Genomic DNA, 50,443 nt, shown 5'->3' on the forward strand with positions numbered 1-50,443 from the left:
AGTCTATAGTGGACAGATCAAGTCCTATCAGGAACCCCGCAATGACGTCGTCTGGCCAGCGAAAACAAGTACACGAAAGTGCGGCTGGAGTACTAACTTCTTATCTGAGGCAGGACTTCAGCTTCCGGAGTGGGCACAGGTTCGTCAGTTAGCGGCTGATGTAATGAGCGCATTGCAGGTTTCGTGGGATATCGACGCGGATTCTGAGTAGATCATGTTGACGGCTGACGCGCCTCCGGTGCGCGTCAGCCGTTCCGCCGTCCCATTGGACAACTCAGGCATAGTGTAGTCAGATCAGACATAGCGGGTCGGGCGATGACGAAAGACATTGGCCCGGGCTTGACCCACTCTGCGCAGAGGGATGGGGACCAGCCTGACCTGGTTGCCTCGGACGATCTGTGTGGCATGTTGACGCAGTCAAGGAGACCAATGCGCGGCGCGTACGCGTCATGGGTATCTGGCTACATGGACGGACCAGACCAGCCTTCGGGAAAGTCAAACAGCGGCGCGATTCCGTCGGGCCGGCCGATCGCCGTGGTTGGCGCATCTGCGGGAATGGAAGGGATCAAACCTAGATCAACGGGATCACCGTGGCCAGCGTCGGACCCGGTTGGGTATTGGTTTGTGTCGATCCAGAGACAAACTATTTACCAACGCCGAGGTCACGGCTCCGTGCTGGCGTGTGTCGCCGGGCGACTCGAACCCCCACGCGCTCCGGCGTCCAGCCAGAGCCAGCCTGAGTCGTTCGCCTCGACCGCGTCGCGGAGTGGAGGCACGGCCGTGCAAGGTTGGCTACTCCAGGATGTTTCGATGTCATCCGATGTGATCTTGGTACGTACCCGGTCTTGCCGGCCGGGTGGATCGGTCATTCTCCAGGAGACGGAGATGGTCCTCGCGGGCGTAGATCGGGCCGGGCCTATGGGCCGGTGGTCTCCGGGCCGTCGGCCCGCGCCGTGAACGTCGCGGCCGGTACGCGTGTCCGCAAGGGAATCCGCCAGCTACCGTCGATCGTGGCGTCGCAGTCGGTGCCCTGGTAGGGCAGCGTGATCCGGGCCCACTTGTCCGCCTCGATGTGCGGGTGGTCGACCGTGGTGCCGCTCGGGGTCACCGCGTCCGCGCCGCGGCCCGCGCCGGCAAAGTCGACCGCGTACCGCCCGGAGTTGCGGACGCCGACCAGGACCGTGAGCGTGCGATCGGCCTAGCTGACCTGGGACATGCTGGTGCGCACGATGTGCGGCCAGAGCAGGACCGCCCGCCAGCTGGCGACGGCGCCGCCCGCGAGCACGCACAACACCGGGCCGACGACCAGAAGTGCCTCCACGGTACGCGTACCGACACGCTCCTGATCCTAAGCCGGAGCCCTTCGACCATGGGTGCCGGAATCAGTCGCTGTAGGACGGTGCGACCACGCAGTCCGTCGCGCCGTTCTGCCAGGCGTGGTTGTAGCGTCCGGCGAGCTTGGTGATGAACGTGACGATCGCCTTCTCGTCCAGCGAGTCCAGCCGTTGCAGTCGCTGCCAGGCGCTGACCGCGATGCCGTGGCCGAGGTCCGGGTAGGGGGCGACGATGACGTCCCGCGGATGCTTGCGCCCGATGCGTTCGAGCTTCTCGATGTCCGCGGCCGGCACGTCCGGCGCGTACTGGAGCATGATGTGGCCGTGTTCGAGCACGTGGACCTGAAGCTCGGGCAGGATCGGCTCGCGATAGACGCCCGGGGTGACCACCCGCGGCGAGTGCGGTCCGGAGGTGGGCGGCATGGTGCGGTAGGGGTCGTGCCCGGCGCCCTCGTAGGGGATGTGGTTGTTGCCCTCGAACTGTTCCGGCGTGCCGGGCAGCTGGTCGCACGGCCGCGCCGCGGTCTGAGTGGCCGCCCTGGCGAGGACACCGACGCCGAGGCTGGACATGGTGATGATGCTCAGCGTGGTGACGGCGATGCTGACCACCGTCCCCAGCCAGCCCTGGCGGGTCATGACGCCGCTCCGGCGGCGCCCCGCCGACCGCGCAGCCAGTTGCGGACGGTCACGCCGAGCGGAAGCGTCACGTTCAGCAGGGCGAAGATCAGCAAACCGATCCCCTCCCACCAGTACGCGCTGCCGGGCGGGGCGCCGAGCAGCACACCGGCCGCCCAGCCGAACACAACCTTGGCGCTGGGCAGGAAGAAGTGCAGGAAGAACCAGGCCATCCAGACGAGCCCGCTGAGATAGAGCAGCCGGTACCAGCGGGCGACCCGCAGATCGCGGGCGTGCGCGTCGCGCAGGATGGCGGCCTCGGCCGGGCTGAGCTTGCGGACGAGGTGTTTGACCGACAGCCGGGTGATCTGGTGCAGGTTGCGGCATCCGGTCGCGGTCGCCATCACCAGATACATGTCCGTACGCAGATACGCGAGCGTCTGGAACGCCAGCTTGGCGACCTGGCTGAACACCACCATCGCGAGCAGCCGGGAGAAGCTGGGGGAGATGTCGAGCCAGCCGCGCGACCAGGCGAACCGGGGAGCCACGGCACCGAACAGCATGACGCAGTCGATGGCCATCCCGGCCAGAAAGGGACTGTAGCGGCGTTCCGGCGGCAGCGCCCACAGCCCGGACAGGTCGGTCTCCAGCACCGGGAAGATGCCCCGCCGTTCGAGCCGCAGTTGGGACGGTACTCCGACCGCCGCCCCGGCCAGCGCGTGCCAGATCTCATGGACCACGGTCAGCGCGATGACGACGATGTTGGTGACGATGAGGCTTAGCACGACGTCGGGGAAGAGAAAAGTGTCCTCATACGACGGCAGCAGGGACGGTTCGGTCAGGAACATCACGCCCGTGGCGACGAGGCAGCCAGCGTAGAACGTCCAGGCGACCCGGCCGAACAGCGGGCGTAGGAGGCGGGCGGGCAGGCGCGACACCGACCAGCTGCGGCCGCGGCCTGGTGGCCGGTCGGCGATGATGCCGGAGTCGACGAGCACCTCGGCGAAGTCGAGCGCGTCGATCGGCTCGCCGGTCTCCCGTTCGACTTCGTCGGCGGCCTCGGCGACGGTGTGCCCGGCGGCGAACAGCTCGACCAGCCGCGCGCCCACCTCGGGCACGACGACGAAGGTGCCGGTGGCCGGGTCGCCGACGACGAACTCGTCCTCGTCCTCCCGGCGTACGACGAGGTGGGCGACGTCCAGGCGGCTGCCGGGGCCGAGGGCGATCATCGGGGCGCCCCGACCCAGCCGCACGTGCCGCAGGTCCGCCCGGGCTCGGGGCGTACCGCGTAGTGGTAGGTCAGATCGGTCAGGCTCAGGTGGAACATCAGCCCGCGGGTCGTGGTCGGGATGCCGGTCAGGTGGTAGACGGCGTCCAGCGCGGCGAGGTGGCCGGTCAGGTTGGCCGACGGGGCGATCACCGCGTGCCCGTCGAAGACGAAGAGGTCCTTGGGCCGCGCGCCGTGCTCGTCGGCGAGCCGGTCGGCCACGCTCGGCAGGCAGTCGGGGCAGCAGGTCTGGCCGGGGACGAAGAGGCCGACGACCGCCATGGGGCCGGCGTACTGGGCCAGCATCCAGGGGGTGCCGGTACGCAGCGCCGCCTTGTTCGTCCACTCGCGGATGAGGTGGCGGGGCTGGTCGGCGCACAGCACGAGCAGATCCTGGTCGCGCATCAGGGTCGCGGCGGTGTCGGCGGAATCGATCCGGACCTCCTCGCCGGTGACCTTGGTCGAGGAGTTGAGCCGCCGCAGGCGTTCGACCGCCACGGAGACCTTGGGGAAGCCGATGTCGTCCTCGGTGTACAGCAGCTGCCGCGTGAGGTTGCCCTCCTCGACGACGTCGAAGTCGACGCAGTGCACGGCACCGACCCCGGCGGCGACGAGCGAGGCGGCGACGGACGATCCGGTGCCGCCGAGTCCGGCGATCACGACCCGGCTGGCCTTGAGCGTCGCCTGCACGTCATACGGCGACGTACGCGGAGTCAGGTCGACCCAGGCGTAGTACGTCATCGCCCGGTCGTACCGGTCGACCTCGGCCGGGCTCAGTTCGGGCGGGACCGGTGCGGCGGCGTCCTCCACGTAACCGGCGTCAATGATCGTCTGGATCGTCTCGGCGGTGTCGTCCGGGTCGGCGCCGGGGTGCGTCCCGGCGAGCGCGGCGACGATCTCGTCGCGCGTACGCGTGCCGTCCATTAGGCCGAGCAGCGCCCACAGCGAGCCGTCATCGTCGTCGATCTCGGCGCCGATGCCCAGCTGCCGGCCACCGATGCTGATCAAGGTCGGGGTGAGCCGCATGGGCTTGTGGATGCGTTTGATCCGTGGCCGCAACACCGTCGTCGAACCTCCGTCGAGCACTCCGTGGGAAGCAGGGCAGGGCCGGGGCCACGGCGTACCGCGGCCCCGGCGGCGGCTGCTAGCCGCAGACCTCGTTCCGGCAGCCCGGGTCGACGACGATCACGGCCGTGGTCTCCAGCCGCTCAAGCTTGCGGACGACGACCTTGGCCGGCTTGCGGGTCTCGACGGTCTTCTCCATGGTTTCCTCCTATGGATGGGGAGAAACGGGGTCCGAGGGGTGCACCACTCGCTTGCGAACCATGGAAACAGAGGTGATGATCATTGCCAATATGTAAGTCAATCAATCAAGTGGTTCTGTCGCCGAGCTGACAGATGAATACCGCCACGCCGGGCAGAACGGGCTCAGCCGATCATGGCGCGCTCATCGGGCTGACGCCCACACCTCGGCCGTTGTTGTCGGCGTGCCTCTCGCCGCGGATTCGGCCGCAGGTCGCTCACGTGCCTATCGTTGAGCAGGCAATACATCCAGGGCCATCCACTATGGACTCGGGGTTTGCGTCGTCGCAGGTCAGGCCATAGAGTGTTCCACATGACCATCCATGCACGGCATGGGTGCGTAGTGCAGGTGTTGGAGCCCCCCTCCGACACGTTAAGCCCCATGGGCGGCACTCATCACCAGGTGAGGGCCGCTTTTGCATTCCCCGCCACCTATGTTTGCCTCGATAGTGCTGCGTCCGCAAACGAAGGTCATCTCGCGATCGCGGGCGATCGCCGCGAGCGCGACGCTCCAAGCGGCCGGAAGCGCCATTCAACCCGAAAGGACTCGCCTGGCAAGCCGGTTGCCTGCGGTATCTCACGGGATCGGTCGATGGCCCCACTTTGGGTCCACCGGATTTCGCGGCGTTCACGGTGGCGCCGCCGCAACGGCCGATCGTCCACATCCACGCGGGTTCAGGCGCTGAGTCCGCGACTACCGTCGGCCATGTCGGTTGCTGGAGCAGATTCTCCCAATGCTCTGGGGGATTACGCATCGGGCCGTCGACCGGGACCGCGCCATGCCAGCACCTCGTCGCAGGCTGCACAGCCGCCGACTATCTCAGGTGGATGAAGCATCACAAGCTATCCATTTAGCGACGGACCGCGTTTCCTCGCTGAGTCGTGTCGCCGGTCCGCCCCGGAGTGACCGGCCGGGCCGCGCCGAGGCCGCGGACGAAGTCGGTTTCCTCGCCGGGGCGGGCGGTGGCGATCACTCGGGCACCGGCACCGGCAGCGGCGGCGTACTCGATCGCGATCGCGCCGACGCCACCGGTTGCGCCGCTGACCATCACGGTTTCGCCTGCTTGCGGGGAGACGGCGGTCAGGGCGTCGACGGCGGCCGTACCGGCCAGGCCGAGCGCGCCTACGGCGACCGGGTCCGCGCCGTCGGGAAGAGCGGTGATGCCGATCTCCACCGGGATGGTCACGTACTCGCCAAAGCCGCCGTCGCCGAGGAACGGCTTGGCCACCACGCCGAACACGGCGTCGCCGGCGGTGAACCGGGTAAGCGATGGATATCTACCTAGCCAGCAGTCCCGGCGGGCCCGGCGATGCTTTCTCGCTAGTCAGCGGTTCGACGGAACATGCCGTGGCGACCGCGCGTGGATTCGCGTGCGACAGGTGTGGCTCTGATGCTGGAGGCAAGAGGATCGAGTGCCTGAGCGGCTGGCGAGGCGGGTTCGGCGACGCATGCCTCGGTCCGCTGCGGTTGCCGCTGTCGCTCCATATGCTGGCCCGATGGTCATGATCCGCGCCCTGCCGCTGTCAACGGCAGCGCTCCTGCCGTATGCCTTGAGCGATCGCCTGGGACTGGCGGGGGTGGATGCGCATGCCAGGATGATCAAATGATCAAACGAGGCGGGGAAGTTCGCCGTCCCTTGTGGATGGTCGTGGGGCCTGCGGTGGGAGGCGCGCTGGCGGCGTGTCTGGTGGGTGCGCTGATCGGGCCGCTGAGCGAGACGGTGCGGCTGGATCTGGACTTCGGGCCGGCGATGCGGTTCGTCGTGGTGCTGATCCACCTTGGGGCCGTGGCCGTGGGTCTGCTGCCCGGGTGGGTGTTCGGCCTGCGCTGGACTACCCGGGTGGCAGGTTCGGCGAGTGTGCTGATCGTCCTCGGGATTCTCGTCATGGCGCTGGCTGGCAATGGAATCCTGGTGTTCATCGGCTCAGTGTTCATCGGACTCGGTGGTGGCGCCGTGGCTGGAACAGCCTTTGGACTGGCTGGTCAGGCGGGCCAACGTCGTACGGGGATGCTCGTCGCGATCGGCGCTGCCGTGTTCGCGGGGCTGCTGTGTGGGCTGGCGCTCGCCTGGTCTGCCGTCATCGGGATTGGCTGGCACGAGGTCTACTTCCTGGCGCTGCCGGTGGGCCTGCTGTCATTGGCGATCACCGGGATAAGCGGACTTGTCGCCGCTCTGACCCGGAATCGGTGATCTCCCAGCTGCCGCGATGCTTGCGATAGTCAGGTTGGTGGCAGGAAGCCGGCTTCGGGCGAGTTGAAGCGGTGGGCTGATCGCCTAAGGGCGATGAGTGCAGCGATTGGTCCGCCTCCATCGTTCAACCCAGCTCGTTGTCCGCTCGGTCGTTGCTCCCCGTCGTTGATCGTGAAAAGCGGCAGGTGGGCTTGGCGACCGGGGCTGACCGGCCCGAGCGCGTTCGCCGGCCGACGGTATTGTGCTGCCGGTGACTGATCAGGGTCCGATCGAGTACGTCGGCCGCAAGAAGCTTCGGCCTCCGAAACAGCCCAAGGTCCCCAAGCGGCCCAGGGTCCCGGGGCGGCCGACGGTTCAGCCTTCAGATGTCCGGCCTGCTGCGGGCAAGGCCGCGAAGGCGCCGGCGAAGAAGACGTCCCGATGGGCTTGGCTGTACGTGGTCGCTGTCATCGTCGGTCTGATGGCGGCGTTCGTCGGGTACGTTTTCCTCGGCACGATCCTGCGCCCGATGTATGTCAGTGGCGCGTGTGAGCTGTCGGCGTGCTCCACCGGGGGCATGGTGATCGCAGGGTGGCTGGTCATCGCCGTGCCTGCCGCGCTGATCGGAGCCACCGCGATCGTGCAGAAGCTGGCCGGGAGGACGACCAGACGGGTGCTTCTGGGTCTCACCATCGCATCCGTGCTGATGGCGTTGTCCTTCGTCCCGGGCCGTCGGCGCCGAGGCCTGTCCGACCTGGTGAAGGGGCCTGGTGCGGACCAGTTCATCGATGGCTTCCTGTGGGCGCTCGGCGGTATCGGCGCGACGCTGGTCGCGATGGTGCTGCTGGCTGTCATCGGCCGCAAGGCGGCTGTGATTGGACGTAACTACACCGTTTCCAGCCTGGTCGCTGGTGCGGTGTTAGTCGTGACCGCCGTCCCGGTGGCCGTTTCCGCCACAGGCTCGACCGGGACGAACCCAGAGGAGATCTTTCCCGCGGTTCTCCAGATGAACGACGACGTCCTCACCAGGACCGCTACGGCAAACCAGCGTGGCTGCGACGGTGTGCTCGCAGATGACGCACTGCTGAACGTCGAGAACTGCGTCATGGCTTTGCATGTGGCGTACCGGACCGACGACAGCGACGCCGTCGCCAGCCTGTGGGCGGTGCTCTACACCACCAGCGACGCGGCCGACGCCGTACGCCAGGCGCTGCCCTCAGCATCGACGGACGCCCTGGCCACGATCTACTCGACAAACAAATCCTGGCTGCTGTTGGGAACCGCCGCCCACGCCGACGGCGGCATCATCACCAAGGCCGATCGGCCCTGGGTGCTGTGGCCGCTGCGCCAGGTGGCGTACCGGTTCATCGGCTTCCAGAACGGACTGCTACTCGATCCCGACCCCGGCGACGAGATTCATCCGCGTGTGGCGTCGCGCTGACCGACGGGGAGTGTCAAGGTTTGACCCGAATCGGACTGCGAGCGTGGGGGAGTGGGCGGTGTCGTCGTTCTGGTCGCGCATCTTTGCCACGGGCATCCAACCGTCGGTGAGTCCGTCTCGGCGGAGCCCCGTGTGCCGCCTCCAGTAGCGCCGTGCCGGACCCGCAGCACAAGTCCAGCCAGAGGACCGGCCGATCGGCGTCGCGCAGTCGGCGGTGCAGCTCCGGGAGCACTTCCAAGCCCAGTTCACGACCGTACCCATTCGAGCTGGACAGCCCGCGCTCGCGGTTCATCGCGCAGTCGGCCACGACCGACGAGCTCTCCAGGACCGTGTCCGAGAGGAGGTGAATTTCGCCGTTCACCGCGCGGCTCCCGAGTGGGGTTGTCGGCGGAGGTCGATGACGAGTGTCCGTAGCCATGACTCCCGCATGGTCGGCTCGGACGTGATCGCGTCGGCGAGCGCGTTGCGACCTTCGCTCGAGCGTCCGTACGCCACGACTGCGACGGCCTCGGCGAGCGCCGCCACAGCCTGAGGGTCGCGCGCCGGAGTGGCCAGATCCTCGTCCAGCCAGGCCGCGACGGGGAAGGATTGGCTGGTCTTGGGCTGGCTGTTGCCCAGGTAGCTCCATACCCACCGGTCCAGTGACACGCTTGTCAGAGCAGCCCGAGGCAACTGCGGTGCCCACGTCGCCGCCTGGTACCAGCGCCACGTGTTCGGGCTGGTCTTGGTGCGTTCGGTGATACCGACGAACCGCAATTTGGTACGGACAACTGGCCAGGAGATCGCTTCCTCGTTGATCCAAGCGCGCAGAAGCCGAAACAGGTTTTCGAAGGTCTGGCCGCGGTAGACCAGATCAACGAAAGTCACGGGTCGTTGCCGTGTGGCCAAGGCGGCGGGTGTGATCCCGAGCTTCTCCATGTTGGTGCGGAACTGCGCCGTCTGGTCGGGCGTCAACGCGTCCGGGTCGCTCCACAGTGATAGAGGCAGGCGTCGGCAGCGATCTTTCCAGCTCGTGGCCGAAAGAGCTCCGCTGAGCAGGTCGAAGACGCTGTCCGGCGACCGTCCCACGAAGTAGAGGTCGCCGTCGGCGCAACGAGCCAGGACCCGGCCTCCGCACTCGACCAGGTCCGGGAGAAACCACAGGTTTGGCTCCGCGACGCCGTCGAGCAGTCGGCCGAGTTGGTCCGGGGACACTAGATCCCAGCGAAACGGTCCCGTCGGCGTACGCCCTCGCAACACGTCCTCGATCCTAGGTTCCGGCGCGCTGGCGTGAAGTAGCCGGCCCGCGCTGGGTGGCCTGACCTGCCGCTCTGGTCGACGGTTCGTTCGGCGAGCCGTAGCGCGGTGGGAGCAACCGCATGCGTCGGCGGCGACGGTGTGCGCGCACGCCTCGGCGGTGTAGAGGCGAGCCATCAGCGACGGTTCGGTGCGCCGTCGACTGCTGCGCGAGCTAGTCGCACCGCGTCGCCGGGCTGCTACCGGTGAGCCGCCTGGGTGGGCGTGTTGGCCAGGATGTGGGCGCCGGATCCGGTGTGCCGCATGAACACGTCCAGCTCCTTGGTCATTTCAAGCGTGCGGCGCGTACATGGTCGGGGCCTGCGGGCGATTCGGGGGGCCTGTCCTCGGATTACTACGGCAGCCGCACTTCGTGATCAGCCGCTGAGTTCGGAGGGCTTTGTAGCCTCGCTGCCACACGCGAGCGGCGGCGTGGTCACGTCACCGAATCCGCTACCCGTAGCCGCACCAAGTTGGAGTTCATGTCCAGTCATTTCGAGCCGTATCGGCAGATCGTTTCGCCCGCGATGCCGATTTCAGCGTGCGCGTCGCGGCCTTCGACGATCTCCTTCGGCTGCAGCAGGAAGCCCAGGACGCCAGGCTGACGGCAAGGTGGAGCTCACGCGAGGCCCTGCTGCGCCAAGTCGAGCCGGACACAACGGCGATCCTGGCTCCTGCTCTGCGCAACGGCCATCACGAGGACCGGCCGGATTCCTACCGATGCCATATATGGTTCGTCCAACACTCCGACCGATCCGCGCGGACGGTTTCACTCTTCGATGTAACAGAGGCGTCGCTGTCAGCCCTGCCAGAGGCAGCCAGCCCCGACCAACTGTGCAGACTCGTTCGCATGCTCCTAGACGGGATGCCACTCGACGCCATTTGGTAGTTACCAACGGCACCCCGATCACGAAGTGCGGTTGCCGTATTACGATATCCCTTGGGTCGGTGTCTCGGTTACCTACGGAACTGGCGTAATATTAGGGTCCTGTTTGGACTCACGGCTTGCTTTAGTAGAGGGCTTCAAGATGTTCCTTGCCGATAACCGAAATGATCCTTGGACGTGGTGGCAACTTGTCGTGTGTGGGCTGGTCGCGGTATTCATTGGAGTTGGCGGTTTCCTTTGGAAGGGTAACGGGGGAGCTGGCCGCTTTGGCATGTCCTGGCTGGTCGCGATCGGTGGAATAGTGATGTTGGTTTTCGGAATGGTTAAGTTCTTTGACGCGTGAGTTTCATGCGCTGGGTTGATGGACGCCGTTGTTGGGGTGTTCCAGAATTGGTCCTGCTCGCGTTCGGCTGGGTACTCACGGCATTCGTGTAGCTGGGGCGACCGCGAGACGAGGTCTCGGCCGCTCGGGCGTGGTCTAGGTCGTCGGCCCGCAGGCGGCTTCCGAGGAGCTGTTCCATACGCGGAAGGTGTCCGCTCCGGTGGCGGTGCCTCCGATTTCGTCCAGCGCGACCAGGATCCATGTCGCGAGTTCCTCTACGTCGATCAAGTCGGGACCCTCGCCGCGCGGGGCTGACTGAACTGCCGGACGGCGGCCAACCACGGCTTGGACGGATGAATGGAACCTCGGTATCGACGTCTCGCCTGTGGCTGAGCTCAGCGACCGCGCCGTGGAAACGCTGAACTTGGATTGTCTGACCAGCGGACGACCACGAAATGCCTCCGCTACAGAGCCTCTTCGGCGTTCTGGCGATACCTATGCTGTCCGGTACGCCCGATGATCGTCGTATCTAGCCGTCCGTTGGTGCGGATCTCCCCCTCGTAAGGCGTACAGGGTCTGTCCCGGACTCGCCTGCGTGACCTACGGTTCCGGTCTACCACCCGTCTTGGTGACCGATGTGGAGGATTGCCGTGGGCTTCCACCTGGGAACGAGCGTCAGCGCGGGGCCGTTCCGCGTACGCCTGTCGACGCGTGGCATCGGGATGAGCGCGGGCGTGCCGGGTTTTCGCGTCGGCATGGGTCCGCGGGCGAACCGGGTCAGTGTCACCGTCGCGGGCGTCCGGTACAGCACGACTTTCGGCGGCCGGCCACCACGTCGCACCGCATCTGTACGCCCGACACCGCCCGGTGTGGCGAGCACTGCGCCGGGCGCGGGATACGGGCCGGGATACGCCCCGCCGCCAGTCGAGATGAACAGCACGACGGGCGAGGACGCGACTACTCTCCAGCCGACCGGGCCGGGCGATGTCGTCGAGCAGTTAAACAAGGCCTCGGCGCGGACCCTTTTCTGGCCCGCGGCAGCAGTCATGCTCGGTATCCTCGTGCTGGTCGCTCTGGCCCTCCCGCCGCTCGCCGTCCTGCTGCTGTTGGTCGGCACGCCCGCCGTGGTCTGGCTGCGGTATTGGGAGGCGGCACGCCGGACGGTCGTTACCTTCTACGAGGTCGAAGGTCCAGCGGCGACCTGGTACGAAAGCCTGGTCACCGGACACCCGGCGCTCGCGGCTCTGGGCGGGGCGTGGCGGATTCAAGCTCGCGGCAACCTGCACGACACGCATCAACGCAAGGTCAACAGCGGCGCGAGCTCGCTGGTCCAGCGCCTGACCCTCGGCTTCAGCCTCGCACCTCCGCAGACACTGGCCACGAACATCGCAGTGCCATCGATCACGTGCGGCCGAGACGCCTTGCTGTTGCTGCCTGACCGGATCTTGGTACGTACCGAGCGCTACTGGAGCGATGTCACGTACGACCAGCTGGCAGTCGCTGCCGGAACGACGCGCTTCATCGAGACGGGCGCCCTGCCGCGCGACGGCCAGCAGGTCGACTGGACATGGGAGTACGTGAACGTCAAAGGCGGTCCAGACCGACGGTTCGCGAACAACCGCCAGTTGCCCGTCATGCGCTACGGCACGCTGGACCTGACGTCACCGACCGGGTTGCGATGGTCGCTGCAACTGTCGCGCGCGGACGTTGCAGAATGGTTCGCCACGATCGTCCAGGGACCGGCACGTCCGGCGCCGGCACCCACGAGGATCTCTCCAGCCGTCGTCCTGCCGTCGGTTCCACGCACCGCGCCCACCGTGCGGTCCGAACACTCGCCGTTCGCGCGGCCCGGCGGCGGTAGCCTCTTCGGGTACGCCGACCTCCTCGACCACATGCCCGGACTGCACAAGCACGACGGGATGTACGCCGTCCTCGATTTCGAGACGACAGGATTCGCTCCCGGCCGAGGTGACCGGATCATCGAGATCGCGATCGCCCGTGTAGACCGCAGCGGCGTCATCCACGACGAGTTCGCCACGCTCCTCGATCCCGAGGGGCGTGACACCGGAGCGGTGTTCATTCACGGCCTTACCAACGAGGCGGTACGCGGCGCCCCGCGGTTCGTGGACGTCCTCGGCGACATCATGCTGCGGCTCGACGGATGTGTGGTCGTGGCACATAATGCCGCCTTCGAAGAGCGCTTCCTCGCGGCGGAGCTGGCGCGGGCGGGCGTACGCGCAGACCGGTTCCCGGCGCTGTGCACGCTCTGGCTCGGGCAACAGGTGTTCGCCACCCCCAATCACAAACTGCCGACACTGGCTCGGCACGCGGGCGTACCACTACCCGACATGCACAGTGCTCTGGGCGATGTCCGCGCCGTTGCCGCCCTCCTACCCCGCATGCTCGACGGCCATCGCCGTCCGCTGGGCTTCCCCTGCGCGCCCTACGCCACCTACACCCTGCCCATTCCGGCCGCCGGGATGGCCCGCCCGCGGACCCGCGCTACCGGCATCAAACGCGGCACCGACGGCTGGATGGCGTCCATCCTCGCCCGGCTACCGATGAGCGCAGCCGAGGCAGGCGATGCCGATGCCGAGCTCTACCTCTCGTGTCTGGCCGATGCGCTGGCCGACGGCAAAATCGTCGCCGACGAGGCACGCGCGTTAGCCGAGATGGCGGGCACCGCCGGGCTCGGCTCGGCACAGGTCGCCATCCTGAACCAACGCTTCCTGGAGTCCATGCGGGAGGCGGCTTTCGCCGACGCTGTCCTCACCGCCGAGGAACTTCGAAGTCTGCGTTCGGCGGCCAAGTCACTGGGCGTGCCGGAATACTTCGACGACCTCACGGCCGACAGGCCCACGGAGGGTCAGCGCCGATGCGGTCATTGTCGCGAGGTCGGGCACTATCGGTCGCGGTGCCCAGTACTTCAAGCGCGCTCAGATAATGGATCCGTCATCTGACGTAGAGGTGGAGGCCGTGGTCGGATGTCGTTACGGCTCAGTAGCGTGCGTGGACGCTTTGCCTCCAAGCTGAACAACACGAGGTCGATTAATGTCGATCTAAAACCCGTGCCGACGCTCTCACCCGGGCCTTCGTATCCCAGCGCGTAGCCCTTGTCGCAGCGGTCGATGTGGAGCATCAGCTTGACCGTGGCCGAGGTGCCGGGGGCCATGTTCTCCTTGCGGCACACGAACGACGTCCCCGACTTCACGCAGCCGGAGCCGCCGGCGTAGGACATCCCGGGCGGCATGCGGCTCGCGCTCAGCTCGATCCACGGCTGGACGCCGGGGCCATTGTTGCGGATAGGCGTCGTGACGGTCGCCACCTGGCCGACGTCGCCGCGGGGGCGGCTGACGAGATCGCCATATCCGCCACGTCGGCCTCGCCCGCGATCGAGATGGTCCGGTCGCGTTCGGGTCGGTCGGGGCCGGACTGCCCGTCAGGTGCAGGCTGACGGTTCCCGCCCGGCCCGGCGGGGCGACGTCGACCGCCTGGAAGACCGCGTACGCCGCCTTCTTCGTCCTGGACACGGTGCCGAACGAGCACGTGATCCTGGTTGTGGTGTGGGTGCACGGCCCGGAGGCGCCGACGACCTTGACCCGGGCGGAGACGGCGGTGGTGTCGAGAGTGACCACGGCGTTCGTGATCGGCGTCGATCCCCACGCCTGTACGCCGATCAACGCTCGTCGCGCTGGAGCGGCCATCGTGGTGCCGAGACCGGACCCGTAGGTGACGAAGAACGGCGCCGCCCCGGCCGTCGCGGCGTACGCGGGAGCCGGCAGGCCCGCCCAGGCGGCGACCAGGACGAAGAGCGCGGTCGTCAAGTGCTGCTGCACTGAACCTTCCCGTGAGATGCAACTGCCGGTCGTAACTGCCGGTTCATAAATCCCGTCCGTGCTCAGGGCGGCCGGCGGCGCGATGAGGAGATCGTTCGGTGGCGGCGTCTAGGTTTCGGGGGCAGTTCCGCCGACGGCGCCGGACATCCCGGTCCGCGGCGGAGGCCAGGTCCACAACGGGAAGGAAAAGGCCATGATGCGCATCGTCGACCGCCTGATCTCGAAGGTCGTCCGCACGACGACCGCGTCCGCGTGCCTCGGCGCGGACGTCTGCCTCGGCGGTATCACGTTCTGGCGGTACTGCTGCCCGGACAGCGGCTGCTCCTACACCTTCGTCCACTACGGCTGCTGACGAGCCGGACCGATGAGCCGGGCGGCGCTTCGTACCGCCGCCCGGCGTACGCGTTGTCGAAGGAGGAGCCCATGCAGGTCGTCATCGCCGCTCTGGTGGCGCTGGGTCTGCTCGGTGTGTTCAATCTGCTGCTGACGGCGGGAATCCTGCGCCGGCTGCGGGCCGAGGCCGAGGCGAAGGTCGCCGGCCACTCGTCGTCGGGGCTGCGCCCGGGGTCGGCCGTCGATGCCTTCGAGGTCACCACGGTCGACGGTGAGCCGATCACCGAGGAGACGCTGACGGGGACGGTGGCGTTCTTCTCGGCCGGCTGTTCGGCCTGCCACGAGCTGCTGCCGGACTTCGTCGCGTACGCGCGGGAGCAGGGGCGGCGCAACGTCCTCGCGGTCGTTGCGGGTGACGACCCGGAGACGGTGGACGCGCTCGCCGAGGTTGCCCGGGTGGTGCAAGCGGACCTGCCCGGCGGACCGGTCGCGAAGGCGTTCCGCAACACGTGGACGCCCTCGCTGTATGTCGTGTCGGGCCGGTACGTCGTCGCGGCGGGGGCCCGGCTGGCGGATCTGCCCCGCCGGCCGGCGTTGAGCGGGAGCTGACCGGAGGTGGCGACGACCCGCCCGCGCCGGCGGATCAGCGCCCGGCAGGTACGCGAGGCCGCGGCTGAGGCGGCGGCGTTGCTGTGGCGGTGCGGGTCGGCGCGGCTGTCGGCCTTCCTCGCGATGACGACGGCCGTAGCGGTCGCGCCGGTGCTGACCGCCTGGCTGACGAAGGCGGTGCTCGACCGGCTGGCGACAACGGGGGCAGCCGTGGCGGCTCCGGCCGCCGGGCTGGTCGCCGCCGGGCTCGCCACCGCCCTGCTGCCGGTCGCCGCTCGGTTCGCCCGCGAACAGGTGGGCCGGTCGGCGAGCCGGGTCGCCACCGATCGGCTGTTCGCGGCGCTGGGCCGGCAGGCGGGGCTGCGCCGGTTCGAGGACCCCGCGTACCAGGACCGGCTGCGGCTGGCCCAGGACAGCGCCCGGCGGCTGCCCGAGCTGGTCGACGGGGCGGGGAGCCTGGTCAGCGGGGTCCTCGGGCTGACCGGCTTCCTCGGGTCGCTGCTGCTGCTCAGCCCGCTGCTGACGGTCGTCGTGCTGGGCACGGCGGTACCGGTGTTGCTGGCCGAGTTCAGCCTCGCCCGGCGGCGCTCGGCGATGGAGTGGCACGTCGAGCGCTTCCACCGCCGCGAGTTCTTCTACGGCCATCTGCTGACCGGGGTCGACGCCGCGATGGAGATCCGGCTGTTCGGGATCGGCGGCTTCCTGCGTACCCGGATGATGGGGGAGCGGGAACGGGCCGATGCCGCCCGGCGGCGGGTGGACGCGCGGCAGGCCGTGGTACAGGGCGCGCTCAAGGCGGTGAGCGCGGGCGTCGCGGGGTACGGGCTGTGGTGGGCCGTCACCACCGCGCGCGGCGGCGGGCTGACGGTCGGCGACGTGTCGATGTTCGTGGCGGCGATCGTCGGCGTGCAGGCCGCGCTGTCCGGGCTCACGGCCGCCGTGACCGGCGGCCAGGCGCGCCTGCTGGCGTTCACGCACTACGTCGCGGTGCTCCGGGCCGAGCCCGACCTGCCCACGGTCGCCGACCGCCCGGCGCCCGCGCTGCGCCGCGGGATCGTGCTGCGCGACGTCTGGTTCCGCTACAGCGACGACCACCCCTGGATCCTGCGGGGCGTCGATCTCACGATCCCGCACGGGTACGCGGTGGCGCTCGTCGGGCTCAACGGGGCCGGCAAGACCACCCTCGTGAAGCTCCTGTGCCGGATGTACGACCCGACCCGCGGGCAGATCCTCTGGGACGGTGTCGACCTGCGGGACCTGTCGCCGGCGTCGCTGCGGGAGCGGATCAGCGCGGTCTTCCAGGAGCACATGAACTACGACATGACCGCTGCCGAGAACATCGGCCTCGGCGACCTGACGGCACTGGCGGACCGCCCCCGGCTCGTCGGCGCGGCCGAACGGGCGGGCGTCCACGAGCGGCTGGCCGCTTTGCCGTACGGCTACGACACGCCGTTGACGCGTACGTTCATCCTCGGCATGGACAGCGGGGACGACGGCCCGGACGCCGAGACCGGGGTGGTCCTGTCCGGCGGCCAGTGGCAGCGGCTGGCGCTCGCCCGGTCGCTCGTCCGCGCGGGCCGCGACCTGATGATCCTCGACGAGCCGAGCTCCGGCCTCGACCCGGAGGCCGAGCACGAGGTGCACGAACGCATCCGGGAGCATCGGGAGGGCCACACCAGCCTGCTGATCTCCCACCGGCTGAGCGCGGTGCGGGACGCCGACCTCGTCGCCGTCCTGGCCGACGGCCGCATCGCCGAACACGGCCCGCACGACGCCCTGCTCGCGGCGGACGGCACCTACGCCCGGCTATTCCGCCTGCAGGCAGCCGGATACCAGGCGGTACCGTGACGACGCCCTCGATCGTGGTCCTGCTGCTCGCCGTGGCATGGCTGGGCGGCCTCGCCCTCGGGGCCCGGCTGCTGCTCATCCTGGCCACTGTGGATGGTGCGAGCATGGAGCCGACCCTTCGCCCGGGCGAGCGGGTCCTCATCCGGCGTACGCGCCGGCCCCGCCGCGGCGACGTCGTCCTCATGCGGCTGCCCGCCGACCCCGCCCTGCTCCTCAAACGCGTGGTGGCCGTCGCGGGGGAGCACCTGCCCGCCGACTGGGCCCGGCCCGACGTACACGGGCTCGGCGACCGCCGCGTACCGGCCGGCTGCTACGTGGTGCTCGGCGACAACCGGCCGGTCAGCACGGACTCCCGCTACTTCGGACTCGTCCGCCGCGACCGCGTCCTCGGCGTGATGATCCGGCGGCTACCCTCGGGGGGATGAGGCTCCGCCGCGCGTACGCGGAGGCTCGAACCGGCAGCGCTCCACCGGTAGGCGGGATCGTGCGACACGTTCGCGTCGGCGATCTGGGTGCGGCCCATCTGGCCGAGGCCGTAGTAGGAGCCGTTGACGGCGGAGACGTCGAAGCTGCTTTCATTGCAGAGGATCTTCATCATCGCCCACGCCTGGTCGCCGGAGCCCCACGAGCTGGGTACGCCGTCGCAAGGATCGACGGCTACGATGGAGAACGTGGTCGGAGACCACCGACGACCGCCACAGCGTCGTATCGGTGCCGGCGCTGCGGCCCGGGATCCATCTCGTCGAGCAGGAAAGGCTCCGCTGTGGAGGCACGGCCGCAGCTGCTGGGTGCGCTCTTGCGCGAGCACCGCCGGCGGGCGAACCTGACGCAGCAGCAGCTCGCCGAGCGAGCCGGCTTGAGCGTGCGGGCGGTCCGCGATCTGGAGAACGGCCGGGTCGCGACCCCGCGTCCGGAGTCGATGTCTCGGCTGGCGGCCTGCCTCGGGCTGTCGACGCTGGAAGTGACGGAGCTGTTGCGCCGGGGCCGGTCGGGGGTGCACATCGGCGTTCTGGGACCGCTGATCATCCGGATCGGTGGATCGCCCGTCCCACCCGGCCCGCCCTTTCAGCAGACACTCCTGGGCTTGCTCGCGGTGCAAGCCGGCGAGGTGGTCGGCCGCGACGAAATCGTGGACGTGCTGTGGGGCGCGGACCCACCGCGGAGCGCAGTCGGACAGGTGCAAAGCGCTGTCAGCCGATTGCGGCGATTACTCGACGCCCCGGAGAAGCCACGGCTGTACACGGCACGGCACGGGTACCAGCTGCGGTTGGAGGCCGGTGAAGTGGACGCCGGCGAATTCGCGGCGCTCCTGGAAGCGGGACGGCTGGAAGAGGCGCTGAAATGCTGGCGTGGTCCGGTGCTCGCCGACGCACCCGACCGGTTGCGGACGCACCCCGCGGCCCTGGCGCTGGGCCGACGACGGCTGCAGGCGGCGATCGCGTACGCCGATCGCGACGACGCGGCCGTCGACCTGTTGCGGACGCTGTCCGCGTCGGAGCCGCTGCACGAGCCGCTGCACGCCCGGCTGGTGACGCTGCTGGCGCGCAGCGGTGACCGCGCCGCCGCCCTCAAAGCACACGCCGACATCAGCGAGCGGCTGGCCGACGAACTGGGTGTCACACCCGGTGACGAGCTCACGGTGGCGTACCGGCAGGTGGCCGGAACGGAGCACGAAGCGTGGGTACGCCCGGCGCAACTGCCCGCGCCGGCCCCGGGTTTCGTCGGCCGGTCCGACGCCCTGCGGCAGCTGGATCAGTCCGGTGCGGCCGTCTGCGTCATCACCGGCACCGCCGGAGTCGGCAAGACGATGCTGGCCCTCCGGTGGGCGCACGGCGTACGAGATCGCTTCCCGGACGGTCAGCTGTTCGCCGACTTGCACGGTTTCGGCCCCGCCGGAACGGTAGCCCATCCCGGCACGGTGCTAAGGGCCTTCCTCGATGCGCTGGGAGTGCCGGCCGCACGCGTTCCGGTCGCCTTCGAGGCGCAGGTCGGGCTCTACCGCAGTCTGCTCGCCGGCCAACGAGTCCTGATCGTGCTCGACAACGCGCGGGACGCCGAACAGGTGCGGCCGATGCTTCCCGGGACACCTGGCTGCCGCGTTGTGATCACCAGCCGCGACCAGCTTCGTGGCCTGGTCGCTGCGGAAGGAGCCGAGCCGGTCATGCTCGACCTGCTCCCCGCCGACGACGCCGTCCGGCTCCTTGCCGGTCGGATCGGTCGGCACCGGGCCTATGCCGTGCCAGGTGTGGCCGAACGCATCGCCACGCAGTGCGCCCGGCTGCCGCTCGCGCTGGCCGTGGTCGCCGCCCGGGCCGCACTGTACCCGGCGTTTCCCCTCGACCAGATCGCGGCCGATCTTCGGCCGGACGGCGGCGGCTTAGGCGACCTCGGTGACGTCCGGTCGGTGTTCTCCTGGTCCTTACGGGCCCTTGGAAGTGACGCGGCCACCCTGTTCACGCTGTGCGGCGCCCTGCCCGGCGCTGACTTCGCAACTCCGGCGGCGGCCAGCCTCGCGGCGTGGCCAGCCGCCCGCGCCCGCGCCGCGCTCGGTGAACTCGTCCGGGCCCATCTGGTCGTCGAGCACCTGCCCGGCCGGTTCACCATGCACGATCTGCTGCGCGCGTACGCGTCGGAGTTGCTGGCCGAAGACGAGAAGCAGATCGCCTCGGTGCGCGTACTCGATCATTATCGGGCCACGGCGATGCGCGCGGCCATGCTCGTGGATCCGCACCGCGAGCCCATCGTGCCGGTGCCCGTGGTGGCAGGCGCGCCGGTGCTCACTTTCAGCGACGCGGAGCAGGCGATGGCGTGGTTCGCCGCGGAGCACGCGGTCCTGGTGGCGGCGGTCGAGCGGGCGTGGGCCGCGGGTGAAGACGCGCGAGCCTGGCAGCTGGCGTGGACGCTGCTGGACTATCTCGACAATCAAGGGCATTGGCGCGACTGGATCGCGGTGGAGCTGATCGCACTGGCCGCGGCGAGGCGCGGAGGCGATCCGGTCCGCGAGGCATACGCGCACCGGCTGCTGGGCCGCGGTTACACGCAAATGGGCCAGTACGCGGACGCGGGCGGTCATTACGAAGCTGCGCTGGTGTTGTACGGTCGGCAGGGCGACCTGCTCGGCGGCGCCCACACATCGATGGGCCGCTCGTGGATGCTGCATCTGCAAGGCCGGCATCGCGCTGCGCAACGAGACCGGTTCACGGCGCTGGAGCGGTATCGCCGCGCAGGGCACCGCGTGGGCGAGGCGCGAATCCTCAACGCCATCGGCTGGGGGTACGCGCAGCTCGGCGACTACCGTCGCGCGTTGGACCACTGTGGACAGGCGTTGGAGCTGACGCAGGCGCTCGACGACACCGCCGGATCGGCCGCCATCTGGGACAGCTTGGGCTACGCCCATCTGCACCTGGGCGAGCACACCGAAGCCATCGAGTGCCTCACCACGGCGGTGAACCTGTTCCGGCGGTCGCACGACTTGTTCAATGAGGCTGATTCGCTGACCCACCTCGGTGACGCGTACGCTGCCGCCGGTCAGTCAGGCGAGTCCCGCGCGGCATGGGAAGCCGCGGTGGCGATCCTTGATCAGCTGGGGCATGCCGATGCCGACGCGGTCCGCGGCCGCCTCAAGGACTGAGGCGGCCGCGGCGCGGTCTCACTGCCAGGGCACCTCCCAACGCAGGGCCCACGAGTATCCATAAAGGACGCGGAATGTCTTGACCTTGCTTGATCATCTGATCATCCTGGCACGAGGATGCGCCCCGTCAGGCCCACAGCGCGGGGCGCGACCCAGTGCAGCTCCAGCCATGAGCTCGAAGGTTGTCAGTGGTTGGCGGTGTGCGTTAAGTTGCGCACCGTGCAGCCTTCCACCGCGCCACGGCCAGCTTCGCCGGAACCATCGTCGGCGCAGCCACCGACTTCGAACCCGCGTGGGTTCTCGCTGAAATGGTGGCTCGTGGCGGGGGCCGGCGCGCTCGTGCTGAGCATGCTCTGCGCGTGCGGGATCGGCGTCTACGTGATCACCCGCAGCAATAGCGACGAGAAAGACGTTACCGGTTGCAAGGAAGCAGTCCTCTTTGGTGAGGTCGGCCCCGGCAGCGACACTATCAGCGCTCGCACAGCGGCACACTTTTACCGCAACGTCGCCGACGCGGCCACCGACCCGACGATCCAGGCTGCGCTTCTGGCCACCGCCGATGCCTGGACACGCGTGGAAAACGCCGCAGCCGCGGAAGAAGCCAATCCGTCGACGGACAATCGCAACGCCAAACTGACCGCGCTGATGCAAGCGCAGACGGCACAGCACAAGGTGGCCAGCGTTTGCCGCGCGGCGGGATACGTCCCGCAATAAGGGAGCGCAGAGAAACAACTAGCCGCTTCCGACACGCGCACGGTCTAATGTGGTTTGGACTCGGCGATGGCAGAGCCAGAGGAGTTGCTGGCGGCGAAGTTTGCGGCGATCTTCCCGCATCTGGATGAGCGGCAGCGTCGGCTTTTGATGGGTGCCGAGGCGTTTGGCCATCGTGGGATCTGTGTGGTGGCGCGGGTGGCCGGGGTAGTGGAGAGCATCTTGTCGCGAGGCGTGTCCGATCTGGATGCTGGTGGACAACCAAGTCGACCCGCAAGCTGGCAGTTGAGCTGACCCGACGAGGCCATCGGGTCTCGGCCGACACGGTCGCGGATCTACTGCGCGCGAGGGGTTCAGCTTGCAAGGCAACGTCAACACCATCGAAGGTGACCAGCACCCGGACCGCGATGCGCAGTTTCGCCACCTCAACGAGCAGGCCCGCGCTCGCCGGGATGCGGGTCAGCCGGTGATCAGCGTGGACACCAAGAAGAAGGAACTGGTGGGCCTGTTCGTGAACAGGGGCCGGGAGTGGGAACCGACCGGTTGTCCGGTCCAGGTGTCTACTAACGACTTCGAGGACCAGCAGTTGGGCAAGGCGGGTGCCCTACGGCGTCTACCAAGGCAGTCGACTTCCCGCCGCGTTCGCAGCGGCAGGCCGGCCCGGCTGAAACCCAGCTGGCTGGCGCGGCAGAGTACGGGTGTACCGCGATCCGCATCGGTGGCTCGGCTAGCAGCCCGATGATCTCGTCCCGGAGTTCGTCGGCGAGTGGGCTGGTCTCGTAGGCGTCCTTGGCTTCGTCGGACTTGAAGACCTCCATGTTCCAGAGCACGTCCGGGTCGTCATCCTCGCGGGCCATGATGAACCGGTCGGAAGAGCCCGACTTCTCCATGCCTACGGTGGCCAGCTCGAAAAGCTTGTCGCCCATTCCCGGCTTGGCGCGCATCTTGATGATGTACGCGGGCTGATCCTGCAGTGCCATATCGTTTCTCCTCAGCTCGTACTCCGAACGTCGTTCGGAGTACGCCTGTTAAGCTACCTCGCCACAGCAGTTTGACAAGCCAGGAGTGAGATTGCCGACGGAACGCGAAAAGGGATCATCCGGGGCGCATGAACTCATCTGGATGCGTCCGGAACGCGCGGCCAAGGGGCCCGCTCCGTCGAAGAGCCGGCAGGAGATTGCCGCGGCCGCGGTCGCCCTGGCCGACGCCGAGGGGCTGGAGGCGGTGTCGATGCGCAAGGTCGCGACAGTGCTGGGAGTCGGGACGGCCTCCCTGTACGGCTACGTCGACAGCAAGGATGAGATGTACGACCTGATGGTCGACTGGGTCGAGGGCGAGGACGGTCCGCCTCCACCACTGAGCGGTGACTGGCGCAGCGACCTGTCCGGGCTGTCCCACCGCATTCGCGGGTCCATCCTGCGGCATCCGTGGATGATCAGTGTCGCCGCCGGCCGGCCCAACTTCGGACCGAACTCCCTGGCCTGGCACGAATACGGATTGGGCGCCATGGACGGTTTGGGTCTGACGATCGACGACATGCTCGTCGCCAGCGAGATTCTGCAGTCCTTCGTTCGCGGTCTCACGACCCGCGAGCTAGCCGAGCAGCAGGCCCTTCGGCGAGTAAGCCTCGATGCCGACCAGTGGGCCCGAGTCCTGGGGCCGTACATGGACTTAGTTGAGGAAGGCGGCAAATACCCACGTTTCATCCGCGTCGTACGCGACGCGCACGTCCCGCGTGCGACAGACCGGCAGGAACTCATCTTCACCACCGGCCTCAACTACATCCTGGACAGCCTTACGCCCAAGGCCCAGTAGGTCGCCCAAAGGGCGTCCGCACGTCAACTTCGAGCACGCGCCCCGAGCGCCGACAGGATGACCGCATGGGCGCGGGCTGGCAGGACTGTCAAACGATCGTTAACGGTGTTCCGGCGGATCTTCAGTAGGTCTCGGCGGCCGGGAACCGGTCGGGGAAGGTGATGGCGAAGGCGTTTTGCGTCCTGGCGACCCGCCTCGTCGTCCACCTCGTTTGGTTGCGATCCAGGCGACAACGACGACTAACCAGCCGGCGAGCACGTCGAGCACCCAGTGGTTGGCCGTGCCGACGACGACGAGCGCGCTCAGTCCGGCGTACGCCCAGCCCGCGATGCGCAGCGACCACCGTCGCGCCCCGCGATGCAGTGCCAGCGCCACCCACAGGGACCAGCCCGCGTGGAGCGACGGGAACGCGGCCAGCTCGTTGGTCAGACTCCCGGTGCCGCGTGGCGCGGAAGCGTCAGCGCCCCACCAGCCGGCGTCGGAGTGGATGGACAAGATGTCCGGGTAGCCGGCCATCATCCGCGGCGGCGCCGTCGGCAACAGCAGGTACATCACCAGTCCGAGCGCCGTGGCGACCAGCAGCGCGCGTCTGGCTGGCAGGTAGACGTGGCGCCCCCGACGGTAGAGCCAGATCAGCACGAGGGGCGTGCCGACATAGTGAGCGGTGCTGTACCAGAAGCACGACAGCAGTCCGACGAGTGGATGGGCAGCCACGTAGCGAACGATCCCGTGCTCCCAGTCCAGATCGAAGACAGCCTCGAAGTCGAGGAGTCGGTGCGCCCGCCGCAGCGCGGGAGCCCGGTCGTCGGCAGCCAGCAACCGTGCGGCGGTGTAAGCGACGTAGAAGACGGAGGCCAAGAGCAACTCCCGCACTGCGCCGGCGCCCTCACCTTCATCGAGTTCGCGGTCGGGCGTGCCCACCCTGTTTCCGCTTCCCAGTGACACCGGCTATATGCCCCGCGCCCTGAAGAATCGTCCTGGGACCGCCAGACGTACGTGATATTTACCCCGAACCGCTACGAACGGGAGATAGCGGATGCGGCCGTCGTCGTGGACTCGTGCCACCCTGCACGCGTCATCCGTTACTTCGAACAGCGCCGATGCGTTGTCGGATCGCAGGGCACGGTGGACCGTGAAGCTGTGCTCGGGTCAGATCGCGCGGGCGAGTTCGGCGAACGTTGCGGCCACGTGCTGGCGGGGCGGGATGTCGATGGCGAGCTGCCATTGGATGGAGTCACCTGCGCGTTCAACCTGACCGTCTTCGCGGTGGCCGTCGGTCTTGGCCTGGGCCAACGGTGGATGCGTCACGCCATCAACCACCCGGCGGCCGCGCGCCGGCGCTGAGCCAGCAGCGGCCACGGCGATCTCTGGGCGCCGACGGGATGCGCGAGCCATGCGATGCGCGGCCTCGGTATGCCGACCCTGCGAGGTCGCGTTCTTCGCGCTCGACTCTGGTCGATATTCGGCCGTTTAGCGGCGGTGATGGCGATCGGTGGGAAGGCCGCGGCAGCGGCGCGCCGAGTTTGCCAAGCCGTCGGTCGTCCACTGCCGCAGATGTCGGTTCCAGCGCACCGGTGGCACCATCTTGGCATAACTATGGCACCACCGCTTGAACTTTTGGCATCACTGTGTGCCATACTGGTGCCAGATTGGCACACCCATGGAGCTAGGTTCGCTGCTCACGGATGTGCCGCCGTGGGTGTCGCCCACCCTCAAAAGGGATTCGGCACCGATCCGACGGCCGTGACCGTGGCATAAAAGGGGAGGAAAGCAATGTTCGACCGATGGGGCAGGTTCGTCGTCAAACGGGCCTGGTGGGTCATCGGCGGCTGGCTGGCCGGCGCGATGCTCGTGATCGGCCTGTTGCCCAGCCTGTCCGACATCACCAGCGGTGACCAGGGCAGCTTCCTGCCGGACTCCTACGAGTCGGTGCAGGCGATCGAGCTGGCCAAGACCGCGTTCCCGGAGCAGGCCACGTCGAACGCGATCGTGGTGGTGAAACGGTCCGACGGGGGCGAGCTGACCACGGCCGACTCCGAGCGGATCGGGGCGCTGGCGACCGCGATCGGCGGCGCGCACATCGCCGGAATCGGGCAGCCGTTGACCGGCCCGCAAGCGGTCGCGCCCAACAAACTCGTGCAACTGATCAACGTCCCGGTCACCGCGTCGATGACCGACGCCCAAGGCCAACTGGACGCGGTGAAGCAGACCCGCGACGTGATCAAGACGAACCTGGCGGGCAGCGCGCTGAGCGCCGGGGTGACCGGGTCGGTCGCTCAGGTCGTGGACAACAACGACACCTTCACGACGGCGTTCGCGGTGGTCGGCGCGGCGACCTTCGCGCTGATCATCGTGCTGATCCTGTTCATCTTCCGCAGTCCGATCGCAGCGCTGCTACCGATCCTGGTCATCAGCGTCGTCCTGCAGGTGTCGTCCAACCTGATCGCGGCGGCGGGCAAGGCGTTCGGCTTCCATGTAGACCAGAGTTTGCAGACGCTGCTGCTGATCGTGCTGTACGGCATCGGGACCGACTACATCCTGTTCCTGCTGTTCCGGTTCCGGGAACGACTGCGGGCCGGTGACGACAAGAAGACGGCGATGGCGTACGCCGTCGCCCGGGTCGGCGAGGTGATCACGTCGGCCGCCGGTGCGGTCATCGTGGCCTTCCTGGTGCTGCTACTGGCCACCTTCGGCGGCTTCGGCTCGCTCGGTCCGGCACTGGCGATCGCCGTGTTCGTCATGATGATCACCGGCCTGACCCTCATCCCGGCCCTGGTCAGCCTCATCGGCCCGGCGACGTTCTGGCCGTCGAAGGCGTGGAAGCGAGAGCCCAAGGGCACCGCGTTCGCCCGGATCGGCCGGACGGTCGGCCGGCGCCCGGCGATGGCCGCCGCATTGTCCGGCCTGGTGCTGATCGCACTGGCCAGCGGGGCGCTGAAGTTCAAGGCGGACTACGACTTCGCGGCCGGCTTCCCCAGCACCACCGAATCGGCGAAGGCAGCCGCCGACCTGGAACGAGGATTCCCGCAAGGGGCGCTGGACCCGACGCTGGCGTACCTGACGACCAGCGACGGCAGCCAGCTGACGCAGGCCCAGCTCGACCAGTTCGCGGCGGCGGCTGGGAAGGTGAACGGCGTCGGCGGCGTACAGCCTCCGGCCAAGGCGGCCGACGGCAAGGTGGCCGTGTTCAGCCTTCTCCTCACGGTCAACCCGGCCTCGAACGACGCGATCACGCTGGTCCACGATCACCTGCGCGGCGACCTGCACGCTGTCGCGCCGCCGGGCACCAAGGTGCTCGTCGGTGGGACCACCGCGATCTACGCCGACATCAACTCGGCCAACAACCACGACCTGTCGGTGATCCTGCCCGTGGCGGCGTTGCTGATCGCGATCATCCTGGCGCTGTTGCTGCGCAGCATCGTCGCGCCGGTCTATCTGGTGATCGCGGTGCTGCTCAACTTCGCGGCCACGCTGGGTGCGGCCATCTACCTGTTCCAGGACGTGGCCGGCCACCCGGGGGTGACGTTCCAACTGCCGATCGTGCTCTACCTGTTCGTCCTGGCGATCGGCACCGACTACAACATCCTCATGATCGCCCGGCTACGCGAGGAGGCCCGGGCCGGCAACGAGCCCCGGGCGGCCGCTGCTCTCGGCGTACAACATGCTGGACCGTCCGTCGCCGCGGCCGGTTTGATCCTCGCGGGCACCTTCGCGGTGTTGGCCCTTGCGCCGGTGTCGTTCCTGCAGCAGATTGGGTTCTCCGTCGCGACCGGCATCCTGCTGGCGGCGTTCGTGATGTCGATGTTCCTGGTGCCGGCGCTCACCGCGCTGCTCGGCCACACCGCCTGGTGGCCAGGGCGCGGTGACGTCAACCGGGCGGCGAAGACTGTGCCGGTCCCAGCACCGGCGCCGGTCCGGACTCGCTGATCCGCCCGGTTGGGTCCGCCCGGACGATCGCGTCCGGGCGGGCCTCGACGCAACGGCGAGCGCGCCGATCTTGACCCGACGCCCACGCCGAGCCCGGCGCCACTGCTTGCGCACTGGGCGCGGCCCCATCGGGGACCGTCGCGACGGCACCCTCCGGGGGCCTCAAGATCGTCGAGCAGGGCTTCACCTAACAAGGCGCGGCCCGCGCGGTGATCAGCCTGGGCGCAGTTGTCGAGAACACCTCCAGCCAGGTGGCCGATCAGGCCACGCTCGTTTTCGGGTACGCCGACAGCAGCAGCCGAGACGCGCGGGCCGACGACGCAGCCGGCCTGATCGTGGCGGTTCCGCTGATCCGACCAGGGGAGAAGGTGCCGGTCGGTACCTACTCCTACGTCCGGCAGAAACCGTCGGGTGACCGGGTCGACGTCGCCCAGCTTCAGGTGACGGGTCGATCCGACGCGATGGGCCCCGCTCAGCGACCAGCTACCAGGCGCGCCGCGCAGCCGAGGTCCCTGACGAAGTCCAGCGTGGACGATCAGTCCGGGACGCTGGACTACACCGCGACGGTGTCGTCCTGCCGCACGCTGATCCCACGGGGCGTGAGCATGGTCTTCCGCGACGACACCGGGAAGATCGTCGGCGGCGGACTCGATCTCAACAGCCACGAGCAGTGCGTGCCGGGGCAGTCCACGGGACAAGCCGTGATCACACGCAGCCTCCCGCCGACGGCTGTGGCCGCCAAGACGCAGATCTGGCCGCTGTGCGACCTGGCTGCTAAGGCGACCGTGACGGGACCTTCCGCCCGGTCAACTGAACCGCCGCCCTCGGGCGGTCAGTCTGCCGGCTGACCGCCCGTGACGCCGCCGATCGTGTCAACAGGCGCGGCGCCACGACCGCCTCTCGCGGGGGGCTTGCGGCCGGGCTACTAAGTGGTACCGTGTAGTGGTACTCGGTGGCACTAGGTACTGGGCCGGAGGATTCGCGGTGGACGACTTGACGGAGATGCTGAAGGGCACGCTCGAGGGTTGCGTGCTGCACATCGTCGGCAACGAGGAAACCTACGGGTACGCCATCACGCGCCGGCTGAACGAACTCGGCTTCGCCGACGTCGTGGAGGGCACGGTGTACACGATCTTGCTGCGGCTGGAGCGCAACGGACTGGTCGACGTGACGAAGCGGCCGTCTGAGGTCGGCCCGCCCCGCAAGTTCTACACGCTCAACGACGCCGGGCGTCAAGAGCTCGCGCGGTTCTGGGCGAAGTGGCATTACGTCTCGTCGCGTATCGACAGCTTGAGGGAGGGCGGGAGATGAACTTCTGGGAGAAAGTCACGGGCAGCGATCTGACGCGGCAGTGGAACGCCTTCGCGGCGCGCGCCGCGGCGTTGCCCGCGGATTGTCAAGCGGCCTGGGGGCAGGTCGTGGGCTGCCTGTTTCCGTACGGGGACTTCAGTGGCCGCAACTTGACGCCGATCGCCGACGCGGCATTGGCCCTTCTGGAACAGGCGGCCGCGGACGGGCAAAGCGTCGACGAAGTGTTCGGTGATGACATCGGCGGCTTCTGCACTGCGCTGGCGGGCGGGCACGGCGCCCGGACGTATCGGGATCGGTGGCGTGAGCAGTTGAACCGCAACGTGGCTCGCAAACTGGGCCGGCTGGGAGGTTGAGATGAGCATCCAGGACATCATCGAAGGCAAGCGGCAATGGCGAGCGCACGTGGCCCGGGTCAAGGCGCTTCCGCCGGACTACCGGATCGTCTACCAGGAGATGCAGAAGTACCTGTTCAAAGTCGGTCCGGTCGACCTGACCGACGGGCACCTGCTCCCCGGGATCGTCGACTTCTTCGAAGAAGGAGTCGCGGCGGGCAAAGGCGTAACGGAACTCATCGGTACTGACGTAGCCGCCTTCTGCGACGACCTGATCAAGGATTCGCGTACCTACGCGGAGATCTATCAGGAGTCCATCCGCGACAAGCCCGGCGCCGATGAGAAGTGACGTCCACCGTCACGCCCCGACGGTGCTGCTGTTGCGCCGGCAAACATACCGGAGAAGGGTTCGGGGCATGCGCGTACGCGTGTCGGTTTGGCTCTGCAGATTCCGGGGGCGTTCGGCTCAGTGGATCGGACGAGGGTGACGCTTGCCGTTCGAGGAGCTGAACTTTCGCCCTCGTGGTGTCGCTGGAGACCGCTGACGACATCACGAGGGCGAAACATCGTGCGTCACGGCTGGCGGACTAACCGCAGCGCTCGGCCGATGGTCAGTCCAATGGCGACGGACAGGACGACGGCGGTGAACCGCCACACCTCGACCGCACCGTGCCCGGCGACATCCCCCGGCGTATGCACGACGAAGGTTTGGAACAAGGCGTACCCGGCCAGTCCGGCGAGCGTCGCGGCGATCGCGTCCGCGGTGAGCGCGCTGAAGCACAGTAGGGCGACGTCGAGAAGCGCGTACGAGAGCATCGGGTGCCCGGCAGGCAGGGCCAGGGTGATCGCCGAGCAGGTCGTCGCCACCGCCAGTCCACAGGCCGTCCGGGCCGCCCGCCAGAGGGGAACAGGCTGCACTCGCCCGAGTCAACGCAGCCGGCTGCGCCACCGGCAGGGTCCTTGACGAAATCACAATGCGTCGAGCCTTGGTCCTGACGCGCCCTTGACGCGCTGAGGTCTTCTCGTCATCAGCACCGTTGCGGACATCTGTCGGGCAGCCTTGGCGGGCCGTCAGTGAAACGTCAGGACCCCACCGGTCCGTCAGGCCGCGTGACCACACCTGTCACCTATCGGTGCAGCAGACCCGTCAGCACCGCCGCAGCGGCAAGGGCCAGGATCGTCGCGATCTGATGCCGCACACCGCGCCGGTGCCGCGGGTCGGGCAGCCGGGTGAACAGTTCCAGCAGGTCAACACAGCGGGCCACGCCGGGCTCGGAGAACGGGCGCGGCATGGCAGGCTGTGTGGCCAACAAGGCTCCCCAAGCAGCGGATCCTTCGCAGGACCCGACTGTCCTACCTGGAGCCTTGTTGTGTTTCGCCCCCGACACGCCACCGCGCCCAAACCGTGATCAACTCACCGGAGCGTCGCCAGCCATCGACCTACCACGACTATGTCGCCGCCCTGCGGCCCACCATGTAGCGTTCGGATGCTGCCGGCTGGGCGGCCCATTGGTTACTGTGCCTCACATTCGCGGCTCTTCTGGGGACTGCGCCTGTATCTGATCTTTGCTCGATTCACTTGTGCGGCTGCGGCTGTGGCTGTGGCGTGAGGAACGCGCGCACCTCCTGCAGTCGACGGATGTGCTCGTGGTCGCTTGGGTCATCGCAGTCGTCGTAGGGGTCGTAGTGGATCGCCAGGATGCCGGCGGCCTGGGCGCCGCGGACGTCGGCCGGCACGGTATCCCCGACGTGGACAGCGTGGAAGGCATCCACGCTGAGGCGATCCAGAGCTGCGCGGAAGAACCGCGGGTCTGGCTTGTCGAAGCCCACGATCGCGCTGTCGAGTATGGCGTCCACACATATGCCAGGTCCGTCGCCCTCCTGGCACATCTGGGCGTCGAGCAGCATCTGCGCGATCCTGCCGTCAGCTTGCGACACGATGGCAATGCGTATTCCGGCCGCTGCGATCTCCCCGAGCGCCCGTTTCGACTCTGGATCCGGCGCGTGCCACATGTTGCGCGTGCGGGAGATCGCGAGGTAGTCCGCGGCGCAGGAACGCCAATGGTCCTCAGGCACTCCTGCGTAGCGAGGGAGGAGTTCGTAGTAGTCCCCGCGGGGCTTCCCATCGGCGGGAAATGCCGCGTTGTGGGCCGCATAGTGCGCTCGGATGAACGCCTCGGGTGTATCGACGCCGCCGTGGCGGGCGATGACCGGCGTGAGGAGCGCGGCGTTGGGAAGGAGGAGCACCCCGCCGACGTCGACAAGGAGGGCCACGTGGTCGTTGGTCGGCGGCGCGAGGCGCTGGAGATTCATGCGGCTAGTGGTCCGATCTCGTTGGAAATGAATACCAGCAACCTATCGCAAGTTGAAATAGTTGACGACAGACCCGGGAGCATGGATCATCTGCCGCATGACGCAGACGGCGCAGGCGCCGACCGTGCTCGAGCGGATCGCGGCGGCACGACCGACGTTCTCAGCGAGCCTCCTCCGGGTCGCCGACGCGGTCACGGGCAACCCGGAGTTCACCGCCAGCGTGGGGATCGTCGAGCTCGCTCAGACTGCGGGCACCTCGGTGGGCACGGTCAACCGTTTCTGCCGCGCGGTCGGCCTCGACGGGTATACGGCGCTCCGGCTGGCGCTCGCCACTGAGGTCGGGCAGGCGGCGGCGGATCTGGATGCCGATCCCACGGGCGAGATCGAGCCCTCCGCCAGTGCTCGCGACACGGTGAACCTGATCGCCGCATCGAGCATCAACGCCATCCGTCGTACTGCGACGCTGCTGGACACCGAGGCGCTGGGCCGGCTCGCCGCCGCTGTCGACGAGGCCAGGCAGGTGCAGATCTTTGCCTTCGGGGGGAGCGGGCAGGTCGCGCGTTACCTCGCCGATCAGCTCATCGGCATCGGAATCGTCACGCTCACCTCGCCCGACGTGACAACTGCGGCTGCCTACGCCGTGACCCTCGGTGCCGGTGATGTGGCGATCGCGATCAGCCACTCGGGCACAGCGCAGCACGCCCTCGACCTGCTGACGGTGGCCAGGGATCGGGGCGCGTTCACCGCGGGGATTACGAGCAGCGCCTACGCGCCGCTGGTCACCGAGGCCGATTTGACCTTGGTGACGACAGCGCGCAGCGCTACCGCGCGCTACCGGGGCACCGCGGGCCGACACGCCCAGCTCTTCGTGACCGACGCCCTCTACGTTCGCGTGTCCCAGCGCCGCGCGAGCAAGGCGACGCGGCTGCTGGACCTCGCGGGACAGGCGACCGCTCCCTATCAGACCCGGGCCACGGACCACCGGGCCCGGCATCAGGAGACGAGCCGGACCGTGGCGAGTGGCACCGCCGCGACGACCCCGGTCGTCGTTACGGATCAGGCGAGCCGTCGCATCCTGGTGCTTGACCCTGATCGAGATTGGTCGCAGGAGTCGGCCGTCCTGTGGCGGTGGGGGCCAGATGCGGACAGCGGCGTCGAGGATTTGGAGGGGTCATGGCGCCTGCCGAACGACGCCCGCTTGCGCCGCGACGCGTCGACGGGGCAGCAGTACGTGCTCGTGTCGGACTCGTGTGGGCTCCTGGCTGCGGTGCGCTACCCGCAGGGCGGCGCAGTGGCCTGGTCAGTGAACGCAGGCGCGGAGGCGAATCCGCACGGCATCGAGCGGCTGCCCGACGGCAACGTCGCGGCCGCGGCGAGCACGGGAGGCTGGGTCCGGCTGTACACCGCGAGCCAGGGACCGCGCTCGGACGCCCATGTCGAGGACCGGTTGCCCGGTGCGCACGAGGTGCTGTGGCGGGATGACACGCAAGCGCTCTGGGCGGTCGGGGACGACCTCCTGGTGGAGTACGACGTGGGCGGCTCTCCTGCCTCCCCGACGCTGCGGCGCCGTGCAAGCTATGACCTTCCGAACGTGGGCGGCCATGATCTGCAGCCGGTCGCCGGCGATCCTCGGCGACTTTGGGTGACGACACGTGGCGGGGTGTACCAGTTCGACACCTTCGCTGGAGAGTTTGTCGCGGCACCTCCTCCGGGCACAGCAGTCGACCGGCCCAACGTCAAGAGCGTCGGGACCGACCTCCGATCGGGTGTTGTGCTGCAGACAACGCCCAAGCTCAATGACGAGTGCGACTGGGTGACCGACCAAGTCGACTTCTTCGGTGACAGTCGCCAGGCATTCAGGACGCTGCCCGGCGCACAGATCTATCGGGCGCGCTGGTTCGCGGTCGACAGCAACTGATTCGGTGGCGCCCGTCTCTGAACGGGCGGATAACCCTGAGGAAAAGATTGCTCCGATCGGCTCCATCAGTTGAAATTATTTCTAGCGAGCGATAGGAAGGTGACATGTCCGAGGAAGTAGCCCTGTCAGCCGGAGTGCGGGCAAGGAGGCGGACCGCCACCCCGATGACCGCCTCGCAGCGGCGCGAAGGCGGCGCGGGTTACCTGCTCATCGCGCCGACGACGGTCCTGCTCATGGTCTTCTACCTCTACCCGCTCGCCCAGACCGTCTACTACAGCTTCACGAACTGGAACCCTGCCACCGGCCAGACCGGTTCGCTGGTGGGGCTGCACAACTACCTCGCACTCCTGCGCGATCCCGAGTTCCTGCGGGCCACCGGCAACACCGCGATCTACGTGGCAGTGGTGGTGCCGTGCACGATGGCCATCGGGCTGTTCTTCGCTGCGCTGCTCTCCACGCCGTTCCGGGGCCGTGGTCTGTACCGCGCGCTCATCTTCGTACCGCACATCGCGCCGACGGTCGGTACGGCTCTGGTCTTCGGCTACCTGCTGTCGCCGCTCGGCGGCGTCGTCAACTACGCACTGAGCGCGGTAGGCGTCGCCCCGATCGGATTCCTTGCCACTGAGCCGTGGGCCTTGGCTTCCGTCATCGTCTTCTCGATCTGGCAGGGCGTCGGATACTCGATGATCATCTATTCGGCGGCGCTCGCGAACATCCCTGCCAGCTACCACGAGGCTGCGAAGCTTGACGGCGCCGGGCCGTTACGGCGGTTCTTCTCTATCTCGCTCCCGCTCGTCGGGCCCACCACCGGGTTCCTCGCGATCACCGGGGTCATCTCCGCCCTGCAGGTCTTCACCCAGGTGTACGTGCTGACCGGCGGCGGTCCGCTCCAGTCGACGGAGACGCTCCTGTACTACGTGTACAAGCAGGGCTTCGTGTACTTCCAAGGCGGATCAGCAAGCGCCGCCGCTGTCCTGCTGCTGCTGTTCGGGATCGTGGTGTCGCTTCTGCAGCTTCGTGTCCTCTCTCGGCGCGACGCCACCGAGCTGGTGTGAGGTGGCGGAGATGAATCGTGTGCTCCGGCTTCGCAGTACCGCGCCACTCGTCGCGCGGCACGCGGTACTCCTGGTCGGCGTCGTTATCTTCTTCGGTCCGTTCGCCTGGATGGTCTTGACGAGCTTCAAGTCGTCGAGCGAAGCGCTGGCCTTCCCGCCGACGTTCCTACCGAGCGACTGGCGGTTCGACAGCTACGGTCGTCTCTTTACCGTGGCGCCGTTCGGCCGCTACTACCTCAACAGCACGGTGGTCACGGTGCTGGCGACGTTCGGTCAGATCGTCACCAGTCTGGCCGCGGGCTACGCCTTCGCACGGATGCGGTTCCGGGGTCGCACGGTCATCTTCGTCATCCTGCTCGCCGCGTTGATGGTGCCCTTCGAGGTCGTCTTCACGCCGCTGGTCACGCTGCTATCCCAACTTGGCTGGCTGAACAGCTACCAGGGGTTGATCATCCCGAATGTGCCGTCGATCCTCGGGGCGTTCCTGTTCCGCCAGTTCTTCCAGTCGTTCCCGACAGAGATCGAGGACGCCAGCCGCGTCGACGGCGCCGGCATCTGGCGCCGCCTCTGGTCGATCATGACGCCGATGGCCCGGCCCATGGTCGGTTCGTTCGCGATCCTGTCGTTTGTCTACAACTGGAACAACTTCTTCTTCCAATACCTCGTCACCACCAAGTCGAGTTACTACACGGTGCAGGTCGGACTCGCCCAGTTGCAGGGCGAGAACAACACCACGGACTTCAGCCTGCTCATGGCCGGATCCACGCTCGCGATCATCCCGGTCATCGTGGTCTTCCTCATTTTCCAAAGGCAGCTCGTCGCAGCCATGTCCGGAGGCCTGCGCTGAACTCTGCACGACGTCGCACAACTCGCCCCACCCCTAGGAGCACGCATGAGATCTCAGCCCCTCCGCTGGTCCGCCACCCGTCACCGCGTGCGCGCCGGGATCGCCGGTGCCGCCACGGCGGTCGTCGTACTCGCGCTGACCGCCTGCGGCGGCTCGGTGAATGGCAACGACGGCGACAGGAACGGTGCCCGGACCACCATCGTCGTGTGGGCCGGCAGCACCGGCTCCACCGAGCCGTTGAAGAAGCAGCTCATCGGCGAGTTCAACTCATCGCAGGACAAGTACAGGGTCGAACTCGAGACGCAGCCGGCGAGCACCGAAGCGCACGCGAAGCTCATCAACGCCATCAAGAACAAGCAAGCCCCGAACCTCGTGCTCGACGACGGCCAACCACAGAGCGTCGGACAAATCATCGCCACGGGCTCGGTCGTACCGCTTGACAAGTACCTCGACGCCGCCGATGCGACGGTCAAGAAGAGCGACTTCACCAAGGGGATGCTGGATACCGGCACCTTCGATGGCAAGGTCTACACGCTGCCGACGCAAGGCGGCGACTATGCGCTCATCTACAACAAGGCAATGTTCAAGGCGGCCGGGATCGCGAATCCGCCGACCACCTGGGCCGAGCTGCAGGAAGACGCCGCCAAGCTGACCATCGGCACCAAGCAATACGGGATGTACCTTCCGATCGGCACCGGCGGGACCGGACCGTACTACTGGCAATCCATGCTGTGGAGCGCCGGCGGCGAGTTCATGAACGCCGACAACACGGCGGTCGAGTTCAACAGCCCGGCCGGGGTGCGAGCACTGACCGCGTGGACGGACATGGTCAAGAACGGCATCGCCTACCCCACCAGCCTCCAGACGCCGAGCGACAACGGGAACACCGCAGCGATGGCCTCCAAACGGGTCGCGATGGCCCTCAACGGCGCCTTCAACCTCGGAGTGCTCGACCAGGCCCTCGGCAAGGACAACGTCGGGGTCGCGCCGATGCCTCCCCTTGACAAGCCGGCCATGAACCTGGGATCGAACAACTCCTACATCCTGCAGAGCACGTCGGCGCAGGAAGACGGAGCCTGGGCGTTCCTGCAGTACTGGCTGACGCCGACGGTGCAGGCGAAGTGGGACATTGCCGGCGGCTTCCTGCCCACCAACAATAAGACCGCCGCCGACCCGTCCTGGACGAAGTACCTCGCCGACAACCCGCGCATCAAGGTGTTCGCCGACGAGCTGAGCTACGCCAGGAGCCGCCCCTCAATCGAAGCCTACGCCGGAATTGCTGACGCGCTGTCCGTCGAACTTGAGAAGGCCCTCCTGCAGAAGCAGTCGCCGGCCGACGCGTTGAAGAACGCCGAGGCGGCCGCGACCGCCGCGCTGAAGAAGTAGCAGTCCCACTCATCCGCTTAGTTCCTTCGAAAGGCCGGTCCATGACCACAACGAGCTCCGCAGCCGCCCGAGAAGTCCTCGGACGGCTGCTCGGACCAGAGCGTGCTGAACGTTTCGAGCTGCTCGTTGATCACGGGCCGGGCAGCGAATTCCGTATCGAGGATGCCGGGGGCCGGGTCCGCGTGACCGGCCACCGCGTCCCCGATCTGCTGGCCGGTGTTCGCTGGTATGTCTCGCACGAGGCCCACGGACATCTGAGCCGGCACGGCGACCGGCTTCCGGAGCTGTTGCCGGCCCCGACCTCGCCCATCCACCGTTCCACCCGGCTCACGCACCGCTTTGCCCACAACCACACCGTCTCCGGGTACTCAGCGCCGTACTGGGAATGGCCCGAGTGGGAGCGCGAGATCGACTTCCTGGCCTGGTCGGGCACGACGCACGTGCTTGTGCTCACCGGGCAGGAGATCGTCTACCGCGATCTGCTGGTCGAACTCGGCCGCTCCGACAAGGAGGCCTGCGGCTGGCTGAGCATGCCGGGGCACATGCCCTGGCAGTGGCTGGGCAACCTGCACAGCTTCGCGGGCGGCCAGCCTGCGGAGCTGCTCGAGAAGCGCGCCGTACTGGGGCGCCGCATCCTCGACCGGATGCGGGAGCTGGAGATCACGCCGGTGCTGCCGGGTTTCGCGGGCTTCGTGCCGCAGGAACTCGTCGACGGTCGGGACGACCTGTCTGCGGTACCGCAAGGGACGTGGCTGGGCTTCGACCGGCCGACCTGGATCGATCCGACATCGCCGGGCTTCCGTGACATCGCGGCCCGTTGGTACCGGCTGCAGGGCGAACGGTTCGGACCGTCGGGCGCCTACTCGATGGACGTCCTGCACGAGGGCGGAATAGCCGGCGGGATGAACGTCCGCGCCGCCGCCGCCAGCCTGCAGGGCGCGCTGCTGGACGCGCATCCAGACGCGACGTGGGTGGTCCAGGCCTGGGGCACGAACCCGACCGACGACCTGCTGGCCGGCGTGGACCACTCTCGCCTCCTCGTGCTGGACCTCAACGCGGACGACACCCCGCGCTGGGGGTCGCGTGACGCGTTCCGCGGGGCGCCGTGGGTGTTCGGCACCATCTCGACGTGGGGCGGCCGGCAGTACGTCTTCGGGAAGCTGCCCGAGATCTGCCGCCTGCCGGGCTTGCGGAACACGGGACGCCTGTGCGGCACCGTCCAGGCGGCGGAGAGCCTGGAGAGCAATCCGGTCGTCGACGACCTGCTGGCCGACGTGATCTGGCACGACAACGAGATCAATTTGGACGACTGGATCGCCGGCTACGTCCGGCGCCGCTACGGCACCGACGCGGAGCTGGCGATCCGCGCCTGGCGCGCCTTCGTGCGCACCGCGTACGGCCAGTACATCGGCGACGATATCGACGGGAGCAACGCGGGCCCCGACTCCCTGTTTGTCGCGCGCCCCGCACTCGACCTCGAGCGGGCGATCGAATGGCGCCCCCGGATCGTGCCCTACGACGTGACCGAGTTCGAGGCGGGATGGCGTGAGCTCATCGAGGCCGCACCGCGGGCGGGCGAGTCCGGACCCTACCGTCACGATCTCGTCGACGTCACCGTCCAGGTGCTGTCCAACCGCAGTCGCTGGCTCCTGGCGCAGATCCGCAACGCGGTGGACGCCGAGGCGGTGGACCGGCTCTCGGCGTGGTTCCTCCGGATGGTCGGGCAATGCGACGCGATCCTGGGTACCCGCGCCGAGTTCCTGTTGGGCACCTGGCTGGCTCAGGCCGCCGCAGCCGCCGGTCGAGACGGCGTCGAGGACATCACGACGCTCGTCACGACCTGGGGCGACACTGCCGCAACGGACGAACTGCACGACTACGCCGCCCGACACGCGGCGGGCCTCATGGCCGGCTACTACACAAAGCGCTGGAACCGGTTCTTCGACGACCTTCGTGAGCACCGCGAGACGATCGACTGGTTCGAGTTGGAACGAGGATGGGCGAGGGAACTGGGCGATGCGCCCACCGAGCCGCAGGGCGACACGGTCGCCGTCGCAGCGGCGATCGCGGCCACCCTGCCACCGATCCACCCGCTGCCGGTCACCGTCACGCTCGCGGCGGAGCATCGGGTAGAAGGAACAGTGATCACGGCGACCGTCGCCAACGAGGGAAGCGTTGACGTCCGGCTCGACCGGGCCCGGCTGATCGGACCGGTGGCCCATCCGTTGCTGAACCTTGACGGCATCCTCAGCCCGGGCGAGACGCGCGAGCTGACATGGGCGCTGCCGGACACATCCACCGGGACCGCCGAGGTCGCCGTTTACATCGACCCGTCAAGCCTCACGACCCACGTCCGTCGAGCCCGCACATCACTCCCCATCTAGCGTTCTGCTATAGGAACCGGTAGAAAACTTCGATGGCGGTGAAGGGGTGAAGTGCCGCGACCTGCGCTTGGGCAGCAGTTTCAGGTCGGACTGCAGCTCGGCGAACTGCTGGTCGGACGGGCTGTCGGCGCGGCGGGTCAGCCGGTTGCGGACCTTCCACTCGCGGTTGCCTTTGTGGCGCGTGCCGGCTGCGGTGCTGAATCGTCACTCGGCGGCGGACCTCGGTCAGCGTGGCGTCGGCGAGTTGCGCGGCGTGAAAGTGGTCGACGACGAGGCGGGCGTGGGGCAGCGGATGGTTCATCGCCGGCTTGAACAGGGCACACGTGTCGATGGCAACGATTTTGACCTGTTCACGCCATCGGGCGGGGCGGGCGGACGGCCAGGTCGATGACGGCCTGGGCGGTAGCTCTCGACCCTGCCCGAGCGGCGCTTGCCCGTCGACAGGTCGCACTTGCCCACATGCCATCGATCCACGACGGTGGTCGCGGCCTGCTCCACGTCGTCGAAGGTCCAGCGCGGCCAGCTGCATCAAGGGGGTTACCTTTTCGCCCGGACCTGACCACAAACCTCCGGTCAACCCCGATGACCTTGTCAACGATCACGCCGCCAAGATCAACTATCTGGAGATTGTGCTGAGGCGAGGTTGACTCCGTGGCTGGCCGTGAAGTGGAACGGTGCTCGCGGACGCGAAAGAATGGGCTCTGGCACGGACTTGGTGATCGACCGCGCCTATGTTCGGGCCAGGGTCGCGACCTGGTGGATGTGTTAGCCACCCGGTCCGACGCAGGGCGGGTAGTTGCCCGTCTGATCGAGTACGACGAGGGCAACGTGGCTGCCGCACGCCAGCGCATCAGCGAGGCGGGGCTGTCGGCGGTGACGATGGTGCACGGCGACGCCGGCGACTTGGCCTGTTGCCGGGGAGCTGTTCCCGCCGACTTGGTGATTCTAGCGGGTGTGTTCGGCAACATCAGCGACGCCGGCGTGAAGGCGACGATTGGCTTCCTTCCGCAGCAGTGCGCCGAGAATGCCACCATAATTTGGACCAGAACACGGCGGGCGCCCGACCTCACTGGCGCAAGTCGCGGCTGGCTGGGCGCTGAAGGTTTCGCGGAATGGGCCTTCCATGCCCCCGATGAGGTGCTGTTTTCCGTCGGGTGTCCACGAGTTCACCGGGCAGCCGCAGCCGTTGACTCAAAGTGGAACGATATTCCGGTTCGTGGTATGACCTAGGGCGTGTATCAAAAGTGCTGGTCAACGGTGCGACACTGCCGAAACGGCATGCAATCCTCACCTGGTCATGCTGGGATTCAATCACTATGAATGATCATTTCTTGGATGAAGCCGACTTGGCCGACAGGATGGAGCAGAACCTGGCGGAACACGCCTGTCACCTGCACCGGAGGATGTCTGGCGCGACCGTCACAGCGACAGGTGACGTCCTGGTCGCGGACAGCGGCCTGGACGACGACACGTTCAACATCGTTGCCGCGGCCCGCTTCACCGACGCCGACGCCACGGCCCGCATCACCCGGACTGTAGAGGAGCTGGCCGGCACCGGCCGCAGTTTCTCCTGGTGGGTGGGTCCCGCCTCGACACCGGCAGACCTCACGGCCCGCCTGACGGCAGCCGGCTTACCGGTGTCCGAACGGGAGACGGCGATGTGGGCCGAACTGGACGACACCCCGCCGCCCGCCGACGTCCCGGGACTGGACATCCGGGCGGTGACCACGCCCGAACAGCTCGCCGACTACGCGACGGTCCTCGCCGCGAACTGGAGTCCACCCGCCGAAACCGTCCGACACTTCTTCGCCCGAGCCGCTCCGCAGGCGCTGGCCGCGACCTGCTCGGCCCGATACCTGGTGGGCTACGCGGAGAACCGTCCGGTCTGCTCCGCCGAAGTGTTCCACCACGCGGAAGTCGCCGGCATCTACAACATCTCCACCCTGGCCACCCACCGCCGACGCGGCTACGGCGGTGCCATAACGCTCGCGGCACTTCGCGCAGCCCGGGAGCGCGGCCACCGCATCGCAGTCCTGCAGGCATCGACCGACGGAGAACCGGTCTACCGCCGCCTGGGGTTCCGCGCCTGCGGTCAGTTCGTCGAACATGCCGTCACCCCCTGAACGGCCGGCACTCCACGGGCTGTCCGCCGGCCAGCCCTGACCGGGCCCGGTCACAGCGATCCCACCCGCATGGCGATCTGGATGTACCGCCGTGCGAACGCACGCAGGATCGTCGAGGTACCGACCTCGTCGCACGTCGTCATGCTCAGCCACCCCCAGGATCGTCACCGACCTCATCGCGGACGCCGCCAACGCCGTCAGCTGACCCTCGCGACAACGCCCCGGTCCGCCACCGCGGACCGGGGCGCCAGGTGTGGACCCGCCCCGTGCGGCTGCGCCTCTACGAGCTTCAGGGCAGCCATCCGATCAGGGTGTCGGCGCGTCCGTCGACCTTGATCGCGGTCATCCCGCCGGTAGCGAGATCATGTAGTTGCAGCAATTGGGGCGCATATTGGCCGCCGGTGTTCGCGTAGACCGCTGGATCTGCGCCTGGTCCCCAGATGATGGTGTCGCCGGGGAAGCCCAGTGGTGGCCGCCCGTCATCGTCGTACACCGGGCTCAGTTCGCGGAAGGCCCCGGTCGCGGCTTCACGGCGCTGCACTCGGTGGAAGACGGTGCTTGCTGTCTGGCTGATGACAAGGATGTCGCATGTTCCGGGGATGAAGGCCACCCCGAACGAAGCCCCGGCGTCTCGGCCGAGTTCGCCGGCGGCGGGCAGCGCGTCGGCGCCACCTGCCATGGACGAACCATCGACCACGAAGCGTTTGCGATCCTCGTCCTTGGCCAGCGGTCGGGTGATCAGCTTGGTGCCGCAGGAGTCCAGGATCTCCCAGCGTGCCGGCGAGTCGGCCAGTGCCACCGTGTCGCCGATCCGCGCGACCGTCGTCGTGTCGGCGGTTATCGTCGCCGGCTGGTTGCCGGCTTCCACGGTCACCGATGCCGGCATCGTGATCACCCGGCCGAAGGCGAGGCGATGTGGATCGATCCACATCGCGCAGCCGATTTCCGAGGAGACGGTGTAGTGCGGACTGGTCGGGTCTGGTGCGGGCAGCCCGAGGCGCGGAATCGTCACGCTGCCGTTGCTCTCGTAGTAGGTCTCCGTCTTGCGTTCGTCGATTTTCGTCGCGACACCGGCGAGCGTGGTGACGTAGAGCGCGCCGTCGGCCTGGACTGCCAACCGCTTGCCGTCCGGCGCCCAGGTCAGGCAATCCGCCCCGGCGCGAATGGTCTTGCCGCCAGCGGTCATGTCGATGGTTTGTTCCGCACCGGAGACGAGGTTACGCAACGCGAGCGCGCCGTCGAGGGTCAGCCGGGCCAGCACCGTGCGGTCCGGAGAGATTCTCGCAACAGCCGTCCCCGGCGCCAGCTCGGTCACTGTGGGCGTGCCGTCCGCAGCGCTCACGGCCAACAGGCGATGCGCGGCGGCGTCAAGAACGATGATGCGCCCGGCCAGGCGGGGGCCGGGTGGACTCGTCGGCTCCGGGTCGCCGACGTAGTCATCCGAGCCGCACGATGCCAACGTGAGCACCACGGCCAAGAAGAACGACCGGCGTGCTCTCCGAACCTTCATCGAGCCTCCATTTCGGACTCAGCTGACCACGAACATCGTACCCAAATCCACCTAGGGGCCTCCCGGCGCGCACCATATCGACATAGCCAGAACACATCGGCGCAGAGCTTGCCGACGGCATTACACAGAGGCGAAGTCCTCAAAGGAGGCTGCGTGGCCAACGAGCCTGCCGGCGGGCCGCAGCGGCCGATCCGGTTTGGGTCGAACGGGTTACCGTTGCCCTGACCGTTCCGCAGCCGTCAAGGGTGCCGGTGGACCTGGCGCTCGGTCCCGCAACGCCCTTCCGAAGATCTGACAGCTCGCCTCCGTCGTGCTCCGGGGCGCTCGTTCTGGTGGCCAGCAACGTCACGGCGTGGCGCACGATGGAGAGCTTTGAGCGATCCGCTGACCGGTGCGTTCACCCACGGGCCGCGTCCGGCCCGCCTTTCTGGACTGGCCTGTCGGCCAAGCCTTCGGATCGAGGACAATTCGCGGTTCGACGAATGGGCGCTGGCGGGGGCGCTCGTGGAGGGGCGACTGGATTGAGGAAGTTGGCTGTGCGCCTGCTGGGGCGGGTCAGCCGCCTTCACGCTGTGAGCGGATGACTCCAAGTGCGAACAGTTCGAGCACGATCCATACGGCGACGCCTTCGGCCGCGAGCAGCCCGATGAGGACGAGTAGCTGCGTCGCGCCGGCCTGGAGCGGGCTGCCACCGCCGAGCAGGACGCCGACGAACGCGCCGGGTAGCGTGACCAGGCCGACGGTCCGGGTCTGATCGAGTGCCGGGTGTAACGCCCGACCGGCCGGGTCCCGGCACAGTTCGCGGACGGCGGCCGATTCGACGAATCCGAGAGATAGCAGCGCTTCGAACTCGCCGCGCCGCCCGATCAGCGTGTCCATCACCTGCCGGCCGGACAGCGACGTCGCGGTCATCGCTCCGCCGATGAGAATCCCGGCGATCGGCACGACTGCGATCGGGTTGGCCGGAACTGTCCCGGTTGCGACGATGAGGGCGAGGACGGGACCCGCCCCGGCGACGATCGCTATGCCTGCCGACCAGGCGCGGCGCTGTCTGCTGATCCGGCGGGCGCTGGTGGCGGTCGCGACGACAACCATCAGTGCGATGAACGCGGCTGTCGCGCCCCAGCGGGTGAGGACCCAGGCGAGGATCGCCGACACGATCGCCAGCTGGGCGACGGCGCGTACGGTCGCGGTTAGGATCGCTCGCCAGACATGCAGCCCGGCCATGGCGGTGACCGCTGCTGCGGCGAGGGTGAGGACGGCCAGCACGATGCCGAAGGTCACGCTGAACTGCACCCCGGTCGAACTCACTGCGGTCTTGTCTCCTGCTGTCTGAGCGGCGGGGCCTGCTCGCCGGGCTGGTCAGTGGGCGATCGCGGCGGCGATCTGGCTGATCGGTTCCGCGAGCGCGTTGATCGAGTCTGACAGCGTCTTCAGGTCGGCGGCGGTCAGCTGGTTGTGCAGCTTCCAGGTGTCGCCGGTTGCGTAGCGGTTCAGGGTGGTGTGGGCCTGCTGGAACTGGGTGTCGAGCGTGGCGACCAGCTGCGGGTCGCGGTCCTGCGCCTGGGCGAGGTTTTGCGGTCGCGCCGGGCCGTGCGCCATCCCGCCACCGCCAGCGCCATCGCGACGCGGGCGGCCACAAGGAACAGCACGACGGCGACCGTGAGAATCACGGATGCAGGCGACCATGTGACACCTGGGCCGCCCGCCATCGGTGGCAGACGGCAAACAGCTGACCACCCGTGCCTGGCCGGGCGGATCACCGTTGTGCAGGCCTCGTGCGGTGACCAGCGCGGTTGTGGTCGCCACCCCGTAGACAGGCCGGTTCAGTCCCGCTGCGGGTCGGGTCTTGTCTGGGAACCTCCAGGGTTCGGTCGAGCATGCATCATGGGGCACTGTCTACTTCAGGGGATCGGCTCGACGGTTCGATCCGCGAGCCGACGTCAGCGGCCGCGTGGGGCCAGCGTGAGGCGGACGTAGTCGAGGTCCAGTCCGGTGCCACCGCCGGCCCCAGGTCCGTCGACAGCGAATCTCAGTAGATAAACTCCGGGCCGGGCGATCGCGAACTGTCCGCAGGAGAACTCACGGAAGCCCACACCGACATCGATGGCCGGTGCGAAGGCTTCTCCCGTCCCAACGCCGACGATCGAGGCACTGACCACGCCAGCCGCCGCGTCCTGCCGGCACCGCGCCGTCACGACGTAGGCTCCGGGCAGAGGCACGGGCACGGACAGTTCGAGGTAGTCACCTGCGGCCCCAGCGGTGTAGCGAAGCAGGCGGTATCCCGACGCGGTCAGGTCGGCGACGACGGCGGCGGCACCGCCGCTGATCCGCCGCCGCGCCGTTTCGGCCGGCTGCCGGAACTCCCGGATGCGTGGACCACGGTGCAGAGAATCCTTGCCACCGGTGAGCCACGTCAGGTCGAAACGTGCGAGCGCGACATGGTCGACGACGTTATTCTCGGCGATGTCCTTGCCGTACAACACGAGGATCGTCCCGTCGGAGAGCCGGGCGATGTCGGAGTAGCTCGACCGTCCGGTGTAGACCGTCCGGCTGTAGGGATAGCTGCATCCTTCGTCGTAGCTGATGCTCACGGTCAGATTCTCCCGCTGGGTGGTGCTGTCCGGTCGGCTGAACAGCGTCCGGGAGACCGCATTGCCGTCCGGACTACCGGTGTAGTGGGTCAGACTCGCGTCGACGGCGGTGAAGTGGGCGATCGACGAGTCGAACACCAGCGGCGACCACGACTCGCCGCGGTCGATGCTCACCGCGGTGATCCGCGGATGAACGCCAGCGCTGGAGTACCGACCATTGAGGACGATAGAGCCGTCGGGCCGCTGCACTAGGCGGGACTCGTTGACCGGGTACGTCGGTGACACCGGAACCACACCGCCGGCCCGCCAGGTGGCACCGTGGTCGTCGCTGACGATGACGCCGACTCCGTACCGCCGCTGATCCGCCGGAAACTCCACGCTGCGCCGGTGCCACACTTGCTGCACAAGCCGACCGTCCGCGAGTTGGATGCCATGGCCCGGTCCGGGCAGATGGAACGTCCGATTCTGGTCGTCACCTTCGAAGAGGCCGCTCACCTCGCTCCGATCGGACCAACTGAGGCCGTCGTCGTCGCTGGCGCGGAAGAACACCCGGCTGGCAGCATTGTCGACGTTGAGCGCGTAGAAGACGAAGACCCGACCGGTCCGGCGGTCGACCAGCGGTGTCGGGTTGACCCAACTCGCCTCCCCCTCGCTGGTCTCGATCGCGATGGTGTCGCCCCAGGTCACCCCACCGTCGATGCTCCGTCGGCACACCACATGGTGTGCTCCGTCGTCGGCGCGAGTAAGCCGCGCTTCACTGAAGGCAAGCACCGTGTCGCCAGGAGTCACCGCAAGGCCGTAGACGAAATGCGTCACCACCCCGTCCTCGCCACTGGCCCAGACCGTCGACTCGGCGAAGAATCCATCGCGTGCCGACGGGCTGGAGTCGGACGCGTGGACCGGGAGGGCGCCAAGAACCACCGCGCCCACCGTGGCCCCACCGGAGGCGAGGACAGCTCGTCGCGGTACGCCACGTTGGCTGAGGGGCAGGCGCATGGAAATCTCCTTTGGTCAGACCTTCTCCGGCATCGCACGCCAGGGCGAAGTTCCCCGGACGCTATCGCCATCCCGACCCGATCACCAGACGCTAATGGGTATTAGTTCGACCAGCCATGGGCGTAAGTCATTCAGAACATCAGAGCAGGGCAGCAAGCTGTCTGCTGTCGTACATGAATTGACCGATGCCGGCCGTCAGCCTCAAAGGGTAGAACGTTGTTGGAGCGCAAGTTAACCGAGCAGGCGCAGGTCGACGGCATCGGCCATCCTCACTACATGGTTGCACCTGACACAATGGACATCGGCGAATCGGTGGTCAGCAACCAGGGCGCGGCGGAGAGGCCGGTGGTCATGGCCACATCGGAGACACGCATCTCGCACCGCTCGGCAGTTAGGGTCAGCAGGACGTCCCAGCGACCATTCAAACGCTCTGTTTGCTGCTGGATTCCGCTGCCAGATGGGTCCCTTTCCGAACGTTACTTGGGCGGTCAGGGTTGACATGCCGCATGTTGCATGGCGCCACCGCCCGATGCCTCGGATCCTGTTGCCTCGGCATCGGGCGTTGCCCGCTCATTCCCGCAGCGTGAAGCGGACCGCGTCCGCCCGGGTGGCGCCGGAACCCGAGGTCAAGGTGACTGTGGCGAGCCCGGCCGTCAGGGGGTACGTGCCGATGGAGTGCCACGACCCGCCGGTCGCACACTGGTCGACCGGCACCGTCACCTCACCGACCGTGTACGTTGCGTTGGCGCTGCACATCGTGTTCCCGGGCGACCAGACCTCGACTTGGTAGCGGCCGGCCGGCAGGATCGCGCGCCAGGTGGCGGTGAGCCCGGCCGTTCGCGTGTACCGGGTACCCGTCCCGTCAAAGCCTTTCAGGCTGCTGGAGAGCCAGCTGCCGGACTCGCTGTACGCCGGGTTGTCCGGATCGCAGGTCGTCGGGGTCCCCTCGTTGGTGACGACAACGACCGGGTTCACCTCGCCGGGCAACGGCTCGATCGAATGCGGCTCCGATGGCTCTCCGCCGCCGGCGTTGTTCGTCGCGGTCACCCGGTAGGTCCCGGCGACACCCTCGTTGTCGAACACCAGGCTGGTGCCGGTCGCCGAGCCTACGACCAGCTCCGGGGTGGTGCCACACTCCTGCCGCAGCTGCGCCGTCACCACGTAGGACCGGGCACCCTCGACCGGGTCCCAGCGCAACGTCGTGGTGTCGGTGTCGGTGTCGGTGTCGTGTCGCAGGCCGCTGACCTGGCCGGGTGCGGCGGTGTCCAGCGCGACGGTGTGCCCCGCGGTGCCGCCGCCGGTGAGCTGGTAGGTGTGCCCTTCGGTGACGCGGAAGCGCAGCGCGCCGGTCACCGGGTCGATCCGGTAGCCGACCTTGGCGCCGGTCCTGGTGTCCCGCACGGTGAGCGAGCGGGGATCCCAGCCGGTGTTGGCATTCTCGACGGTGACGGCGTCGCCGCCGCGGCCGGCGGTGTAGCGGGAGCTGGTGGAGACCGGGTACACCTCGGCGTTGAGCGCGCCCGGCGTGCCGGTGACCAGCACACCTTTGCCACCGGCAAAGGCGGGAATCCGGTCGGTGCCGATCGCGTAGTCAGTCAGGGTCGTCGGTCCGTGGAACACCGCCCCGGTCTCGATGTCGATCCACTTGCCAGCCGGCAGATACACGTCGCGTGTCTGCGCCGTGGCGAAGTCGGCGCCGAAGACCGGGGTGGCCAGCAGGGACTCGCCGAACATCCACTCGTACTGTCGGGTGGTGTCGTTCGCCAGGTTGTAGGTGGCCAGGTCGTCCGGGTACGCCAGTGGCAGCGGGGTCACCGCGCTCGGGAACCCGGTCTCGTATCCGTCCAGTACCGCGTCGTAGATGTACGGCCGCAGCGCCTCGTGCCACAGCGCTAGCCGCTTCACCGACGCCGAGTAGTCGTCGCGGCCGAGTTCCCACGGGCCCTTACCGAACGTCAGAACCGGTAGCATCGTGTCGAACTGGGCGTTGCGGACGAAGTACTTCTGGTACGCCGGGTCTGTCAGCGACGGACCGGGGGTGCCGCCGATGATGTCGCCGGACAGGTTGCCGGCGCCGGAGGCCGCGTAGTTGAGCAGGTTCACCGGCATCCGGTCCGGATCCTCGTGGTAGACCTCGCCGGTGCCGTAGATGGTGTCGTTGATCCGGATCATGTCACCCGGCACCGAGTACGCCGCGTTGCGCACCATCAGCAGTTCGCTGGCGTCGTGCAGCGCGTTCTGGACTAGGTTCCAGTTGCCGTCGAGGTGGAAGTTCGGGTCGTAGAGCATGGTGTCCTCCTTCCACCCGTCCACCCCCCAGCGCCGCATTTGGTCGACGTACCAGCGCACCGCGTCCGGGTTGGAGCCGTCCAGGACGTAGCTGGCACCGCTGGGGAACTGGGCCCGGGTCACCACCCGGGGCGTACCGTCGGCGTTACGCAGCAGGTAGCCCTTGTCCAGCGCCTCCTGCAGGAACGGCCCGTCGTAGGTCGGGTTGTAGTTGCCGCCGTCGGCAGGCAGGGCCTTGAAGTTGTTACGGGCGCCGAGCAGGAGCTTGATGTCGTTGTCGGCGAACAGCTTCTTCAGCGCGTCCGGATCGGGATAGCGCGGGTTGGGCAGCCCGTCGTCGCGGCCCTCCTCGGCGGTGTCGTCCCACATCCCGAAGCTGTTCGTGGTGCCCTCGATCTTGTTTCCGCGTGGCCCCGGCCAGAAACCGGATCCGACCACGCCCCAGCTGAGCGGATAGCCGTGGTCGAGGAACCCCTGGACCGTGGCCATCACCGAGGACTGGTACGTGTCCCAGGCGAGCGCGCCGTACGCCTCCCAGCCGAGTCCGAAGGCCGACTCGCGGGGTTTGGCGTCGAGGTACCCGTGGCGTTGCCGGACCTGCCGGTAGTCGGCGTACACCTGACGCAGATCGCTGCCGACGAAGTAGTACAGGCTGTTCACCTCGTCGACGCCGGTGGCACCGAGCCGGTTCTCGTCCGAGGTGAGACCGACCCGCTTCTGACCTTCGGCGAACCACACCTGGCCAAAGCGCTGCTTGGGGAAGACAGTGAAGTTGGTGATGAAGCGCTTGCAGCTGCCCTCGTTGGTCAGGTCGTCCAGGACCAGCCCGGTGAGTTCGGTGCTCGGCCGGACCTGGACGTTCCCGCTGCACGGCGTGCCCTGTTCGGGTTGGCCGTCCGCGAACGAGCCGTAGTCGCCGAGCCCGTACGCGGGAGCCACCCCACCGGTACGGAAGTCGACCGTGCTGCTGGTTCCCGGCAGGTCTGGCACGGTAACGCGGGCGTACGTGTCCGAGGGCTGGATGTGGATCCTGACCCGGGAGCCGTCAGTCATGGTCACGTCCAGCACGGCGGTGGCGGATCCGGAATGGGAGACCAGCCGGGTGCCGGCGGCGTCGCTGAAGCCGGTCGCGGTGGCGGTCTTGATCCGCAGGCCGGAGGTCGGATGGGCCGGCGCGACGGGCTGACCCGATGAATTCTCGAACGAGTACCGGAAGCCGGCCTTGACGATCCGCATCCGGTACGTCGAACCGCTGATCACGATGCTGTCACCGGCGTCGACCACCCGTGGGCCGGGCTGGTCTGCGTCGGTGCGGCCGGCCGCGGGGGCCGCGCTGATCAGCCCGAACCCGACCACGACGGTGGTGGCGAGAGCGACTGAACGGGTGGAGCGTTTCAGCATGGTGGGCTCCTGACGTCACCGGGCCGGCGGGCTGCCCGTGGCGTGGTGGTGGGAGATGAGAGGTCCAATCTGGAAGTTGCTTGCGCGATACGGCAAGATATCCCGCATGTTGCATGCGGTCAACCGCAGTTTGGAGTCGATAGTGGAGATTGAGCAGGCTGAGACCCACATGGTGAAATGGCGTCCCAGGCGCCACTCCGGCGCGCGGCCGGACGGCGGCGGCGCGGCTACTACCCTTCGGCCACCGCGGCGCAGCCGCTATTCCGACCGGTTTGAGATGCCGCACAGGCGCGGCGACAACGCCCGTCACTGCGCTCGATACCCTGGATGCTCGGCCTCAGCGCCGCGGGGGCATCCACACGAACTGCGGATTGCATAGAGCAGCTTCGGACCATCGGATGGGCAGGAAGTCGACCGACTTCGCATACAGGTACTTCGCCGGTGGCACCGCGAACCGGCCGCGACACGAAGCGGGCGATGAGCTTTGCTGCCCCTGCGTCGGACTAGGGCGACGCCGTCGCCGCCAGGTCAAGCACCTCGTGGCGCATCGAACTCAGGCGCCTCTAAGAGGGCGTCTAATTCACGAACTTTGTGAGTGATGCCGGTTTAGGTGTCTCGCCAGGTTGGGGTGTTTTCGCCGGTGGCGCGTTTGGCCAGGTTG

Annotated in this window: 44 protein-coding genes and 2 pseudogenes; 26 read left to right on the forward strand and 20 right to left on the reverse strand. The window is 67.8% G+C overall.

Annotated elements, in window-relative coordinates; genetic code table 11:
• The coding region (locus tag AB0M47_RS23125; protein WP_363417273.1) for a hypothetical protein at window positions 1-211 on the forward strand (211 nt) is incomplete at its 5' end.
• A 705-nt stretch (window positions 212-916) separates the two neighbouring features.
• Here the strand turns inward: AB0M47_RS23125 and AB0M47_RS23130 are convergent.
• The 6 genes from AB0M47_RS23130 to AB0M47_RS23155 form a co-directional block, all read right to left on the reverse strand.
• Window positions 917-1,108 (reverse strand): hypothetical protein, encoded by a 192-nt coding sequence (locus AB0M47_RS23130; protein WP_363417276.1) that lies wholly within the window; start codon window positions 1,106-1,108, stop codon window positions 917-919.
• 90 nt (window positions 1,109-1,198) lie between these two features.
• Window positions 1,199-1,321 (reverse strand): hypothetical protein, encoded by a 123-nt coding sequence (locus tag AB0M47_RS23135; protein WP_363417278.1) that lies wholly within the window; start codon window positions 1,319-1,321, stop codon window positions 1,199-1,201.
• A 61-nt stretch (window positions 1,322-1,382) separates the two neighbouring features.
• Window positions 1,383-1,970 carry a DUF3105 domain-containing protein gene (locus tag AB0M47_RS23140; RefSeq protein ID WP_363417281.1) on the reverse strand — a complete coding sequence of 196 codons (588 nt, stop codon included), beginning with the start codon at window positions 1,968-1,970 and terminating at the stop codon, window positions 1,383-1,385.
• Window positions 1,967-3,202: a hypothetical protein gene (locus AB0M47_RS23145; protein ID WP_363417284.1), complete on the reverse strand. Its 1,236-nt coding sequence runs from the start codon at window positions 3,200-3,202 to the stop codon at window positions 1,967-1,969. Before AB0M47_RS23145 ends, AB0M47_RS23140 begins: the two co-directional genes overlap by 4 nt.
• Complete coding sequence (locus tag AB0M47_RS23150) at window positions 3,175-4,242, reverse strand: ThiF family adenylyltransferase (protein ID WP_363417287.1); 1,068 nt, start codon at window positions 4,240-4,242, stop codon at window positions 3,175-3,177. The genes AB0M47_RS23145 and AB0M47_RS23150 overlap by 28 nt, the downstream gene beginning before the upstream one ends.
• A gap of 1,127 nt (window positions 4,243-5,369) precedes the next feature.
• Entirely contained in the window at window positions 5,370-5,750 is a 381-nt protein-coding gene (locus AB0M47_RS23155; protein WP_363417290.1) for a hypothetical protein, read from the reverse strand.
• Between the two features lie 372 nt (window positions 5,751-6,122).
• On the opposite strand from AB0M47_RS23155, the gene AB0M47_RS23160 reads away from it, so the two are divergent.
• Both AB0M47_RS23160 and AB0M47_RS23165 read left to right on the forward strand, forming a co-directional pair.
• Window positions 6,123-6,710 (forward strand): hypothetical protein, encoded by a 588-nt coding sequence (locus tag AB0M47_RS23160; RefSeq protein ID WP_363417293.1) that lies wholly within the window; start codon window positions 6,123-6,125, stop codon window positions 6,708-6,710.
• Between the two features lie 250 nt (window positions 6,711-6,960).
• A complete protein-coding gene (locus AB0M47_RS23165; RefSeq protein ID WP_363417296.1) occupies window positions 6,961-8,130 on the forward strand; it encodes a hypothetical protein in 1,170 nt (389 codons plus the stop codon).
• Between the two features lie 357 nt (window positions 8,131-8,487).
• Here the strand turns inward: AB0M47_RS23165 and AB0M47_RS23170 are convergent, their stop codons facing one another.
• Both AB0M47_RS23170 and AB0M47_RS23175 read right to left on the reverse strand, forming a co-directional pair.
• Window positions 8,488-9,198 (reverse strand): hypothetical protein, encoded by a 711-nt coding sequence (locus AB0M47_RS23170; RefSeq protein WP_363417299.1) that lies wholly within the window; start codon window positions 9,196-9,198, stop codon window positions 8,488-8,490.
• A 1,571-nt stretch (window positions 9,199-10,769) separates the two neighbouring features.
• Window positions 10,770-10,901: a hypothetical protein gene (locus AB0M47_RS23175; protein ID WP_363417302.1), complete on the reverse strand. Its 132-nt coding sequence runs from the start codon at window positions 10,899-10,901 to the stop codon at window positions 10,770-10,772.
• A gap of 362 nt (window positions 10,902-11,263) precedes the next feature.
• On the opposite strand from AB0M47_RS23175, the gene AB0M47_RS23180 reads away from it, so the two are divergent.
• A complete protein-coding gene (locus AB0M47_RS23180) occupies window positions 11,264-13,573 on the forward strand; it encodes an exonuclease domain-containing protein (RefSeq protein WP_363417305.1) in 2,310 nt (769 codons plus the stop codon).
• Here the strand turns inward: AB0M47_RS23180 and AB0M47_RS23185 are convergent.
• Complete coding sequence (locus AB0M47_RS23185) at window positions 13,540-13,938, reverse strand: hypothetical protein (protein ID WP_363417308.1); 399 nt, start codon at window positions 13,936-13,938, stop codon at window positions 13,540-13,542. The two genes, AB0M47_RS23180 and AB0M47_RS23185, sit on opposite strands and share 34 nt — an antisense overlap.
• 206 nt (window positions 13,939-14,144) lie before the next feature.
• Between AB0M47_RS23185 and AB0M47_RS23190 the strand changes: the two genes are divergently transcribed.
• The 9 genes and pseudogenes from AB0M47_RS23190 to AB0M47_RS23230 all read left to right on the forward strand — a co-directional run bounded on the left by AB0M47_RS23190 (window position 14,145) and on the right by AB0M47_RS23230 (window position 23,396).
• Window positions 14,145-14,342 (forward strand): hypothetical protein, encoded by a 198-nt coding sequence (locus tag AB0M47_RS23190; RefSeq protein ID WP_363417311.1) that lies wholly within the window; start codon window positions 14,145-14,147, stop codon window positions 14,340-14,342.
• Between the two features lie 300 nt (window positions 14,343-14,642).
• Window positions 14,643-14,801 carry a hypothetical protein gene (locus AB0M47_RS23195; RefSeq protein ID WP_363417314.1) on the forward strand — a complete coding sequence of 53 codons (159 nt, stop codon included), beginning with the start codon at window positions 14,643-14,645 and terminating at the stop codon, window positions 14,799-14,801.
• 71 nt (window positions 14,802-14,872) lie between these two features.
• On the forward strand, window positions 14,873-15,391 hold the full coding sequence (locus AB0M47_RS23200) for a hypothetical protein (protein WP_363417317.1): 519 nt from the start codon (window positions 14,873-14,875) through the stop codon (window positions 15,389-15,391).
• A 6-nt stretch (window positions 15,392-15,397) separates the two neighbouring features.
• Complete coding sequence (locus AB0M47_RS23205) at window positions 15,398-17,239, forward strand: ABC transporter ATP-binding protein (RefSeq protein ID WP_363417320.1); 1,842 nt, start codon at window positions 15,398-15,400, stop codon at window positions 17,237-17,239.
• Window positions 17,236-17,664: a S26 family signal peptidase gene (locus AB0M47_RS23210; RefSeq protein WP_363417323.1), complete on the forward strand. Its 429-nt coding sequence runs from the start codon at window positions 17,236-17,238 to the stop codon at window positions 17,662-17,664. Before AB0M47_RS23205 ends, AB0M47_RS23210 begins: the two co-directional genes overlap by 4 nt.
• A 371-nt stretch (window positions 17,665-18,035) precedes the next feature.
• Complete coding sequence (locus AB0M47_RS23215) at window positions 18,036-20,870, forward strand: BTAD domain-containing putative transcriptional regulator (protein WP_363417326.1); 2,835 nt, start codon at window positions 18,036-18,038, stop codon at window positions 20,868-20,870.
• Between the two features lie 219 nt (window positions 20,871-21,089).
• Window positions 21,090-21,584, forward strand: coding sequence for a hypothetical protein (locus AB0M47_RS23220; RefSeq protein WP_363417329.1), 495 nt, complete (start codon window positions 21,090-21,092; stop codon window positions 21,582-21,584).
• 66 nt (window positions 21,585-21,650) lie between these two features.
• Window positions 21,651-22,198: pseudogene (locus tag AB0M47_RS23225) on the forward strand (ISAzo13 family transposase); the annotation flags it as partial.
• Window positions 22,199-22,652: 454 nt separating this feature from the next.
• Entirely contained in the window at window positions 22,653-23,396 is a 744-nt protein-coding gene (locus AB0M47_RS23230) for a TetR/AcrR family transcriptional regulator (protein WP_363417332.1), read from the forward strand.
• Window positions 23,397-23,495: 99 nt separating this feature from the next.
• On the opposite strand, the gene AB0M47_RS23235 is transcribed toward AB0M47_RS23230, so the two are convergent.
• Both AB0M47_RS23235 and AB0M47_RS23240 read right to left on the reverse strand, forming a co-directional pair.
• Window positions 23,496-24,317 (reverse strand): phosphatase PAP2 family protein, encoded by an 822-nt coding sequence (locus AB0M47_RS23235; protein WP_363417335.1) that lies wholly within the window; start codon window positions 24,315-24,317, stop codon window positions 23,496-23,498.
• A 228-nt stretch (window positions 24,318-24,545) separates the two neighbouring features.
• Window positions 24,546-24,704: a hypothetical protein gene (locus AB0M47_RS23240; RefSeq protein WP_363417338.1), complete on the reverse strand. Its 159-nt coding sequence runs from the start codon at window positions 24,702-24,704 to the stop codon at window positions 24,546-24,548.
• 465 nt (window positions 24,705-25,169) lie between these two features.
• Here AB0M47_RS23240 and AB0M47_RS23245 point away from each other — a divergent pair, with 465 nt between their 5' ends.
• The 5 genes from AB0M47_RS23245 to AB0M47_RS23265 all read left to right on the forward strand — a co-directional run bounded on the left by AB0M47_RS23245 (window position 25,170) and on the right by AB0M47_RS23265 (window position 29,315).
• The gene (locus tag AB0M47_RS23245; RefSeq protein ID WP_363417340.1) at window positions 25,170-27,323 is read left to right on the forward strand and encodes an MMPL family transporter; all 2,154 of its coding nucleotides are present in this window, start codon (window positions 25,170-25,172) and stop codon (window positions 27,321-27,323) included.
• Window positions 27,324-27,532: 209 nt separating this feature from the next.
• Complete coding sequence (locus tag AB0M47_RS23250) at window positions 27,533-28,171, forward strand: hypothetical protein (protein ID WP_363417343.1); 639 nt, start codon at window positions 27,533-27,535, stop codon at window positions 28,169-28,171.
• A gap of 136 nt (window positions 28,172-28,307) precedes the next feature.
• Window positions 28,308-28,634 carry a PadR family transcriptional regulator gene (locus AB0M47_RS23255; RefSeq protein ID WP_363417346.1) on the forward strand — a complete coding sequence of 109 codons (327 nt, stop codon included), beginning with the start codon at window positions 28,308-28,310 and terminating at the stop codon, window positions 28,632-28,634.
• Complete coding sequence (locus tag AB0M47_RS23260) at window positions 28,631-28,987, forward strand: DUF1048 domain-containing protein (RefSeq protein ID WP_363417348.1); 357 nt, start codon at window positions 28,631-28,633, stop codon at window positions 28,985-28,987. Before AB0M47_RS23255 ends, AB0M47_RS23260 begins: the two co-directional genes overlap by 4 nt.
• A 1-nt stretch (window position 28,988) precedes the next feature.
• Window positions 28,989-29,315 (forward strand): DUF1048 domain-containing protein, encoded by a 327-nt coding sequence (locus AB0M47_RS23265; protein ID WP_363417351.1) that lies wholly within the window; start codon window positions 28,989-28,991, stop codon window positions 29,313-29,315.
• Window positions 29,316-29,539: 224 nt separating this feature from the next.
• On the opposite strand, the gene AB0M47_RS23270 is transcribed toward AB0M47_RS23265, so the two are convergent.
• Window positions 29,540-29,884: a hypothetical protein gene (locus AB0M47_RS23270; protein ID WP_363417353.1), complete on the reverse strand. Its 345-nt coding sequence runs from the start codon at window positions 29,882-29,884 to the stop codon at window positions 29,540-29,542.
• Between the two features lie 209 nt (window positions 29,885-30,093).
• On the reverse strand, window positions 30,094-30,276 hold the full coding sequence (locus tag AB0M47_RS23275; protein WP_363417356.1) for a transposase family protein: 183 nt from the start codon (window positions 30,274-30,276) through the stop codon (window positions 30,094-30,096).
• Between the two features lie 155 nt (window positions 30,277-30,431).
• On the opposite strand from AB0M47_RS23275, the pseudogene AB0M47_RS23280 reads away from it, so the two are divergent.
• A pseudogene (locus AB0M47_RS23280) lies at window positions 30,432-30,531 on the forward strand (IS982 family transposase); the annotation flags it as partial.
• A 10-nt stretch (window positions 30,532-30,541) separates the two neighbouring features.
• On the opposite strand, the gene AB0M47_RS23285 reads toward AB0M47_RS23280, so the two are convergent.
• Window positions 30,542-31,279: an HAD family hydrolase gene (locus tag AB0M47_RS23285; protein ID WP_363417359.1), complete on the reverse strand. Its 738-nt coding sequence runs from the start codon at window positions 31,277-31,279 to the stop codon at window positions 30,542-30,544.
• Window positions 31,280-31,376: 97 nt separating this feature from the next.
• On the opposite strand from AB0M47_RS23285, the gene AB0M47_RS23290 reads away from it, so the two are divergent.
• The 5 genes from AB0M47_RS23290 to AB0M47_RS23310 all read left to right on the forward strand — a co-directional run bounded on the left by AB0M47_RS23290 (window position 31,377) and on the right by AB0M47_RS23310 (window position 38,869).
• Window positions 31,377-33,197, forward strand: coding sequence for a DUF6528 family protein (locus AB0M47_RS23290; RefSeq protein WP_363417362.1), 1,821 nt, complete (start codon window positions 31,377-31,379; stop codon window positions 33,195-33,197).
• A 104-nt stretch (window positions 33,198-33,301) separates the two neighbouring features.
• Window positions 33,302-34,252: a sugar ABC transporter permease gene (locus AB0M47_RS23295; protein WP_363417365.1), complete on the forward strand. Its 951-nt coding sequence runs from the start codon at window positions 33,302-33,304 to the stop codon at window positions 34,250-34,252.
• Window positions 34,253-34,262: 10 nt separating this feature from the next.
• Window positions 34,263-35,099 carry a carbohydrate ABC transporter permease gene (locus AB0M47_RS23300; protein WP_363417368.1) on the forward strand — a complete coding sequence of 279 codons (837 nt, stop codon included), beginning with the start codon at window positions 34,263-34,265 and terminating at the stop codon, window positions 35,097-35,099.
• A gap of 87 nt (window positions 35,100-35,186) precedes the next feature.
• Complete coding sequence (locus tag AB0M47_RS23305) at window positions 35,187-36,485, forward strand: ABC transporter substrate-binding protein (protein ID WP_363417370.1); 1,299 nt, start codon at window positions 35,187-35,189, stop codon at window positions 36,483-36,485.
• A gap of 41 nt (window positions 36,486-36,526) precedes the next feature.
• On the forward strand, window positions 36,527-38,869 hold the full coding sequence (locus AB0M47_RS23310; protein ID WP_363417372.1) for an alpha-N-acetylglucosaminidase TIM-barrel domain-containing protein: 2,343 nt from the start codon (window positions 36,527-36,529) through the stop codon (window positions 38,867-38,869).
• A gap of 7 nt (window positions 38,870-38,876) precedes the next feature.
• On the opposite strand, the gene AB0M47_RS23315 is transcribed toward AB0M47_RS23310, so the two are convergent.
• The gene (locus AB0M47_RS23315; RefSeq protein WP_363417396.1) at window positions 38,877-39,398 is read right to left on the reverse strand and encodes a transposase; all 522 of its coding nucleotides are present in this window, start codon (window positions 39,396-39,398) and stop codon (window positions 38,877-38,879) included.
• Window positions 39,399-39,625: 227 nt separating this feature from the next.
• Between AB0M47_RS23315 and AB0M47_RS23320 the strand changes: the two genes are divergently transcribed.
• On the forward strand, window positions 39,626-40,099 hold the full coding sequence (locus tag AB0M47_RS23320; RefSeq protein WP_363417375.1) for a class I SAM-dependent methyltransferase: 474 nt from the start codon (window positions 39,626-39,628) through the stop codon (window positions 40,097-40,099).
• 116 nt (window positions 40,100-40,215) lie between these two features.
• Window positions 40,216-40,992 (forward strand): GNAT family N-acetyltransferase, encoded by a 777-nt coding sequence (locus AB0M47_RS23325; RefSeq protein ID WP_363417378.1) that lies wholly within the window; start codon window positions 40,216-40,218, stop codon window positions 40,990-40,992.
• Between the two features lie 289 nt (window positions 40,993-41,281).
• Here the strand turns inward: AB0M47_RS23325 and AB0M47_RS23330 are convergent, their stop codons facing one another.
• The 5 genes from AB0M47_RS23330 to AB0M47_RS23350 form a co-directional block, all read right to left on the reverse strand.
• Window positions 41,282-42,502: a hypothetical protein gene (locus AB0M47_RS23330; RefSeq protein ID WP_363417381.1), complete on the reverse strand. Its 1,221-nt coding sequence runs from the start codon at window positions 42,500-42,502 to the stop codon at window positions 41,282-41,284.
• Between the two features lie 555 nt (window positions 42,503-43,057).
• On the reverse strand, window positions 43,058-43,813 hold the full coding sequence (locus AB0M47_RS23335; RefSeq protein WP_363417384.1) for an ABC transporter permease: 756 nt from the start codon (window positions 43,811-43,813) through the stop codon (window positions 43,058-43,060).
• Between the two features lie 51 nt (window positions 43,814-43,864).
• Complete coding sequence (locus tag AB0M47_RS23340) at window positions 43,865-44,104, reverse strand: hypothetical protein (RefSeq protein WP_363417387.1); 240 nt, start codon at window positions 44,102-44,104, stop codon at window positions 43,865-43,867.
• 341 nt (window positions 44,105-44,445) lie between these two features.
• On the reverse strand, window positions 44,446-46,092 hold the full coding sequence (locus AB0M47_RS23345; protein WP_363417390.1) for a sialidase family protein: 1,647 nt from the start codon (window positions 46,090-46,092) through the stop codon (window positions 44,446-44,448).
• 570 nt (window positions 46,093-46,662) lie between these two features.
• Window positions 46,663-49,782 (reverse strand): TIM-barrel domain-containing protein, encoded by a 3,120-nt coding sequence (locus AB0M47_RS23350; RefSeq protein WP_363417393.1) that lies wholly within the window; start codon window positions 49,780-49,782, stop codon window positions 46,663-46,665.
• Window positions 49,783-50,443: the final 661 nt, after the last annotated feature.

The sequence above is a fragment of the Hamadaea sp. NPDC051192 genome (genome assembly GCF_040682475.1).
GTDB lineage: Bacteria > Actinomycetota > Actinomycetes > Mycobacteriales > Micromonosporaceae > Hamadaea > Hamadaea flava.

Bases quoted from the DNA above. Each gene is read 5' to 3' on its own strand.
- AB0M47_RS23140 (WP_363417281.1), bottom strand. From the start codon at position 1,970: ATGACCCGCCAGGGCTGGCTGGGGACGGTGGTCAGCATCGCCGTCACC.
- AB0M47_RS23150 (WP_363417287.1), bottom strand. From the start codon at position 4,242: ATGCGGCTCACCCCGACCTTGATCAGCATCGGTGGCCGGCAGCTGGGC.
- AB0M47_RS23160 (WP_363417293.1), top strand. From the start codon at position 6,123: ATGATCAAACGAGGCGGGGAAGTTCGCCGTCCCTTGTGGATGGTCGTG.
- AB0M47_RS23195 (WP_363417314.1), top strand. From the start codon at position 14,643: ATGATGCGCATCGTCGACCGCCTGATCTCGAAGGTCGTCCGCACGACG.
- AB0M47_RS23200 (WP_363417317.1), top strand. From the start codon at position 14,873: ATGCAGGTCGTCATCGCCGCTCTGGTGGCGCTGGGTCTGCTCGGTGTG.
- AB0M47_RS23245 (WP_363417340.1), top strand. From the start codon at position 25,170: ATGTTCGACCGATGGGGCAGGTTCGTCGTCAAACGGGCCTGGTGGGTC.
- AB0M47_RS23260 (WP_363417348.1), top strand. From the start codon at position 28,631: ATGAACTTCTGGGAGAAAGTCACGGGCAGCGATCTGACGCGGCAGTGG.
- AB0M47_RS23265 (WP_363417351.1), top strand. From the start codon at position 28,989: ATGAGCATCCAGGACATCATCGAAGGCAAGCGGCAATGGCGAGCGCAC.
- AB0M47_RS23285 (WP_363417359.1), bottom strand. From the start codon at position 31,279: ATGAATCTCCAGCGCCTCGCGCCGCCGACCAACGACCACGTGGCCCTC.
- AB0M47_RS23290 (WP_363417362.1), top strand. From the start codon at position 31,377: ATGACGCAGACGGCGCAGGCGCCGACCGTGCTCGAGCGGATCGCGGCG.
- AB0M47_RS23295 (WP_363417365.1), top strand. From the start codon at position 33,302: ATGTCCGAGGAAGTAGCCCTGTCAGCCGGAGTGCGGGCAAGGAGGCGG.
- AB0M47_RS23300 (WP_363417368.1), top strand. From the start codon at position 34,263: ATGAATCGTGTGCTCCGGCTTCGCAGTACCGCGCCACTCGTCGCGCGG.
- AB0M47_RS23310 (WP_363417372.1), top strand. From the start codon at position 36,527: ATGACCACAACGAGCTCCGCAGCCGCCCGAGAAGTCCTCGGACGGCTG.
- AB0M47_RS23315 (WP_363417396.1), bottom strand. From the start codon at position 39,398: ATGCAGCTGGCCGCGCTGGACCTTCGACGACGTGGAGCAGGCCGCGAC.
- AB0M47_RS23330 (WP_363417381.1), bottom strand. From the start codon at position 42,502: ATGAAGGTTCGGAGAGCACGCCGGTCGTTCTTCTTGGCCGTGGTGCTC.
- AB0M47_RS23340 (WP_363417387.1), bottom strand. From the start codon at position 44,104: ATGGCGCACGGCCCGGCGCGACCGCAAAACCTCGCCCAGGCGCAGGAC.
- AB0M47_RS23345 (WP_363417390.1), bottom strand. From the start codon at position 46,092: ATGCGCCTGCCCCTCAGCCAACGTGGCGTACCGCGACGAGCTGTCCTC.
- AB0M47_RS23350 (WP_363417393.1), bottom strand. From the start codon at position 49,782: ATGCTGAAACGCTCCACCCGTTCAGTCGCTCTCGCCACCACCGTCGTG.